Origin of the sequence: Paraburkholderia kururiensis JCM 10599 = LMG 19447, assembly GCF_003986935.1 — a bacterium.
In the GTDB taxonomy this organism is placed as follows: domain Bacteria; phylum Pseudomonadota; class Gammaproteobacteria; order Burkholderiales; family Burkholderiaceae; genus Paraburkholderia; species Paraburkholderia kururiensis.
The window spans coordinates 171,874-229,544 of record NZ_RJZE01000008.1 but is presented as its reverse complement, the minus strand read 5'-3'; the positions used below and the strand labels follow the sequence as shown (position 1 = coordinate 229,544).

Annotated in this window: 40 protein-coding genes (2 of these 40 only partly in view); 16 read left to right on the top strand and 24 right to left on the bottom strand. The window is 65.8% G+C overall.

Annotation, left to right across the window (positions count from 1 at the left end):
* Nucleotides 1-957 carry the 5' portion of a TIGR03032 family protein gene (locus PKKP23_RS12055; protein WP_126877052.1) on the bottom strand. Its footprint begins 192 nt before the window's first position, so the window shows 957 of its 1,149 coding nt (coding positions 1-957); the start codon lies at nt 955-957; the stop codon falls past the left edge of the window.
* 561 nt (nt 958-1,518) lie between these two features.
* Between PKKP23_RS12055 and PKKP23_RS12050 the strand changes: the two genes are divergently transcribed.
* Nucleotides 1,519-2,112 (top strand): hypothetical protein, encoded by a 594-nt coding sequence (locus tag PKKP23_RS12050; RefSeq protein WP_126877051.1) that lies wholly within the window; start codon nt 1,519-1,521, stop codon nt 2,110-2,112.
* A gap of 32 nt (nt 2,113-2,144) precedes the next feature.
* Nucleotides 2,145-3,146, top strand: a complete 1,002-nt coding sequence (gspK, locus tag PKKP23_RS12045) for a type II secretion system minor pseudopilin GspK (protein ID WP_126877050.1) — start codon at nt 2,145-2,147, stop codon at nt 3,144-3,146.
* Between the two features lie 23 nt (nt 3,147-3,169).
* Here the strand turns inward: gspK and PKKP23_RS12040 are convergent, their stop codons facing one another.
* The gene (locus PKKP23_RS12040) at nt 3,170-4,906 is read right to left on the bottom strand and encodes a type II toxin-antitoxin system Phd/YefM family antitoxin (protein ID WP_240658931.1); all 1,737 of its coding nucleotides are present in this window, start codon (nt 4,904-4,906) and stop codon (nt 3,170-3,172) included.
* 95 nt (nt 4,907-5,001) lie between these two features.
* Between PKKP23_RS12040 and PKKP23_RS12035 the strand changes: the two genes are divergently transcribed.
* Nucleotides 5,002-5,850, top strand: coding sequence for a hypothetical protein (locus tag PKKP23_RS12035; protein ID WP_240658929.1), 849 nt, complete (start codon nt 5,002-5,004; stop codon nt 5,848-5,850).
* Nucleotides 5,851-6,083: 233 nt separating this feature from the next.
* Here the strand turns inward: PKKP23_RS12035 and PKKP23_RS12030 are convergent, their stop codons facing one another.
* The 8 genes from PKKP23_RS12030 to gspG all read right to left on the bottom strand — a co-directional run bounded on the left by PKKP23_RS12030 (nt 6,084) and on the right by gspG (nt 12,506).
* Complete coding sequence (locus PKKP23_RS12030; protein WP_051062026.1) at nt 6,084-6,335, bottom strand: FecR/PupR family sigma factor regulator; 252 nt, start codon at nt 6,333-6,335, stop codon at nt 6,084-6,086.
* A 295-nt stretch (nt 6,336-6,630) separates the two neighbouring features.
* A complete protein-coding gene (locus PKKP23_RS12025) occupies nt 6,631-7,641 on the bottom strand; it encodes a FecR family protein (RefSeq protein ID WP_126877049.1) in 1,011 nt (336 codons plus the stop codon).
* Between the two features lie 11 nt (nt 7,642-7,652).
* Nucleotides 7,653-8,201, bottom strand: a complete 549-nt coding sequence (locus tag PKKP23_RS12020; RefSeq protein ID WP_017775097.1) for an RNA polymerase sigma factor — start codon at nt 8,199-8,201, stop codon at nt 7,653-7,655.
* 6 nt (nt 8,202-8,207) lie between these two features.
* A complete protein-coding gene (locus PKKP23_RS12015) occupies nt 8,208-8,954 on the bottom strand; it encodes a secretin and TonB N-terminal domain-containing protein (RefSeq protein ID WP_168724558.1) in 747 nt (248 codons plus the stop codon).
* A 296-nt stretch (nt 8,955-9,250) separates the two neighbouring features.
* Nucleotides 9,251-9,772 (bottom strand): type II secretion system protein GspM, encoded by a 522-nt coding sequence (gspM, locus tag PKKP23_RS12010; RefSeq protein ID WP_126877048.1) that lies wholly within the window; start codon nt 9,770-9,772, stop codon nt 9,251-9,253.
* On the bottom strand, nt 9,727-11,382 hold the full coding sequence (gspL, locus tag PKKP23_RS12005; protein WP_126877047.1) for a type II secretion system protein GspL: 1,656 nt from the start codon (nt 11,380-11,382) through the stop codon (nt 9,727-9,729). Before gspL ends, gspM begins: the two co-directional genes overlap by 46 nt.
* A gap of 43 nt (nt 11,383-11,425) precedes the next feature.
* Nucleotides 11,426-12,046: a GspH/FimT family pseudopilin gene (locus tag PKKP23_RS12000; RefSeq protein ID WP_240658927.1), complete on the bottom strand. Its 621-nt coding sequence runs from the start codon at nt 12,044-12,046 to the stop codon at nt 11,426-11,428.
* Complete coding sequence (gene gspG / locus PKKP23_RS11995) at nt 12,021-12,506, bottom strand: type II secretion system major pseudopilin GspG (RefSeq protein WP_126877046.1); 486 nt, start codon at nt 12,504-12,506, stop codon at nt 12,021-12,023. The genes PKKP23_RS12000 and gspG overlap by 26 nt, the downstream gene beginning before the upstream one ends.
* Nucleotides 12,507-12,634: 128 nt before the next feature.
* Between gspG and PKKP23_RS11990 the strand changes: the two genes are divergently transcribed.
* Nucleotides 12,635-13,069, top strand: coding sequence for a general secretion pathway protein GspC (locus PKKP23_RS11990; RefSeq protein WP_240658925.1), 435 nt, complete (start codon nt 12,635-12,637; stop codon nt 13,067-13,069).
* A 43-nt stretch (nt 13,070-13,112) separates the two neighbouring features.
* On the opposite strand, the gene gspF is transcribed toward PKKP23_RS11990, so the two are convergent.
* Both gspF and gspD read right to left on the bottom strand, forming a co-directional pair.
* Nucleotides 13,113-14,330 (bottom strand): type II secretion system inner membrane protein GspF, encoded by a 1,218-nt coding sequence (gene gspF, locus PKKP23_RS11985; protein ID WP_126877089.1) that lies wholly within the window; start codon nt 14,328-14,330, stop codon nt 13,113-13,115.
* Nucleotides 14,330-16,696: a type II secretion system secretin GspD gene (gspD, locus tag PKKP23_RS11980; RefSeq protein ID WP_126877044.1), complete on the bottom strand. Its 2,367-nt coding sequence runs from the start codon at nt 16,694-16,696 to the stop codon at nt 14,330-14,332. The genes gspF and gspD overlap by 1 nt, the downstream gene beginning before the upstream one ends.
* Before the next feature lie 758 nt (nt 16,697-17,454).
* On the opposite strand from gspD, the gene PKKP23_RS11975 reads away from it, so the two are divergent.
* Both PKKP23_RS11975 and PKKP23_RS11970 read left to right on the top strand, forming a co-directional pair.
* Nucleotides 17,455-18,774 (top strand): substrate-binding domain-containing protein, encoded by a 1,320-nt coding sequence (locus PKKP23_RS11975; RefSeq protein ID WP_126877043.1) that lies wholly within the window; start codon nt 17,455-17,457, stop codon nt 18,772-18,774.
* 144 nt (nt 18,775-18,918) lie between these two features.
* On the top strand, nt 18,919-20,238 hold the full coding sequence (locus PKKP23_RS11970; RefSeq protein ID WP_126877042.1) for a substrate-binding domain-containing protein: 1,320 nt from the start codon (nt 18,919-18,921) through the stop codon (nt 20,236-20,238).
* Between the two features lie 127 nt (nt 20,239-20,365).
* Here PKKP23_RS11970 and PKKP23_RS11965 read toward each other — a convergent pair whose 3' ends face one another.
* From PKKP23_RS11965 to PKKP23_RS11935, 7 genes are all read right to left on the bottom strand, one after another.
* A complete protein-coding gene (locus PKKP23_RS11965; RefSeq protein ID WP_338120148.1) occupies nt 20,366-32,779 on the bottom strand; it encodes a filamentous haemagglutinin family protein in 12,414 nt (4,137 codons plus the stop codon).
* Between the two features lie 192 nt (nt 32,780-32,971).
* Entirely contained in the window at nt 32,972-35,335 is a 2,364-nt protein-coding gene (locus PKKP23_RS11960) for a tetratricopeptide repeat protein (protein WP_126877040.1), read from the bottom strand.
* Nucleotides 35,336-35,346: 11 nt separating this feature from the next.
* Nucleotides 35,347-37,536, bottom strand: a complete 2,190-nt coding sequence (locus PKKP23_RS11955; protein ID WP_161978101.1) for a tetratricopeptide repeat protein — start codon at nt 37,534-37,536, stop codon at nt 35,347-35,349.
* 125 nt (nt 37,537-37,661) lie between these two features.
* A complete protein-coding gene (locus PKKP23_RS11950) occupies nt 37,662-39,881 on the bottom strand; it encodes a tetratricopeptide repeat protein (RefSeq protein WP_126877038.1) in 2,220 nt (739 codons plus the stop codon).
* A gap of 189 nt (nt 39,882-40,070) precedes the next feature.
* On the bottom strand, nt 40,071-40,760 hold the full coding sequence (locus tag PKKP23_RS11945; RefSeq protein WP_126877037.1) for a PulJ/GspJ family protein: 690 nt from the start codon (nt 40,758-40,760) through the stop codon (nt 40,071-40,073).
* Between the two features lie 10 nt (nt 40,761-40,770).
* Nucleotides 40,771-41,172 (bottom strand): type II secretion system minor pseudopilin GspI, encoded by a 402-nt coding sequence (gene gspI, locus PKKP23_RS11940; RefSeq protein ID WP_168724561.1) that lies wholly within the window; start codon nt 41,170-41,172, stop codon nt 40,771-40,773.
* A 262-nt stretch (nt 41,173-41,434) separates the two neighbouring features.
* Nucleotides 41,435-42,271: an IclR family transcriptional regulator gene (locus PKKP23_RS11935; protein WP_126877035.1), complete on the bottom strand. Its 837-nt coding sequence runs from the start codon at nt 42,269-42,271 to the stop codon at nt 41,435-41,437.
* A gap of 350 nt (nt 42,272-42,621) precedes the next feature.
* Here PKKP23_RS11935 and PKKP23_RS11930 point away from each other — a divergent pair, with 350 nt between their 5' ends.
* Genes PKKP23_RS11930 through PKKP23_RS11900 form a run of 7 tightly spaced genes read left to right on the top strand, consistent with a single transcriptional unit; the run spans nt 42,622 to nt 49,487 of the window.
* Nucleotides 42,622-43,713, top strand: coding sequence for an ABC transporter ATP-binding protein (locus PKKP23_RS11930; RefSeq protein WP_126877034.1), 1,092 nt, complete (start codon nt 42,622-42,624; stop codon nt 43,711-43,713).
* Complete coding sequence (locus PKKP23_RS11925) at nt 43,706-44,611, top strand: ABC transporter permease (protein ID WP_126877033.1); 906 nt, start codon at nt 43,706-43,708, stop codon at nt 44,609-44,611. The genes PKKP23_RS11930 and PKKP23_RS11925 overlap by 8 nt, the downstream gene beginning before the upstream one ends.
* A gap of 26 nt (nt 44,612-44,637) precedes the next feature.
* The gene (locus tag PKKP23_RS11920; protein ID WP_017775078.1) at nt 44,638-45,432 is read left to right on the top strand and encodes an ABC transporter permease; all 795 of its coding nucleotides are present in this window, start codon (nt 44,638-44,640) and stop codon (nt 45,430-45,432) included.
* Nucleotides 45,433-45,482: 50 nt separating this feature from the next.
* A complete protein-coding gene (locus PKKP23_RS11915; RefSeq protein WP_126877032.1) occupies nt 45,483-45,872 on the top strand; it encodes a (2Fe-2S)-binding protein in 390 nt (129 codons plus the stop codon).
* Entirely contained in the window at nt 45,869-47,299 is a 1,431-nt protein-coding gene (locus PKKP23_RS11910) for an FAD/NAD(P)-dependent oxidoreductase (protein WP_126877031.1), read from the top strand. Before PKKP23_RS11915 ends, PKKP23_RS11910 begins: the two co-directional genes overlap by 4 nt.
* Nucleotides 47,292-48,428: an NAD(P)/FAD-dependent oxidoreductase gene (locus PKKP23_RS11905; protein ID WP_126877030.1), complete on the top strand. Its 1,137-nt coding sequence runs from the start codon at nt 47,292-47,294 to the stop codon at nt 48,426-48,428. The genes PKKP23_RS11910 and PKKP23_RS11905 overlap by 8 nt, the downstream gene beginning before the upstream one ends.
* A 12-nt stretch (nt 48,429-48,440) precedes the next feature.
* Nucleotides 48,441-49,487 carry an ABC transporter substrate-binding protein gene (locus tag PKKP23_RS11900; protein ID WP_126877029.1) on the top strand — a complete coding sequence of 349 codons (1,047 nt, stop codon included), beginning with the start codon at nt 48,441-48,443 and terminating at the stop codon, nt 49,485-49,487.
* Between the two features lie 124 nt (nt 49,488-49,611).
* Here the strand turns inward: PKKP23_RS11900 and PKKP23_RS11895 are convergent, their stop codons facing one another.
* From PKKP23_RS11895 to PKKP23_RS11875, 5 genes are all read right to left on the bottom strand, one after another.
* Entirely contained in the window at nt 49,612-50,358 is a 747-nt protein-coding gene (locus PKKP23_RS11895) for an alpha/beta fold hydrolase (protein ID WP_420873219.1), read from the bottom strand.
* Between the two features lie 116 nt (nt 50,359-50,474).
* Nucleotides 50,475-50,999, bottom strand: coding sequence for a cytochrome P460 family protein (locus PKKP23_RS11890; protein WP_126877027.1), 525 nt, complete (start codon nt 50,997-50,999; stop codon nt 50,475-50,477).
* A gap of 14 nt (nt 51,000-51,013) precedes the next feature.
* Complete coding sequence (locus PKKP23_RS11885) at nt 51,014-52,057, bottom strand: alpha/beta fold hydrolase (RefSeq protein ID WP_126877026.1); 1,044 nt, start codon at nt 52,055-52,057, stop codon at nt 51,014-51,016.
* A gap of 291 nt (nt 52,058-52,348) precedes the next feature.
* Nucleotides 52,349-52,669, bottom strand: a complete 321-nt coding sequence (locus PKKP23_RS11880) for a DUF4148 domain-containing protein (RefSeq protein ID WP_126877025.1) — start codon at nt 52,667-52,669, stop codon at nt 52,349-52,351.
* 270 nt (nt 52,670-52,939) lie between these two features.
* A complete protein-coding gene (locus tag PKKP23_RS11875; RefSeq protein WP_126877024.1) occupies nt 52,940-53,932 on the bottom strand; it encodes a helix-turn-helix domain-containing protein in 993 nt (330 codons plus the stop codon).
* A 425-nt stretch (nt 53,933-54,357) separates the two neighbouring features.
* Here PKKP23_RS11875 and PKKP23_RS11870 point away from each other — a divergent pair, with 425 nt between their 5' ends.
* The 3 genes in view from PKKP23_RS11870 to PKKP23_RS11860 are tightly spaced (at most 38 nt apart) and all read left to right on the top strand, a layout consistent with a single transcriptional unit that may run on beyond the window.
* Nucleotides 54,358-55,701, top strand: coding sequence for an aspartate aminotransferase family protein (locus tag PKKP23_RS11870; protein ID WP_017775068.1), 1,344 nt, complete (start codon nt 54,358-54,360; stop codon nt 55,699-55,701).
* 38 nt (nt 55,702-55,739) lie between these two features.
* Entirely contained in the window at nt 55,740-57,194 is a 1,455-nt protein-coding gene (locus tag PKKP23_RS11865) for an aldehyde dehydrogenase family protein (protein ID WP_026121502.1), read from the top strand.
* Between the two features lie 32 nt (nt 57,195-57,226).
* Nucleotides 57,227-57,671, top strand: the 5' portion of a protein-coding gene (locus PKKP23_RS11860) for a cytochrome b (RefSeq protein ID WP_017775066.1). 230 nt of this gene lie beyond the right edge of the window; 445 of the gene's 675 nt are visible here — the first part of the coding sequence; its start codon is at nt 57,227-57,229; the stop codon falls past the right edge of the window.

Sequence of the window (57,671 nt, the reverse complement as noted above, 5' to 3'; positions counted from 1 at the left end):
GCGGGCATCGAGCGCCGCAACGCCCGCCACGAGCGCAGCAGATTCGCGCTCGATAGGCAGCCCTTGCGAGCCGCGCTTGTCGCGCAGCCGCGAAAGCCCGACGAACAGCACGCCGCCGTATTCGGCGAGGCCATGTGTGAAACCCGGCAGCGTGGCGATCACACGCTTCGCGCCGCTGGCCGGGTCGATTTCCAGCACGTGCCCACGCCCGCCTTCCAGCACGAAGAGCCGACCGCCGATCAGGCGCGGCGAATGCGGCATGGAAAGTCCGGACGCGACGATGCGGCCCGACGGCACCTCCATCACGATGCCGCCTGTTGCCATCTGCTTGCGCCAGCCGAACGGCGTGTTGGTTTCGCCGAGCGCCGTCGCGTAACGCACCTTGCCGTCGTGAAATGCCATGCCGTTGAGGTGGCAGCGGTCGTCGGGGCCGAAGTCGGTGACGAACGGCGGCTGCCAGATCGGCGTGAAATTGAAGTAGCCGTCTATCACGCAGATGCACGAGTAGCGCGTGTTCACGGCAAGCACGATGTGTTTGTCGAACACCATGTCGTGCAGATCGAGGTCGCCGGTGTAGTACGAAACGCGCGGCACGAACACGGCGTCGTAATGGCCGGGGCGACCCGGGTAGAGCGGCGCCAGGTTCGACACGTTTGCGAAGATCATCAACTCGTGGATGGTGGCCACCGCGAGGCGGTTGCCGCTCACGGTCATGCCCATGGAGCGCGGCAGCAGGCACGCAGAAAGCGTGGGCACGCCGTTTTCCACGCCGAGCAGCGCGACGCCGGACGGGCGGCGGCTCAGCGCAAGCGAGCATTTGAGCGACGCGAGCACGTCGAGAAACCGACCGGTGTCGCGCAGGTTGATGAACGGTTCGTCGACACTGCCCCCGGCAGACGCGCCATCGGTTCCCCGTGCCGGCCTATCGACGCCCTCGCCTTCTTCGATCTGTTCCACGCTTTTCGCGCCTCTTATGCCCCGCGGCGCGCCTCACGAACGAGGCCGCTACCCGCATGCGCGGCAGCGGATGGCCCGCACCGCCTGGTCTACGGTATCCACGCCCGGCCTGGTTGTGCGCGCAAACCTCTTTGGCGAATGGCGGGCAATCCGCTTTCGCCTTGAATAGCTGCGCACCGAATGGCAAGCGGTGGCTCTTATCTTCCTGGACGCATTGGGCGACTCAATACCGCATATTTTTTTGTGCGAATCGCTTTGGCGCCTGTCCTGAAGAAATCAATCGTCGTCTTTCCATCGTAAGTTTTTGTGACAGCTACCCGAATAATTCGGAGCGACGTGGAGGCCGCCAACGAGCCTTGAATTGCGGTGCCGGACGCACTCCGGCAGCGGACGTGGAAGAAATCACACTCTGGGAAACGGCGTTCAAAACCGACGCCGCAAATGACAGCCATATGACGTCTACGCGATTACGCATAAAGACGCGGCCTCAATAAGCTGCGGCATAGCCCGCTTTGCTACGTCTTATCCAATACAGGGAAAAGCAGAAGGGCAAGAACGTTCATGTTGATCACCACGGGGTTTTTGCGTTGGCTTTTGCGTTGGTTGCTGGCGAGGCTCACGGGCGCCTTCGCCACCTCGGTTCATGCGCGTGCCCCACTTGCCGGGTCGCTTTCGCACGACGACCCGCGGCTGCCGCTGCGCTGGCGCACGCCGTGGCTCGCGTGGCAGTCGCTTTCGTGGGTCGCGCTCACGTTGCTTGCGCCGCCGTTCTGGGCCATCGGCATTCTGCTTGTCATTAATCCGCACAGCGACCAGCCGCTCTTCTGGGCCGCGACCATGGCGATCGTGCCCATTGCGAGCGGCATCGCCATCATCGAGGTGAACCAGCAGCATCATCGCGCGCCGTTCACGAGCCGCCGCGCCGTCGCGCTGCGCTTCTTTCTGGTCAGCATGGCGACGTGCTGCGCGCTGTTTGTCGCGGCGCTGTGGACCACCGGGGCCATCGATGCATTACTTCGTCCGCTCGCCGAAATGGCACTCGGCAGCCGGCCCAACGCGCTCGTGCTTCCCGCAGCGTGTCTTGCGACGGCGTTCGGCATATCGTCATCCGCGCATGCGAGCATCGTTCACGCGTGGCTCGCGTTCGAAGCCTGACGCGCTCCCTTCACCACCGTGGGCACCTGCACATGGACTCCGACGCCGACCATCGCGCAGCACGATTGAAGCGTCCGCGCCGCGAACGCGGCATCGCGATCATTACGGTGCTGCTCGTGGTCGCGCTTGCGGCCACGCTCGCGGCAAGCGTGCTGTGGCGCGAACAGGTGGCCACCCGCGACGTCGAGAACCAGCGTCTCACTGCGCAAACCCTGTGGTCGGAGCGTGCCGCTGTGGAATGGGCGCGTACCGTGTTGCGCGCGCAGAGCGCGACGTCGAACGTGACGTACCTGGGGCAGTCGTGGTCCGCACCGGTAAGCGACGTACAACTGGGCGATTTCCTGCCGCCCGAAGCCGCCGCGCTCAATAGCGAGCTTGCGCGCGCCTCCATTTCGGGCAACGTGGAAGATGCGCAGGCGAAGTTCAACGTGATGAACCTCGTCGCACGCGCGGCGCCGGGGCAACCGTGGCAGCCCAATGCGGAGGGCGTACTCGCCTACCGTCGGTTGCTGGGCGAACTCGGACTCAATTCCGCGCTCGCGCAGCAGACGGCCGCGTACCTCGTGCGTTCGCTGAGCGAGTCGAACGGCTCGGCGGAGTGGCCGCTGCAAGTGGTTTCCGTCGACGATCTCACGCGCATTCCCGGCTACGACGACAAGACCATCCAGGCCCTCGCGCCCTTTCTCACCGTACTGCCCGACCTCACCAGCGTGAACGTGAACACCGCGAGCGAACCGGTGCTGGTGGCGGCCATTCCCACGCTCACGCGCAGCCAGGCGCATCGGCTCGTGGAGCGCCGCGGCACCGCGTACTTCGTGAGCACGGGCGACATCGCGGAAACGCTCGCGCCCACATCGGGCAGCACCGCGCTGCCCGACGGCGCGATGGTCGGCGTGAACAGCGGCTATTTCATCGTGCATTGCCGGATTCACTCGGCGCGTATCAATGCACGCATCGACACGCTGATTGCGCGCTACGGCGTGGGTAACTTCTCGTGGACTGCGGTGATCTGGGTGCATCGCGCTGCGGCGTAGCAGGCTTGCCTCACGCTCGCGGATCAGTTCAACGAAGGTTCGCCCACCGCAACCGCCGCGGGCGGCAGATTCGCCAAACCCGGCGCCAACGCCGACGCATAACCGAGCGAGAGCCGGTCAAGACTCGTCTCGCGCACTTCGCCAAGCAGGCGGTTCCAGTCTTCGATCGAGACGAGCAGCGCGATGGGCCGGTTGTATTTGGTCACCATCACGAGCGCTTCGCCGGCATCGCGCAGCGCCTTCGACGGGTTGCTGCTGAAGTCGCGTGTGGCCATGGCGATGGTGCGCAGCTTCAGCGGCCCGGCCACGTCGAAGTCGGCCTCGTCGCGCAGGAGGCTATCGAGCGTCGCGTTGCGCAGCCTCGCCTGGGCGCGCGCAGAGACCTTGTTTTCGCGGCGTTTTCTGCGCTCGCTGCGCGGGTCCACGTGAATGGCGAGGTGACGCACGATCTCGCCCAGCTCCGTCGCGGTGAGCTGATCGTAGCGGCCCCAGCCTTCGGGCGGCAACGCGATCATCATGCCCGCGTAGGTGGCCTCCACGCCCGCCGCGATATACGCAGGCAGACGGCTCACATCGCGTTCGTCGAGCTCGAGCTCGCCGCTCACGGCGGCCAGCATCGCGCTGAGGGCGTTCCAGGCGAGCGCGGCAATGCCGGACGCCAGCAGCGCCGCACGCGGCGGCACCACGGCGAGCGTACCGCCATCGAAGATGGCATCGAGCGGCAGCGGCAATGTCTCGCTCCACGGTCGGCACGACAATTCGATCACGCGTGCCGCGTCCAGTTGCGCCGCGGGCACGTTGGTCAGCACGACGACAGAGGTTTGCGTACCGTCGCGCGCCTCGTGACGCCGCCATTCGATGCGCCGAAATACGAGCGAGGCCCCGCAGCCATCGGAAAGACTCACGCGCTGCTCGTACACCGCGTCGCCGTCGATCAACGTCACTGCGCGAGCCGGCTCGAGTTCGCTACACGGCACCGGCATGCAGGCATGTTCGCGCACGACGAACGCACTGCCGCCGCGCGGCCAGCCGGCCAGCACGGCATTGGCGCCGAAGCGGCCGTCCATGATCCATAGCTCGCCCGCGCGAACCGATTCCAGGAGCTTCGCGGCCAGTCCCCGCTCGTGCACGAAGCCGCGTTCGTACGGCAGGAGATCCACCACCATCGCGAGGTCGGGATCGTAGACGGGCAACGCTCGCGGTGCCGCTGCGGTGTTGCTGGTGTCGACGGCATTCACGGTGGCGCGTCCGCACGCGCCCGCAGGCGCCATACAGGCGACGGCGGGCGAGACCAGCGTGCTATCGAGCACGCGCACGCGAAAACCCGCTACGGTTGCAGGGCGTTCGCGCCGCCGCGGCGAAGCGGCCGGCGCGAGCAGCTCGGCGCAGTCCTTCACAAGCGTGCGGCCCCAGTCGCTGCGAAGCCTGCTCACGCTGTCGTGCAAGGCCGTAAGTGCCGCGCCGAAACTCGCGGCCGCACCGGCCTGCCCATGCGGCGCAGGAATGGACGTCATCGCTTTCACCGCGAGCGAGAACAGCATCTCGCGCGTCTGCTCGTGCATGGGCTCGTGCATAGGCTCATGTGTCGGCTCATGCAGCGCCGCAGCGCCGCGTCGGGCCGCGTCGCTCATCCACTCCCCGTGCACCGCGGCCTGCAACACCAGCCTCGTCATGACGGCCATCGGGCTCTGCTCGACAAAGCGTTCCATGATCGTGCGTATCACGTCTTCCCCTCGCCCCTGTTTCGTCACTGCCTGCATGCACGGCTGCGCGCCAGGCCGCCTTGCGCCGCACCCGACTTAAAAAAGCACGCGTGCTATCCTGCCTGCTCCGCGGGCGCAGCACGCCGCCTGCCATGGATCCGCGAGAACCCGGCATGTTTGTCGATCCACGTGTCGCGCATGGCCGCGCGAAGTTCGATTTGAACCGCTCCCCACGCCTCTTCGCCGAAGAACGACGCGGGGAAATTGCCGACGTCATCACGCGCGCCATCGATCAATTCAGCGGCACGCGCAATCGCCGCAATCTGATGCGGCTGCTCGAACGCCAGATCGCGCCGAAGCTCATTCGGCTCGGACTCGAACCCTACGTGGGCACCGTGGGTGAACGCGAAGGCCTCTTCCTGAATTTCTCCACCATGAGCGCGGAGCACGGGCTGCGCGAATTCCAGCTCGACCTCGCCGTGCCCGATCTCGTGCTGCGCAGCTTCGCGTCGAACACGATCCGGCCTCACGCGGTGGCGCGCTGCATGCAGCGCAATGGCGTGATGTCGGTAGCGGATATCGGAAGCGAAACGGACACGGCTTTCGTGCTCGCGCGCGTGGTACGTACGCTCGCGATCGCGCAAAAGTGGCAGCAGGTGGGCGTGCCCACGCCGAATGGCCTCTTCGTCGGCGCGCTCAACGAAAGCACCGACGTGTGCCTGAACACCTACATCCGGCCCGCTATCAGCGACCGGCCTTCGCGCTGGAGCGGCTTTGCCGCCCTGTTTTCGACGATGCCGGCCTGGAGCGCGGCCCAGATCCGGCAGGGAAGCGATCTGCTGCAATGGATGATCAACCATATCGTCTCCTTGCAAGAATCCGCACCGTTCGCCGAACGTTTTCCCTTTCTGCTCGAACCGTATCGCTCCGCCGACGACCCGCTCGACGCGGCCTGGTCCGCCGCTCGCGCCAACGCCTCAGACGGCCCGGCGTCCACCTGAAGCGCACGCGGCATCGCTTACATAAACTAGGTCGAAGCGAGCCGCGCTAACCCGCAGACGAACGTTCGAATGCACGCGGGCACGCGCATGGGCGATGACCGCGGCAAGCGCAACAAGTGCAGCAAACGGCGAAGGGGCGAAGGGGCGAAGTGACGCCTCAGCCCGCGCGGGCGGCCCCTACATGCGGCTCGCGGCACAACGGCGCGGCAAATAACGGCTCAGTGAAGCGCGGTTCAGTGAATGGGCGACGCCCAGTCCGCGGCGTCGCGGCCCAGCATGCCGAGCATCGTCCAGAGCCAGATGATGTCGCGCGCCGCGCGCGCGTGGTCGTCGCTCTGCGTGCGCCAGCGCCGGAACGCTTCGCGGTCGGCCTCATTCGCGTCGCGCGAGCGCAACCAGAGCACCCAGCGCACGGCCCCGTCGCGAATCTGCACAGAAGCGGCGTGCGTGTGGCGAGAAGAGTCATGCAGTTGCGATGCTTTCATGTCCGCCACCGCTCACGCTGAGATGAACCCGCTCGCGCGTGGCGAGCGCCCCTTGTGTCCTTGCCTTCCTCCGTCATGCGAGACCGCGCCAGGCCCTGGCGCACCGTCCTGCGCCCGCGGCACACGCAAGACATGCGCAGGCCGCCCGGCTACCCGCCCGCAGCTGCGACGTGGCCGGGCCGCTTTCCAGAGGCCCTCATAGATCAGGTCGGATGGAGCGGGGTGTAACCCGCAAAGCGCGAAGCGCACGCGGCTACGCGGCACACGTTCGTACCGCAGCGCACGCCGGTTGCGTTCAGCTCAGCAGCACGATATTGCCCGGCAGCCGCATCACGCGCGCGCCGTACAGGCGCCCCATCATGTCGAGCACGTCGTCGAGCCGCGTAATGGGGAATTGCGCCTGAATGCGGTTCTGGCCCAGCGCCGCGTTGCGCAGCACGACCTTGCCGGGCCGGTAGCGGTTGATCTCGTCGATCACCTCGGCAAGCGGCACGCCGTTGAACACCAGCACGCCGCGGCGCCACGCGGTGACGGCCGCTGCATCAGTGCGCGTGACGGGCCGCACGTGGCGGTCGTCGTAAATGATCTGCTCGCCTGCGCGCAGCGTGAGGTCGCCGCGCGCCCGCTGCACGGGATGGTCGAGCACGAGCCAGCCCGATACGCAGGTCACGCACACCTCGGCGCCCGTGCGGCGCACGTTGAAACGCGCCACCTGGGCCTGCATGCGGCCCTTGCCCGCCACAACCGTCACCGGCTGGATGGGCGCGACGCGGCCTGCGGCAGGCGCAGCCGCGTCGAATTCGGCTTCGCCGTCCACCAGTTCCACGCCGCGCGCGGCCACGCGCATGGGCAGCACGTCGAGACGCGTCTGCGTATTCAGTTCGACGCTCACACGGTCCGAGAGCGCGATGCGGCGCTGCTCGCCCGTGCCCGTGTAGTAGTCCGCGGCCATGTCGCCCAGCGACGGCCACAACTGCATGGGCGGACGCAGCGCGAGCCACGACGCGCCCGCCGCCACCGCGAACCCGACGAAGGCGCGCCGGCCGGTCCGCACGGCACGCTCGCGCTGCGCCACGCCGGCCCACGACCGGCCCGACGCCCGCTCTTCCTGCGCGATCTCCGCTGCCGCCGTGCGCAACGAACTCCACGTTTCGCGCAACAGCTGAGCCGTCTGCGGATGGTCGGCGCACCACTCGCCGAACGCCGCGGCATCGGCCGGGCCTGCGTTCCCCGAACGCAGGCGCAGCAGCCACGCGCGCGCTTCTTCCTGCGCGAGGTCGACGGAATCGGCTTCAGCTTTGGTCATTGCAATGAGGCTCAAAATTTACGGGGCCCGCTGCGCGAACCGGGGTAGGCGTCGCCCGCCTCCTGGACACGCTGCAGGCAATACTTCAGCGCCGCGCTCAGTTCGCTTTCCACGAGCCGCAGCGAAATGCCGAACTGCTCCGCGATCTCGCGGTTCAGCAGGCCGTCCACGCGCGCCGCGATCAGAATGGCCCGACGCCGCGGCGTGAGGCCGCGCAGCACGTCTTTCAGGGCTTCCACCTTGCGCCGCGCTTCGACGATGCGCGCGGGGTCCGCGAGTTCGTCGGGCACGTCCATCAGGGTTTCGACGTCGTCGTCGTGCAGATGCCGGCGCTCGCGCCGATGCTGGTCGATGGCGACGTTGTTGGCCATGCCGAGAATGTAGGCGTCCGCGTTGGCCACCTGCGTCGTGACGTTCGCGTTTTCCAGACGCAGCCACGTTTCGTGCAGGGCGTCGGTGGCGCCGTCCTTCGATCCCGTCACGCGCTCGAGACGCCTCACCAGATACGCGTAGCGCGAGGCCAGAAGCTTCCTCAACTGGGAGCGGGTGCTGTCGGCCATGGCGGACTAGTTCCGTTCGTCCGGCTGCGGGCAGCGAAAGTGCACGCCGCTGCCGACCGGCCGCAATAGGATCGTGACGGGCTCGGGCACGCCCGCGGGCGGCGCCGAATCGAGCCTCATCCGCCGCAGTGCGCGCACGATGGCCGCGTCGCGCGAGGCGAGGCCGCTCGATGCCACCAGGTTGACCGCCACTACCGTCCCCTTGTCGTCGATACGCAGTTGCGCCACCAGCCGGTAACTGCCCGGCACGGTCGCGGGCTGCGCGCACAGCGCGTCAGTCATGCGCGCCTGCAGCGTGGCTGCGTAGGCGCGTTGTTCGTCGTTGCCGCTCATGCCGTCCGTCGGCGGCGCGGCGCTTGCCGGATCGCTGCCTGCCGCGGCTGGCGGCGTCGAGGCTGCCCCTTCCGGCTGTGCCACGATGATCGCCTCGTCCGGCCCCGTGAAATCCGCACGCAATCCGGTGCCGGCCAGCAGGCGCTCGAGCGCATCGCGCGGCGCGTAGTCTCCGCTCAAGGCGCTACTCGTGCGCCCTTCCAGCAACGGCGCGGGCGCCAGTACGACCAGATCCGTGACGTGCGCAAACGCTTGCAAGGCCTGGGACAGCGGCTGCGCGGGCAGATCGAAACGGACTGCATCCGCGGCTCGACTGTCTCGTCCCGCCTGCTGCGCCTCGGCGCAACGCGCCGTGAAAGCGGCAAACATCAGGCATGCGATCAGCGCCAGGACACCGGTGGGCGTCCATGAACGTCTCATGAGTCAATGGCCGGAAAAGAGGATGCGCCCGGCAGATGGCGCCTGCCCCGAACGAATGGCGCCCGCCGGAAAAATGCGAACGTCATACGATAGGTAAAGACTGTGACAGTCCGGTGACGTGGGGCGAAGGTGAGAGCGTGGGGCCTGGGGACGATGAAGCAGCGCGTGTGTTGGTGGGCGAGTTAGTGACGAGGCGAGTTAGTGGCGAGACGCGTTGGTGGCGAGACGTGTTGGTGACGAGGCGCGTTGGTGACGAGGCGCGCCTGTGGCGAGCCGTTTTTTTGCGGCATCGATCTTTACTGCTGCGCTGCCGGTTGCAGCGTGGCCGAAACGGTCGCCAGCCCGACACGCGATTCGGCGCTTGCATGCGCGTTGACGACGCGCACGTGCTGCTCGCGGCGCACCTGGTCGAGCCACGTCATCCACGCGGCGAAGGGCACCGCTTTCGCGTCGATCTGCACGTTATCGCCCGTCGCGACGACGCGCGCCTCGGCCATGCCCGCCTGCGTGAGCGAGGCCGCCAGCGCGTCGCGCAATGCGTTGCCTTGCGGCGCGTGCACGGCCGCTGCGGCACGCAGGCGCCGCGCTTCGTCTGTTTGCCCTTGCATCTGCGCGAGTTGGGCATCGAGCCTCGGCAAGCCGGCCGCGATGCGCGCGCGCCCCTCGTATGCGGGCTCCCACAGCACGGTGTAGACGAAGGCGACGAGCAGCACCGTGCCGCCCACCGCGAGCAGCAGGCGCTCGCGCGGCGCGCGGGCCTCGAACCAGCCGCTCAGCGCGGCGCGCGCGGCGTGGAGTTGAGCGAGCCGAGCATCCATTTGCCGTTGTCTTCCTTCGTGGCGACGCCTTGTGCGAGCAGACGCCGGCGCAGGCCCTCACCATCGATCGTCGTGTCCGGCTTGAACATGACGGCGAGCGCGCCGTCGCTATAGTCGAGCGTGGCGATGGCGCTCGATGGAATGGGGCCCAGGGCGCGCGAGAGCGCGGCGGCCAGCACCAGGTAGTCGTCGGCGCGCAGTTCGCCTGCGGCGCTGCGCAGCCGCTTGAGTTCGATCTGCATCTGCGTGGACGGATCGAGAATCAGCGTGATGCCGGGGAACGCGGTTTTCACGAGCTCGGTCATCCGCGCGTTCAATGCGTCTTGCCGGTGCCGCAGTTGCAGCCACTGAACGTTAATGGCCGCAATCGAAGCCACGAGCGATGCCGCGACAAGCGCGATAGCCGGCCACCATGGGCGCAGTGCGCCTCGATCACCTGCCTGCCCGCGACCCGCGTTCGCAAATTCGAACTGACACAGGTCGAACGGGCACGCGAGCGCATTGCGCGCGAGATGGTCCCAGGCAAAGCCTTGTACGGCGAGTGGGAAAGCGGTGTGCGCCGCGGTTCGCGACGGGTTCGCCGGATCGCCGTGATGACCGGCGTTCGTTTGCGCCGCGCTGTGCGCGTTGTCTGGCGTGCCTGTGTCATGCGCTTGCGGCACGTTCGCGGCGTCTGCCGTGCCCGAGGCGGTCAACGCCCAGACTTGCAGCGTGCCGCGCCGCGCGAGTTCTGCAATCGTCGTGTCGAGACAGTCGGCCCGCACATCCATGCCGAAGCCGGTGCGCCCCTGGCGAATCGCGAGTTCGACGTGGTCCACTTGCTCCGCGGAAGGGGCGCCCGCGTCGTGGAGCGGTTCGGTGTCGATATCCGCGTGCCTGTTGGCGTATGCCGCGTACGTGGCGTGTGCCTGTGTAGCGTGCTGAACGACGACGGCCTGTGCCGCTGCTTGAGCTTCGGCCTCGATCTGCGTGACCTGATCGCCTCGCTCGACCGATGCACGTCGCACGATCAACACGCCTGCATGGCGTCTGGCATCGCGTGCTTCCGTCTGGCTTGCGAGTGGCGATGCCTCCCGCGCGTCCTCGTCTTCGAGTGCGAGTCCAGGCTCGCGCCTCGCTTCAGCCTCCTCGGCCGCCTCGTCCTGCGGTCCGTCTGCCGGCGCAGGCAAACAGTGAACCAGCGGCACCGCCCGCACCCGTCCATAGCCCATCGCCGCGAACCATCGAACCACCGCCCCGAACCGCTCGCGATCCACCACCGCAAGCGCGCGGTTTGCCTCGCCCTTCTGCGCGGGCGCAACGGCAATGTGGCTGCGCCGCGCATCGTCGATCAAAAATTCTTCCACCACGTTGGGCAGCAGCTTGCGCAGCTTCGGCCCGGCGACAGGCGGCAGGCTTGCTTCGAGCAACAGTGTGTCGCGCGCCGAGAAAATCAGCACGGCGGTTTGCGCCTTCGGCAACGCATCGGACAAACACGCGTCCGCGTGAACGATCTGCTCGTGGCGATCGAATAACGCATAGCGCACCCGCACGCGGTGCCAGGCCTGCATATCGAGCGGCTTCGCGTCGATAGCGTGAATCGAGGGCAGCAGCACGACGAGGCTCGTCATCGCGCGCCTCGTGCAATGCCTGACTGCACGCGTGCGCGCCCGTTCACGGCGCCCGCACCACGAAGTTGCCGATGCCCGTGCCCACCACGAGCCATTGCACCGACCCGGACGAGAGCGCAATCGTGACAGGCACGTCGATGCTCTCCGCGCCCAGCACCACGCGCGAAATCGCCGCGCCGCCCGTATAGCGGATGGATACGCCCGTGACGCTCGCGCTCCAGCGATGCGCGCGGAACAGGTCGTCGGTCATGGGCTGCCAGGCGCCGTTTTCGGCGCGCTGATAGAAGCGATAGCCGCCATTTACGGGTTGCCACGCGATCGGGGTGGAACGCACCTGCGCTTCGTCGCCTGCGGATTCGAGCAGGCTCGCCACGCGCTGCGCTTCTTCGGCGAGATCGGTGCGCCGGTTTCTGGAGGGCGCGAGCGTTACCACGGCCACGAGCAGCCCGACGATCAGCATCACCACGAGCATTTCGAGCAGCGTGAAGCCTGCGGTGCGTTGCGTCGTGCTCATGCGGTGCGTGCCTGGCCGTGCGCGCGTGGACGCCATGCCGCCGTCGCGCGGCAAGCGAGCATCGTGCACGAACGGCAGCGCGTTTATCGCGCCACCGCCGCCGCACACGCCGGCGCCCGTGCGCTCACTGCCACGAACCAATGTCCGCATCGTTGTTCTCTCCGCCTGCCTTGCCGTCGGCGCCATAGCTGAACACGTCGATTGCGCCGTGCACGCCCGGATTCAGATATTGATACGCGTTGCCCCACGGGTCGTTGGGCAGGCGCTCCAGGTAGCCGCCGTCTTTCCAGTTGTTCGGCACGGGGTCTACCGTGGGCTTTTCCACGAGCGCGCGCAGCCCCTGGTCCTGCGACGGATACCGCCCGTTGTCGAGCCGGTACAGATTGAGCGCCTGCATCACCGTGCCGATGTCCTGCTTCGCCGCCACACGCCGCGCCTCGTCGGGGCGGCTCATGATCTTCGGCACGATGAGCGCGGCGAGAATGCCGAGAATCGCGATCACCACCATGATTTCGATGAGGGTGAAGCCGCGCTGGCTGCGCGGCTTGCCTTGGCCGCTTTGGTACCGCCGCGCTGAACGCGGTGTGCACGCATGCGTTGAATGAGTCATTGCGGGTCGCGTCATCATCTCTTCACCCTCGCGTCAAAAAATGTCGGCATGTGCTGCGTTTCATGCACGCGCCGCTTAATCGCTCGTTCGCTTCGTCGGTTTCCTTCTTGCCGCCCGGGACATCAACCATGATTCGCCTGCCCCTGACTCGCCTCGCCGTTGCGCCCATGCTCGCCACGGCTGTAGCGGCTGCGCTGTTTATCGCCGTGGTGCTCTGGTGGGTGCGCGTATTCAACGCGCCGGCAGCAGCCGCACCGGCCATCACGCCTCCACCCGCGCCGCTCGACGTATCCGCGGGCACGACGCTCTTCGGCGCCTCGCCCGACGCCGACGCGCACAACACCCTCCAGTTGCTCGGCATCCTCTCGTTCGACGCACACCATGCCGCCGCCATCGTGAGCCAGGGCGGCGAGGCGGCGCGTGTCGTGCGTCTGGGCGGCACAGTCGGCCACGCCGCGAAACTCGCCGAGGTGCGCGCGCGTTCCATCGTGGTGGAAAGCAACGGCTTGCAGCGCGAAATCAGGCTGCCCGACGCGCAGAGCCCGAGCGCGTTCGTGCGCTGAGCTTGAGCGCCGCCACAGATACAGGCGGCAGGCGCACCGTTCATCACTGCACCATGTTGTTGAGTTCGATGATCGGCATCATCACGGCGAGCACGATCACGAGCACCACGCCGCCCATCGCGAGAATCAGCAGCGGTTCGAGCAGGCTCGTGAGAAACATCGTGCGGCGCTCCAGCTCGCGCGACTCGCCTTCGGACGCGCGGTCGAGCATCGTCGTCACGTCGCCGGTCGCCTCGCCCGAGCGGATCAGATGCACGAGCACGGGCGGAAACGTCTTCGTATTGCCGAGCGCACGCGAGAGCGACGAACCCTCGCGCACGCGCACGATGGCGTCTTCCACCTTGCCGAACATCGCACGGTTGCTCAGCGTTTCGCCTGCGGCCTGCAACGCACGCAGAATCGGCACGCCGGCCGCCGAGAGAATGCCGAGCGTGCTCGCGAAGCGCACGGTGTTGTAGCCGCGCACAAGCCGGCCCGCGAGCGGCGCCGTCAACAGCCATTGGTCGAACGCGAGCCGCGGGCCCGGCAGCGCAAGCACCTTGCGCGTGAGCCACCCCGCCGCGAAGAGCCCACCGAGCGCCGCCCACCACCAGTGCCGCACGAAGCCCGAGAGCGCGAGCATCGCCACCGTCAGAAACGGCAATTGCTGTTTGGTGCTCGTGAACACGTTGGCCACCTGCGGCACCACGTAGCTCAACAGAAACGTGACGATGCCGAATGCGATCACCGTGACGACCGCGGGGTACGTGAAGGCGAGCAGAATTTTCTGCCGCAGCGCGTTGCTCTGCTCGATGTAGTCCGCGAGCCGCGAGAGCACCACGCCGAGCTTGCCCGTATGCTCGCCGGCCGCCACGAGCGCGCGATAGATGTCGGGAAAATCGCGCGGATGCTGCGAGAGCGCATTCGCAAACGAGTGGCCGCCCACCACTTCCGCGCGTATCGAGGCCATCAGTTCGCGCACGTAGTCGCGCTCGGCCTGGTCGCTCAACACCGAAAGCGTTTCGTCGAGCGGCAGGCCCGCAATCAATAGGCTCGCAAGCTGGCGCGTGACGATGGCCTGCTCGCGCTGCGAAAGCTTCTTGCCGAGCGCGAGCCGCTGGTTGCGCTCGCCGTGCAGTCGCGATGCTGCGAGTTCGACGACGAGCGGCGTCAAACCCTGCGCGCGCAACTGACTGCGCCCCGCCTTCGCGCTATCGGCTTCCAGCACGCCTCGCAAGGTCTTGCCCGTGGGGTTGATTGCTTCGTAGCGGAACGCAGACATCATGGGGCTCCTGTTGTAGCTGAAGCACTTGCGGTACCGGAAGCGCCTGTTGCACCCGAGGCACCTGCTGCTGCCGTTGCACCGGTCACGCTGTCCGCAGCGGGAGCGGAGCCACCATCGCCACTCGCAGACGGCCGCTTCATCCGCTGCAAATCGAAGAGGCCCTCGGCCGGCGCCACGCCCTGCTCGGGGCCCGGCGGGCGCGGCGGCAGCGCGGGGCTATCGCGGTCGCGTTCGATGCGGTTGTCCGAGCGGTAGTCGCTCATCTGTTGTTGCAACTGGTCGTAGCGGCTGCCCGAAATGCTCGCGGTGGTCTCGCCGTCGTGCAGAATCACGGGCCGCAGAAACACCATCACGTTGGTCTTCGTGCGGCTCTTGTTCTCCGCGCGAAAGAGCGAGCCGATCAGCGGCAGATCACCGAGGAACGGCACCTTGTTGTTGCCGTCCGAGTAATTGTCCTGAATGAGGCCGCCCAGCACGATGATCTCGCCGTCGTCGGTGAGCACCGTCGACTGCACCGACCGCTTGATGATGGTCACGCCGCCCGGGTTGTTCACGGAGGTCGGGTCCACCGACGAGTCTTCCGAATAGATCTGCAGCTTGATGACGCCGCCCTTCGTGATCTGCGGGCGCACGTGCAGCACGATGCCCACGTCCTGCCGGTCGAACGTGTTGAACGCGTTGACGCCCGTGCTCGAAACCGCCGTGGCCGTGGAATACGAACCCGTTTGCACCGGCACGTTGGAGCCCACCACGATGCGTGCTTCCTCGTTGTCGAGCGTGATGAGATTGGGCGACGAGAGAATCGACGCGTTGCTCACGGTCGCCAGTGCCTGCACGAGCGCGCCGAGCCCGAAGAACTTGCCGAACTTGTGCAGCAGGCCGATGTTGATGCCGTTGTTGAGCAGCGTGGTGGCCGTTGCCGTGGAGAGATTCTGGCCAAGCGTCTGCCCCTGCGCCGTGAGGTCCACGATGCTCTGGCTCGTCGACGTGCCGAAGTTCGTGCTGCCGTACAGCGCGTTGTTGCCGTTGCCCGACTGGATGGCGCCCTGCCACTGCACGCCGAGATTCGCGGCCGAGGTCGCGCTCATCTCCACGATCATCGCTTCCAGATAGACCTGCGCGCGGCGCACGTCGAGCTGGTCGATCACGTTGCGGATGTTCTGGTAGACCGGCTCGGGCGCCGTGATGACGAGCGAGTTCGTGGCGGCGTCGGCCTGGATCATGCCGTTCGCGGCGGACTCCGCGCCGCCGCCCATCGCGCTCGCAATCAGGCCGCCGCGCGCTGTGGCGGTGTCGCCGCTGGTCGAGCCCGATGCGCTGTCGGTCGTGCCCGGCAGCGGCGGCAGGCCTGCCGTGCCCGTGGATGCGTTCGTGCCCGTGCCTATCCCGCCGCTCTTGCCGGACATGCCACCGTTGCTCTCGCTGAAGCTTTTCGCTGAAGAGGTGCCCAGCGAACCGCTGCCCGTATCGACGGCGAGACCCAGCATGCCGCGCAGCACCTTCGCAAGGTCCACGGCGCTCGCGTTTTGCAGGCGCACCACGTGCATGTTGCCGGGCACGCGCGTGGGCGCGTCGAGCTGCGCGATGAGCGCCTTGGCGTCGGCGACGCGACCGGGGTCGGTGGCGCGCAACAGCAATGCGTTGAGGCGCGGGTCCGCGCTCACCGACACCTTGAGCGTGGCGTCGGTATTGCCCGTCGTGCCTGGGTCCAGCATCTTCTGCACGACGGGCGCCAGATCCATGGCACTTTCGTGATTGAGCGGCACCACGGCCACGCGCTGCGACGTGCTCGCGTCGATGCCCGAGATGATCTGCGCGATGCGGCGGACGTTGTCGGCGTAGTCCGTGACGACGAGCGTGTTGTCGTTCGCGTAGGCCGCAATCACGTTGTTGGGGCTCACGAGCGGTTTGAGCACGGGCAGCAGGTTCGTCGCGGATTCGTTGCGCAGGCGGAACACCTGCGTAATGACGTGGTCGCCGCTTGCGCGCGGCGTGTTGCCGACGTAGGTGGGCGTGCCTTGCAGCTTCGCATCGGCCTCGGGCACCACCTTCAGAATGCCGTGGTCGCGCACGAGCGCGAAGCCCTGCATGCGCAGCGCGGCCTCGAGCGTCTTGAGCGAGCGCTCCTTGCTGACGGGGTTGTCCGAGACGAGATTGAGCTGCCCTTTCACGCGCGGGTCCACGATGATCGTCGTATCCGTCGCCGCGCCGATGGCCTTGGCCACCTGCGCCACGTCCGCATTCGAAAAGTTGAGGCTGACCTGCGCGAAGGCAAACCGCGCGGCGACCAGACCGGTCAACAGAATCGCGAAGCCTGCGGGGGAACAACCGAAGCGACCGAAGCGTGAGCGTGTGCTTGTCATAGAGCTGGGTTCGATGCCGGAGCAACAGGCGGGCGGCGACGAACGCGTCTGCCGCGTGCATCGATACTCCACAGCGCACCCCGCATGGCCTCGTCTGTTCGTCGGGTCCCCGGCGCGCCTCATGCCGGACGGATTCGCCCGGCAAAGACTAAGCAGCGAAGTGGATCAGAATTATGACGAATGGTGGGCAACATTTTTTGCGGGGGTTGAGTGGATTTCATTAAATCGTTTTCGGCGGATTCGATTTTCGCTTCTGTCATATAGACGTTTCGACGTTTTATATTCAGGCCGCATTGCGTGGTTTAATTTTTTGCGCCGAAATTCGCTTTTTTATAAATGGCGAATCGTGGAACGGCGAGGCTTTTCAAGACGTGACAGAAATGGTCCGTAGCATCTGCCATCAAATTGACGTGGAAGGGCGGTAGGGGCTTTGCCGTTGCGGGCACGGGTACGCCTCGCTTGCTGCTCGGGCGATTGCGGGTTTTCTTTCTCGGGTTTTTGTTGCCTGTCTTCGGCTTGTTTTCCGCTTGCTGCGGCGGCGCTCAATCGCTCTTGCCAGATCCCATATGGGTGACAGCCCATTTTCAAAAATGGTCCGTACCATTCGCTATAAAAGTTTCACAAATTCTTTCCAGATTTCACCTAGAGTAATTCGGCGGTTCACACCGGATACCGGTCGCCGCAATGTGGCAATCAAGCGGTACTCGTCTCGTCATCAGGCAACAGGCATTCCCTTTATCTTCGTTCAAGGAAATCTCATGAAATCCAGCAAGCGCAAGATCTGCCAGGCTATCACCCTCGTCATTTCCGCCCTTGGCGCCTCGGTCGCCATGGCCCAAACGGCTCCGTCGCTGATCGGCGGCGGCTCGTCGCTCGTCGCGCCGACCATCGGCACCGAAATCTCGGCGTTCCCTGCTGCGGACGGCACAATTTCGTACTACTCCGTTGGCTCGGGCAAAGGTCAAACGGCCTTCCTGAACAACGACCCCTCGCAATTCAACTCCGGTACCGTCACGGTGACGGGCACGGTTGACTTCGCGAACAGCGACGCGCCGCTGTCGTCGGCCCAAGTCTCGGCTTACACCTCGACGGGCGGCCTCGGCGTCACGAACGGCCCGCTGATCCAGATTCCCTACATCGTCACGCCGATCGCGATTCCCCTCGTGAACGCGCCGACCGGCACGGGCCCGGCTCTGCCGAACAGCGCGACGCCCACCGTTGCCCTCAACGACGACGACCTGTGCGGCATCTTCTCCGGCAAGCTGACCGACTGGAACCAGGTCATCAATCCGGACAACAGCTCGGCCTACTCGAGCAGCAGCAAGCCGATCACGGTGATCTATCGCGCTGACAACAGCGGCACGACCGATCTGACGACGGCCCACCTCGCCAAGGTCTGCCATACGACGTCGTTCGTGCGTAATGGCGTGACGGTTGCAGCCAACTCGAACATCACGTTCACCGAGTCGCAGAACTTCGCGGGTGAATTCACCGGCGGCGTGCCGTCGAACTTCCGCTCGGCAACGGGCAGCGGCGGCGTTGCAGCCGCGCTGCTCGCGCTCTCCGGCGCCGGCGTCGGCTACCTGAGCCCCGACTACACCAACACGTTCCTGGCACCGTCCAGCTCGCCAGCCAAGACGAACAATCTGTCGGTCGCCAGCCTGCGCAACGACTTCACGGGCACGGACATCGTTCCGACGTACCAGAACGCGACGACGGCGATCGGCACGGTCGCTCCGCCGGCCAAGCAAGCGGGCGCCAAGGATCCGACGCAATGGGTTCCGGCTGCCAGCAACCCGACGGCGGGCTATCCCATCGCCGGCACGAGCCAGATCATCGTCAGCCAGTGCTATGCCAATCCGAAGTCGAACAGCCCGGCGCCTGCTGCCGCGGTCGTCGACTTCCTGACGCAGCACTATTCGAGCAGCAACGCGGCGACGCTTCACGGCAACGGCTTCGACTCGGTGCCCTCGAACTACCTGACGGCAATCAACAACGACTTCCTGTCCAACGCGAGCACGTGGAACCTGAACATCGGCAACACGACGACCTGCTCGGGGTCGGTGACGGGTCGCTAATCGCGCCATCCGTTTGATCACAGCTTTGCATTTCACGGCCCTGCGTAGCAGGGCCGTTCTGTTTTTATCCGCCCGGATTCGCAGCACGCGCGGCGAATTCCGCACGCCATACGCGGGTGTGGTCAAGCCCGTATAGGAATTCCCATGAAACTCAACGAACGCAAGGTCTGTCAGGCCATCACGCTTGCCATGTCAATCCTTGGTACTCCGGTTGCGATGGCGCAGGCTGCTCCATCGCTGCTCGGCGGTGGCTCGTCAATGGTCGCTCCGCTGATCGGCACCGAAGTCTCTGCTTCGCCTGCGGTAAACGGCACGATTTCTTACTACGCGGTCGGTTCAGCCAGAGGCGAAGCGGCGTTCCTGAACAACGACCCGTCGCAATTCGACTCCGGTACCACCACGGTGATGGGCACGGTCGATTTCGCGATCAGCGACGCGCCGCTCTCGCCGGCACAGATTTCGGCCTACACGTCGACGGGTGGGCTAGGCATCACGAACGGTCCGCTGATCCAGATCCCATACCTCGTCACACCCGTCACGATTGCCCTCGTGAACGCTCCGGCCGGCACAGGGCCCGCGCTGCCGAACAGCGCGACGCCCACCGTTGCGCTCAACGACGACGACCTGTGCGGCATCTTCTCGGGCAGGCTCACCAACTGGAACCAGGTCATCAACCCAGACAACGGCTCGGTCTATTCGGCTGGCAGCAAGCCGATCACGGTGATCTATACCGCTGGAGACGGCGATGCAACCGACCTTTTGACCGCTCACCTCGCGCAGGTCTGCCACACGACGCCGTTCGTGCGCAACGGCGTGACGGTCGCGCCCAACTCGAACATCACGTTTACCGAGTCGCAAAACTTCGCGGGCGAATTCATTGCCGGCGTGCCGTCGAACTTCGCGCCGGCATCAGGCAGCAGTGGCGTTGCCGTTTCTCTGCTTGCGCTCTCCGGCGCTGGCGTCGGCTATCTGAGCCCGGACTACACCAACACGTTCCTCGCGCCGTCCAGCGCGCCAGCCAAGGCAAACAATCTCCCGGTTGCCAGCCTGCGCAACGACTTCACGGGCACGGACTTCGTCCCGACGTACCAGAACGCGACCACGGCGATGGGCTCCGCCTCCGCGCCCGGCACCAGACTGATCGCCCGGAACCCGTCCAACTGGGTGCCGGCCGCCCGCAACCCGTCAACCGGCTATCCCATCGCCGGCACGATCCAGATCATCGTCAGCCAGTGCTATGCCAATCGGAATTCCAACAGCCCGTCTCCCGCTACCGCGATTGTCGACTTCCTGACGGAGCACTATTCGACCAGCAACGCGCCGACGCTTCGCGGCAACGGCTTCGATTCGGTGCCCTCGACCTACCTGACGGCGATCAACAGCGACTTCCTCTCCAACGCCAGCGCATTCAACCTCAACATCGGCAACACGACGGTCTGCTCGGGCTCGGTGACAGGACGCTGATCGCACCATCCGCCAGATCGATGCCCCAATGGCGAACGGCCCTGCATAGCAGGGCCGTTCCTCTTCTGCCACGGCCCGTCATCGGGTCCGCCGCATGCTCCATGCGGACCACGACAACCCTGGCGACTCAAATCTTCCCTAACCGTTCCTGCTCTTCCTTGCTCAAAGCCGCCTTCTGCGCCTGACCCACCCCGCCGAATCCGATGACGGAAACGGCGTTGGCGGGGTCATAGCCCACCTGTGCGGACTTGCGCTTCCTTGGGTCGCCGTCGCCGGCATCGCCGAACCCTTCCACCTGCACGGAGATGCTCCAGCGCCGCTGACCGACACCAGTGGCATTGTTCTTCACGATGTCCTGGGCCATCTGGCTAGCGGCGGACCCAGCGGAACTCGCCGCCGTCAGTGCGCCGGTGTTCACCGTCTGAGCCACGGGAATTCCGGCGGACTGCCCCTGAACCTGAATGTTGTCGGCATTCGCCACGTGCAGCGCCGCGACGTTGAGATTGCCCGACACGCGAATACCGGCGTCGCCTGCGTCCACTGTGCCGCGCGGCGCGATCAGGGTCGCGTCGCTGGCCGGCGCGCCCGCAATGGTCTGCAGCGTCGCGATGCCTGCACCGCTCACCTCGCCGCGTGCGTCCACCGTGCAGTAGTGGTTCACGTCGCACACGTAGTTCGGCGCAGGCGTATCGGCCACCGACTTCGAGCCCTTGCCGGCGTTGATGTCGCCGTTCGAACTCCAGATGGTCATCGCCCCGCCCTGCTCGGTGAAGATCCGGCTTTGCGCCAGCAGCACGCTCTGGTCCGTGAAGATGTCGATATCGCCTTGCTCGAGCGTCAGGATGCCCTGCGTGCCAGGCCCTGCCACCACCTGGCCGTTGCCGTTGACGATGGCGGGCGGGGCCGACGTACTGCCCACCAGCGCCTGGCCGCCCGGCCCGAGAATCGAGATCGTGCCGCCCTGCTGCGTCTGGATGGTCGTGCTGCGGATATCAAGATTACCGGTACTGACAAGCTTGTTCGCGCCGTTGCTGCCGCCGCCGAGATTGTTCGCCGTATAGCCCAAAGACGACGGGAACAGCGTATTGATGGCCTGGTAGCCGCGCGCGTACTGCCGGTAGTAGGGGCTCGCCTGATTGTTGTAGTCCTGCCCCACGTCGGTCAGCACGCTGAACAATACCTGCTCGGCAAAGAGCTGCTGCACGTAGGGCGGCAGCTCCTGGAACTGCTGCCACGCCTGCGCGGCGGTGAGCGTGCCCACGGCCTTCTTCGCGGCGTCCTTGTCCTGGGCGCGCCCCGTGTCCACGGCGAGCCCCGCATCGTATTGCTCCATGAAGGCGATCAGCGCCGGCGTGGTCGAGGGAACGCCGGGCACTGTCTTCGAAGGATCGATATAGGCGGAGATGAACCCGGCGCTGTCGACGCCCGGCCCTACGCCAAACAACACCTGAATGTTGGCGCTTTCGTGCGGCAAATTCGGATTCAACGCATTGCCCACCGCCTCGATGCCGGTTGGCGGCGCGATAAATCCGTCGTTCCGTCCGCTGGCAACGAAGGCCTGCTGCTGATTCGTCAGCGGCCCGATGTTGCGTCCGGCTTCGACGTCGAACGTACCGGGACCGCCCAGCAGCAAGGCAGGAACCAGAGCCGTCGAACTGGCAAGCAGCGGCGTGTCGTAGATGTCGCGCCCGGCAACAATGCGGGTCACGTCCGCCGCGCGCAGGTTTTGCCCTTGAAACGCGAGGTCTACGATGTCCTGCCCAGCCTGGATCAGGGCCGGCTTGTCGATCGTCACCGTCACCTGGTTGCCGTAAAACCCCGTCGAGCCGAGGATGCCGTTCACGATGCTGCCGTTCAGGCTGTAGATGCGTGCGGGCGTCGAATCGCCGGCATGCAGTGCGCTCGACGCGTGAAGGTCGGGCGTAGCCGTGGGATTGACGGGCGACGGCATGGACGATGGATCGGCATCCGACAGGCCGAAAGTCGTGCCGCCACCCGCTACGTTGGAGAAGCTGATCGTCTGATTGGCGACGAGGTTCAATTGACCCGTTGCCGAGGGGTAAAGCGTGCCGGCGGAATCGAGCGCGATACCGCCCGTGAACGCGGTGAGGTTCAGGCTGGCGGGCAAGGTGCTGATCGCCGGGATAAGCGTGAGGCTCTTGTCGCTCGGTGCAGGCGCCAACGTTCCGAAATCGACGTCGCCTGTCACGGACTGGACGTTGACGGCGGACGTGGACGAGTAGGCCTGCTGATCGCCGCTACTCGTGCCATATGACGGATTCAGCACGCCGCCGATATTCGCGCCTTGGCGCGCACTGACATTCAGGATGCCGTCCTGCACCGCCAGCAGTGTGCCGACCGGTCCGAACGAAACGATGGGGTCTAATCCGACGGCCGCTTTGTTCACGCTATACGTCGTGTAGTTCACACCGTCGGCACCCATACCGCCGCCCGCGGTGATCGCACCGGTTCCCTTCGCAACGAAGTAGTCCCCGCTGAGAATGTTCCCGCCAGCATGAACGAACAGATTGCCGCCGCCCACCGTATTGACGGCGGGGTTGCCCGCGCCGTCATGGGTGAGAAACCACGTGGTGGGCAGCGAGACCGCGAGGTCCGTGATGTTTCCGCCCGCGCTGACCGAGACGTTGCCGCCCACACTCATCACGCCCTGATCGAACGCACCGAAGTTGATCGATGTTTGACCGGCGGGATTGCCGGTTTCCATCCAGGGCGACCAGAACTGGCTGATGTTCTGCCCCACGCGGCCCGATATCGTGCCATCCTGGTCGATGACGTTTTCGATACCCGTGATGTCGCCCTGGGCGTGAATGGTGATATCGCCCGCGGAGTCGGGATTGACGCTCGGGCTCACCAGCGTATCGGGAATGCCGTTGGACGTATTCCCTTTCACAATGCTTGCCGTGCTGCCCGCCGTCGGCGCGCCCGCGGCAGTGGTCGGTGCGCCTGCTGTGTAGACGACGCCGGGCGCGGTGGCATCCTGCAGCACAAAGCTGTTTCCCGCCGCGATATCGATGGCCCCCGTGCCCGTCCGGACCATGGTGGGCGCCAGCAAGGCGACACCGTTGGTATCCACGTAAGCGGTGTGTCCGTCGAGCGTCACGTTGCCGCTGCCGCTCGCGTTGCGGAACACCGATGCGGCCTGTACGGCGAGCGGGTCAGCGCTTCCCTGGTCGGCCCCCGACACCACGCGAAACGACGTACTGGCTCCGCCGACGAGCGAGGCGGCCGCGAGCGGCAACGGGTTGCTGGCTGTCGCCGTGGGCGACGGCGTGTTGTCGGTCACCGCCGGCGGACTGACGGTGGACGTCTGGATCACCGCATCCGGTTGAACGGCGGGCGGAACAAGCGGCGTGACAGTAGGCGTTGATAAATGGTCGTGCCAAAACTGGACAACCTGAGTGAGATAGGTCTGGTATTGATTCAGATAAATGAGGTAAAGCCCGGCATTGCTAGCCTGATCGCTAGCGGACGGCGCGGAAGGCGCAATGGGCTGGCCTGGCAGAAAGGGCTGGGGAACCAAAACGCTAATCACGCCGATATGGCTCGAATTTGGTTTGATAGCGGTTACCAATGAGTCAAGGTTCGTATCGACTTGATCGAGATAATTCGCATACGCGGTATAGAGCGCGTAATACTCTTCAATTTGTTCAGTCGTACCTCCTGTGGGTTGCCCAGGAGCAGAAACCAGATTGCGATTGGGCCCACTTCCATTGGCACCGTAATACGAGAGCGTATAACCATAGGCGCCCTGCGGAGTGTTGTAGACACTGAGCGCCTCAGTCAACGTCGACAACGGCGGCACAGGAATCGACCCGCCGCCGCCCAGCGGATTCGCAATCTGGAAAAACCCGTCGGTCAAACTCGCTTTGACCTTCACGTTGTTTTCGGCACGAAGCGTAATGACGGGCGCCTGGCCCTGAAAGCGGTACGCCAGATTCGTTTGCGACGTGCCCGCGCCGAGGTTCCAGTTCGTCAGTACCGAGATGTTGCCGCCATTGATCGCGGCGCTCGGGTTGTCTAGCTCGATGCCGGGCACCACGTGGAAGTTCGCCACGTCTGTGCCGGCGAACTGATTCGCCACGCTGGTCAGCCCGTTGTTGACGAAGTTCATCAACGTGCCGGCGCCGTTGCCCGAACTGCCGTTGTTATAGCCGTAGAACGTTTCGTGGTTCGTATTTACGGCGCCGCTGCCAGGCGTGAAAAAGTCGTTGGTCAGATACGGCGTCAGTTGATCCGCCGTCATGCTGCCCGCCGTGTACGCCAGCACGGTATTGCCGCTCTTGTCCGTGAACGTGCCTGACACCAGGTTGCCCTGGCTGTCGTACCAGCCCGCCGGGTCGATGATGCCGTCGAAGTGTTGGGCGCCCGTCGAGGGGTCGGTCGTGCTCCATACCGCGTAACCCTCGAGAGTGACCGCACGTGCGCCGACAATCGTGGAACCGTTTTGCCCCGGCGCGATGGTCACGTTCACGCTGCCATCGTCGAGCACGGGCGCACGGAAGCTCACGGTGCCGCCCGACAGCCCGCCGGCCGTTCCGCCCGAAACGTCGATCAGCGCATTCGAGCCGACCGTGATCTTGCCCGACGCCGTTTTCGACATCAGCTCGTAGCCATAGCTCGGATCGGCCTGCACCACGCCATTGGCCGTATCCGGCACGCCGGCCACGCCGACCTTCACCGTGCCGCCGCGTTGCGTCGCACTGGAACCTCGCGCAAGCAGCGAGCCCTCGATGTCCACGTTGCCCTTGCCGTACAGGTCGATTTCACCGCCTGCGGTACCCGAGGCGTTGATCGTGCCGAGAATCGCGACGTTGCCGTTGTTGGCGTCCAGGCCACCCGAGCCGCCATCGGCCGTCAGCGATACGGTCTGGGCTGTCAGCGCGTTGCCCTGCGAAAGCGTGAGGTTGCCCGACTTCGTGCGGATCGCGATCGACTGGTTCACGCCGCTCGATGCGAGCGTGGTGGCGAGGCTGTCGAGGTTTGCCGCACCGCCCGTATCGAGCGAAAAGGAGCCGCCCGCAAAACCGGCCGCGGCACTGCCTTTCAAGGTGCCGTTCAGGTTCACCACCTGCTGCGGCGCGGACAACGAGAGGCTGCCGGCCGCCCCGCCGCCGGCCGGCGCCGAGAAGTCGAGCGTGGCGCCCGGTTGCACGTAGATCGTGCCGGTATCCGACGTGAGCGTGATGGCACCCGCCGGCGCGTACTCCGTCACGTCGAAGAACGGCATGGCGACGCCAGCCGAGCGGATGGTCGCGCCGCTGCCGATGGTCAGATCGCCCGACGTGGCCTCCATGCCGACATTGCCGGCCGGCGCCGCAATCGTGGCGCCGTTGTCGTTGACCGTGCCGCCAATGAAGCTCCACGCCCCGCCCAGCGACGTGCGGTTCAACGCGGTGCCGGCCGCGCTGTTCAGCGTCAGCCCGCCGCTCGTCTTGAGGGTGGACGCCGAACCGGTATCGGCCAGGAAGACCGGTGCGTTGAGCGTGACCGGCAGCGCGCCGAAATCGAACGTGCCCGAGTTCTGGCCCACGATGCCGCCCGTCGCGGTCATCGATACCGACCCGAAGCCGCTCGCCGTCTTGTTGCCCGCGCCGAAGTCGATTTCCTTCGCGTTCACGGTGAGCGTGCCGCTACCCGTGGCCGCCGTGCCTTGGGGTGCACCGGTCTCGTTCGTGAATGCGATCTGCTGCGCGTTGAGCGTGACGTTGCCGCCGCTATTGAGGAAATTCCCGGCGCTCAGGTCGACGCTGTTGCCGAACGTGGCGTTCACGTCGCCCACGAAATTGATGGCACCCGCGCTGCGCAGAATCACCTGCTGCGCATTCGCCAGTTGCGCCACGCCGGCCGGATTCAGCACGAAACCCGGCAGGCTCGCCGCGGCAGCACTGCTGTCGTTCGTGAACGTGATGGCCGAACCGTCGACCGTGATGGCACGTGCCGACAGCACCGCGGCCGGGTCCACCTTCAGGTCGCCCGACGAATCCAAGGTCAGTGCCTGCCCGCCGGTCAGCGTCGCGCCCGCGCCCACCGTCAGCAAGCCCGTACCCGTGGCGCCCGTGCGGTTCACGGTGGTCATGGCCCCGTTCGATACGCGCAGCAGCGCACCGTCGCCCGCAATCGTGATGGGCTGGTCCTTTGCCGCGGGGTAGTTGCCGGTGGCCGAGATGGCAGCGCCCGCATCGATCTGCAATCCGTTGACCGCGTCGGGATCGGTGGTGGCCGATCCGGTCTTCGTCACGAGCAGGATCTCCGGCCCGCTCAATGCGTTGCCGGTGTTGTTGGAGAGCACCACGCTATTGGCGATCGGATTGATCGTCACGCCACTCGTCGTCGCGGTGCGCGTGCCGCCTATCAGCAGACTGCCGGCGTTGAGGGAATCGAGCGCGTCGGCGCCGATCTGCAAATAGCCCGGCAGCGCCGCGCCGCCGTTCCCGGTGATCTGGATGTCCTGCGAGGCGATGTCGATTTCGGCCGGTGCGCCGCCGTCGCCCGCCGCGGTATTGAGCGTCGCGCCGAGCGTGAGCGCCTTCGTTGCGGCCAGCACCAGTTGACCGCCGTCCACGGGAAGCGGCGGCGTCACGTTCCCCTTGGTGGCTGCGAGCGCCGGGAAGAAGCTGTTGGCCCCCGTCAGCGTGTACTGCGAATACTGCTGCCAGACGGAGCCCGACTGCACGTCGAATACGGTCGGCGTCGCGCTGCGGCTGCCGGTCAACGCGTCGGCGAAATAGCCCGCGGTCACGACCGTGCCGTCCGGCAAGACCTTGCTCGATCCCGGCGCGATGTTGCCTGCGTTTGCCGACACCGTGATCCGATACGCGCCGGGCAGCGTCGCGTACTTGCCGGGCAGCAGCGTGTAGTAGCCGGCCGCCAGGCCCGGCACGCCCGACAAATACACCGCCTGCCCCACAGAGCCGTTCATGCCGGCCTGCCCGATGCCGAGCGTGCTGGTCGTGCTGCCCACCGTCCCCTTCGCACTCGTGAACGGCTGCACGGTCTGCGCGAACACCGGGTCGTACGCGGCCACGGGCGACTGCGTACCGGGCACGATGGCGTACACGTTCGTGGCGCCCACGTTGACCGGCACGGCCGTGCCCGTGGCGCCGTTCGCATAGCTGACGTTGTACTGCGAGAGCACGTCGCGCGTGCCGCCGGTGCCCGGCACCCATTCTTCGGCCTGCAGATTGCCGCCGCCCGAGAGGTCGATCGTCGCGCCCGGGTTGAGCGCCACGCTGCTACCGTTCGCGCCGATGAACTTCTGCGGCGGCGCAGTCAGATCCGCCAACGTGGTGCCTGCCGTCGGATTGAATTGCCACTCCACACCGTCCACGGTCGTGCCGTAGGGAATGACCGCACCGCCGTTCGACACCGATGTCACGCTGCCGCCTGCGAACGTCACTGAATCGGTCGCAACGATCGGCAGGTTGTTGAACTGGCTCTTCGTTGCCGCCGCCGTGGCGTCGCCTACGCCGAACACGATCGTGCCCGAAGGCGCCCGCACGGTGCCGCCCTGCACGATGTTCGTCGCGTCCACGAGCAGCGTGCCGCCTGCCGACAAGGGCGTGTCCGAGGCGCCGTTGGACTGGAACGCGATGGTCGTGGGCGTGGGACGCCCGCCCACGGTCGGTCCCGTCGCGTCGAGAATGAAGGGTGTGCCCGTGGCGGGATACACGTCCGCGGCCCGGAACGTCAGATTGCCCGGCGTGAACAGCTCGCCCGCCAGCAAGCCTTGCCCCTGGGTGATCCCGCCGTTGGTCGAACCCAGCCGGATATCGCCGTGGCTCGTGAACGTCGCCTGCGCGAAATTGTTGAGCTGCACCTGGTTTTCCAGGTCGATGAACGACGCGTTGACGTTCAGCGTACCGTCCGCCAGCGGTTTGACGGTCGGAGCGAGAACCGCGTTACTCCAGCTGGCCCCGATGAACGGCCCCACGAGCGCCACGTAAGGCGCCTCGATCGTCACCGCCGTCCCGGTCGAGGTGGTCGATATACCGTCGGGCAGCAAGCTTGAAAGAACGGTGTTGGTGGGGTGAAGGTTGCCTCTGGACGGCGCAGGCGCGGCGGTGCCCAGCAGCGTCTGTACCTGTTGGCTGCCGAGCGCCACCAGTTGTCCCGCGTTGACGATGACCGCTTTGCCGAGGTTCAGGTCGACCGGGCCGGTGAACACGATCGGCACCGCCAACTGCGCAGTGCTGCTTCCGAGCACGAGTGTGGAGATACCGGAGCCCGTGAGGCGATCGGCGGAAAACTCCAGCACGCCGTTCAACGGCTGCGTGAAAGCCTGCCCCGGCGCGAGGCCGGCCGGCACCAGCGTGCCGCTCTGCTGGACGACCAGGGCCGTCGCGCCCGGCAGCGCAACACTGGCACCGCCCACCTCCACCGAACCCAGAGCAGCATTCACTTCCGGCACGATCGACAGTGTGCCGCCCTCGGCCTGACTGGCGCCGGGCTGCGCCTTGAAGGTGCCGTCGAAATAGAGACCGCTCGATGCGGCCAGCGTGATGGAGCCTGCGTCGCTCCAGACCGGTTGCGAGGCATACCCGCCGCCCGGCTGCGCCTGATCGAAGTTCGTCGCGGCACCCGACACGTTGACGAGCGAGCCCGCCTGCGCCACGACATAGCCGGAATCGTCTGCGATGGTCACCGAGCCGCCGGGCAACACCTTGCCCGTGTGCGGCGTGATCGTCGTGAGCCCGCTCTTGACCGGCGCAGCAAGCGGGTTGGTCAACGCCACGCCCGATACGTCCAGCACCGCGTCCGGCCCGAGCCACACGGACTTGCCGGGGCTCGTGAAGCCGCCGCTGCCGGTGTACTGGCCCGGCAACGTATACGACGACGTCAGGGCGGTATCCGCGCTCAACGTGATGGCGCCGCCTGGCGCGACGATCGAACCGAGCACCGTCACCTGCGCGGGCGAACCCAGCCCGATGCTGGCGCCGGCATCGCCGACTATCGACGCCCCCTGCCCGACGCTGACGCCGCCGGTCACGCCGGGATAGTTCGGCACGGCCTGCGTGGTGCCCAAGCTACTGTTGCCTTGCCAGGCCAGATAGCCGCCGCCTGTCATGACGAAGTTCGTCGGCTGACGGTGATAGGCATCGAGCGTTCCGACTGTCGTGAGACCGCCCGACGAGAGATCGGCGCCGCTGGCCGTTCGCTGTAGTGCCGGAACGTCGGGAATCAGGTTCTGCTGCGTGACGTTGACCGTCGCGCCTTGCGCCACGCCGGCGTCGAACATCGCGTTCAGCACGTAACTGCCGAAACCTTGCTGCGCGAAGAAGTCGGTCGGCAAGACGACAGACCATGCCGGCGCCGATGCCGGATCGCCGCCGATCTGGAAGCCCGGCGCCTGCAGCGTCAACGTCCCGCCGCCGGCAAAGCCGAAGCTGCGGATGCTGCCGTCCATCGTGAGGCGGTCGTCCGTGGGCAACTGCGCCGGAAAACCGGGCTGCGCGACATACGTCAACAGCGAAACGCTGCCGCCCTTGCCGACCGGCACGCCGTTGCTCATCAGCAATTGGCCGTTGGCCTGCAGTTCGCCGCCGCTCGAGACGTCGATCACGCTGCCGGGCTGCAAGTCGATGCTGCCCATGGCCGAGAGGGAGACAGTGCCCCCGTTGATGAACTGGCTATCGCCCGGCGTGGTGCCCGCCGCCGTCTGCACGTCGTTGTTGACCCACTGCCCGGCCGTGCTGAGAACCGCATTCGGCCCTACCGTGATGTTGCCGCCGTTCGAAATCGAAATCGTGCCGGCGGGCACCGTGATGCTGCCCGCCACCACGGTACTGCCGTTGCTCGTACCGCTGAATTTCACGCTGCCGCCGGGCTGCAGGTTCAGTTGCGTGCCCGCCGTCACCACGAATCCCGAGCCCGCCGTCTTGTCTTCCGTGACGTTGAGCGTCGCGAACCCGCCGGCGTTCAGCGTGCTCACCGGCACGACTCTCGTGGCCAGCACGTTGTCGGGGTCGGTGGCGGAAAGCCCGCCGAGTGCCGTGGCGTCGAGCGGCGTGTCGATGGAGAACGCGGACGACAACGTATCGAGTTGCGGCGCGGTGTCCTGCAGGATCACGAGGCCCGATTCACCGGTAGTGGACGTGCTGGCCCCCAGCGTCAGCCCTGCGAGATTGCCCGCCGCGGAGAACGTGGAACTCGCCGCCGGGTCGCTGCCCAGATTGAACGTGCCGCCGGTCGGCTGACTGTTGCCCTGCACCTGTTTGGAGCCCGCAAATGCCTGGGCGCTGATGGCACCGTCGAGCACGAGCGACTGGGTCGCGTAGAGGTCCAGCGTCCCGGCATTGCCGCCCACGATGAAGTCCGGTTCGATCAGCCCGCCCGTCTGCAGCGGGTTATACCAGGTCTTCGTCACCTGCCAGCGCGGATGGCTTTCGGTGAATGCGCCCGCCACGCCCACGAACGTATCGTAAGGGCTCGCCTGGCCGATCGGCACAATGGCGCCGCTCGCGTCCTCGAGCAACGTGGTGTTCACGCGCCCGCCGAGGTAGTGGACGTAGCCGCCGTTCAGGTTCATCGACGAACCGGCCGCCGTCATTACCTCGTTGCCCGAGAGCATGATGGTGCCGCCGTTCGTGAGCAGCTGGTCGACCGTGCGCGGAATCAGGCTGACGTATCCCGACAGGTTCAGGATCGGACTGCCGACCCATTGCACGCCGTCGCTGCGCGTGCCGGACAGCGTGCTGTCCACGACAACGTTCTGCATGCCGAACAGGATGCTGTTGCGCAAGAGCGGCGAATCGGCCAGTTCGTTCAGGCCGACGCGCGGGACCGTGACGAGCGTGGCGCTGATCGGCAACTCGACGTTTGCGAGACCGGAGACGTCGATGGTCGCGCCGTTATCGAGATAAATGCGCCCCGGCACCGCCGTATCGCCCGGCGGCGTGGCGTTCAGTGCGGCCTTCGGCGTGAGCGCGGCCACCGATACCGTCGAGCCCGGCGCTTCGATGAGCGAGCCGCCCTGGAACCAGACAGAGCCCGCCGTCATCGTGATGTTGCCGGCAGTGAACGTCGTGCCCGGCGACGACGTGACGGTCTGGCCGTCCTTGTCGGTCAGCACGGTCGTCACGGAATCCGGCCCGAAGGTCAGCAGGCCCGCACGATGCGTGTCGCCGGCGCCGCCATTCGCGCTGAACGTGACGGGTTTCCCGTTGGTGGTGAACGACTGACCTAGGGGGCTGTTCGAGCTGTATTCGTCGACGGTGGAAATCGTGATGGTGCCCGGCGAGTTCACGCTCGTCGTCACGCCCACTACGCCGTTTTGGGCCACGCTGCTGCCGAGCAGATCGACGTTGCCGCGCGCCGCCTGGATCAGGCCGGAATTCGTGAGCGTGCCGGCCGGCGTGACGTCCGCACCGCCGGCCGTCACCAGCTTGCCGCTCAATTCCGGCTGCAACACCTGCGGATTCACCGCGTTCGGGCGCAGGCTCACGCCCACGCCGGCCGCCAGCACGACCTGACCCGCCGTCGCCGTGATGCTTCCGCCGTTGTTCACGTTCGGCGCCGCGATCAACACGAAGCCGCCGTCGCTCGCCGTGCCGTTCGTGTGCGTCGTGATCGACGCACCGGGCTCGATGGTCACGCTACCCGGCAAGGAATAAGGGTTGGAGGCGCTGACCGTGGCCTGGTTGCCGAGCCCGAGTATCTCGTTCGGCACGTCAGGGTTCGGCGGGGTCGTCGAGTTGTTCGTCTCGGGATTGGCCAGACCGCCCGCTGTTCCCGCGATCATGCCGAGGAACAACCGGTTGCTCGCGGCCACGTCGGCCGGCGTTTGCAGCAGGTGGTTGTCCGTGTTGAGCAAGTCCAGCGACGAGGCCACGAGCGAATGCACGTTGACCTGCGACCCCGCGCCGAACAGCACGCCGTTGCGGTTGATGACATACACCGAGCCCTGCGCGGTGATGTTGCCGAGAATCTGGCTCGGGCGACCGGTCGGGTCGTCGATCCGGTTCAGTACGGCCCAATTGTTGGCACCGTTCGTCTGCGTGCCCGTCGACTGGTCGAAATTGAGCGTCGTCTGCCTGCCCACGTTCATCGTCTGCCAGGTCAGCACGGCATTCTGGCCGGTCTGCTTGATATCGACCGTCACGTGCCCGCTGCCGTCCACGCTCTGCGTCGGAAGGTTGGCGTTGTACCAGAGCTGCGCGTTGGTGGTATCGGTCTGGCTTACGCCGGGCGCCACCTGCAAGCCGCCGGCGACGAGGCCGTTGGGCACATTTGACGCAGTGGCCGCCGCCGCAGCCGCCGCGCTCTGCTGGGCCGCAATCTGCGAAGCGATGGCCTGCGCGGCATGCCCGAGATTGAGAATCGAGGGCTGGCTCGCCTGAAGCGCCTGTTGCGGCGACACGCCGAGGTTGGCGATGCCCGCACCTCCTCCGCCGCCCGCTCCCCCTGCCGCCGTACGCGTTGCCTGCCCGAGGTTCACGATGCCGGCCGCACCGGCGTGCGCGGTCACGCCCGCGGCAAGCGTCAGCGCAATAGCGTGACAGAGCGGCCTGAGCTTCGATCGCAATGCGACGGGTGGGTGGAGAAGTTGTTGTCGTGTGTGCGCACGTGCTGCCATTTCGTCTGCCCCGAACACAAAAATGAGCGATCAGATCCGGTACGGGCCAGCGCGTTGCATCGAAGATGCAATCCGGATAACCCTCTGAACCGGTAAACGTCGAGACGTTAAGGGTCTGGTGTGGCGGCGGTATTTCCGGTGTTACGCACCATTCGCGCCGTCCAGAAAGGTACGGACCTTTTCCGGCGGTTCCCCGCTTCCGGACGGCCACGCGCTGCCGTTTTCGAGACGGCCGGCCGTCGCGGCGTCCCGCTCCTTCACGTGACGCTCCAGTGCCTGCGCGACCTGCCCGACCACTGTCGGCCAGTCGCCCGGCTTGTCCTGGCGAAAAAGCCGCGCCGTGGGATACCACGGACTGTCTTCGCGGTTCAGCAGCCATCGCCAGTCAGGAACACGCGGCAGCAACACCCACACCGGCCTGCCGAGCGCGCCGGCAAGATGCACAACGGAGGTGTCCACGGAAATGACGAGGTCGAGACATGCGACGAGCGCCGCCGTGTCCGCGAAGTCCTCGAGGTCGGGGCCGAAATCGAGCATGCCGCTTTCGGCAAACGCAACGGCATCGCGCTCGCGGACCTGCGGCTGCAGGCTCACGAACGTCGCCGTGTGCGAAAGCAGCGGCGCGAGCTTCTCCAGCGCAATCGAGCGGTTCATGTCGTTGCTGTGCGTGGCATTGCCCGACCAGGCGAGCCCCACTTTCAGGCGCCCGCGCGGCGCACGCGCGTCGAGCCGTTTTCTCCACGCGTGCGTTCGCGCAACGTCCGCGTGCAAATAGGGCACGTCTGCCGGAATGGTTTCGAGGCGGGTGTCGAAAGCGAGCGGCAACGTCAGCAGCGGACATTGCACGTCGAACGCCGGCAGCGGCTCGCCGATGGCGATCAGATGACGAATGCCCTGAAGAGACGACAGCAGCGTCTTCAACGCCGGCGGCACCTCCATCACGACCGCGGCGCCGCGCGCCTGCACGAGACTCGCGTACCGGCAAAACTGGATCGTGTCGCCGTAGCCCTGCTCCGAATGCAGCAGCACCGTCTTGCCCGCAATGGGCTCTCGCCCGGACCAGAACGGCCGGCTCGCATGACGGCGCGATCGGGCCGCGTCCGGGTCCACCCATCGGTACTCGTATTTTTTCCAGCCTTCAGCGAAATCGCCGGTCAACAGGCGGCAATAGGCCTCTTCGTGATGCGCGTGGCCTTTGTCGGGCTCCAGTGCGTGCATCCGCGCGTAGCAGTCGATGGCCTCGTCAAACCGCAGCAACTGTTGCAACGCGCTGCCCCGCAACGCCCAGCCGGCGGCGTCGGTTGGCGGCACCTGCGCCGCTGCCGCAAAGCTGGCGAGCGCGTCGTCGTAGCGGCCCAGCAACTGAAGCGTGTACCCGCGGCTAATCAGCAGTTGCGCATTCGGCCCTATCCGTTCGAGCGCCCCGTCGTAGTTTTCCAGCGCCTGCGCGTAACGTTCGAGCATACGCAGCGCAACGCCCTGATTGCTGAGCGCGGTCAACACGTCGGCGTTGCCTGCGAGCGCCCGCGAGTAAGCCTCTGCCGCCTCCGTATGGCGATGCAGCCCCGCCAGCGCGTTGGCGCGGCCGAGCCGCGCGCCCGCATGGTCCGGCGCAAGCGACAGGATGCGATCGCACCGCTTGAGCAGTTCCTCGTAGCGGTGCCGCAGATCGAGCGCGATGCAGCTTCTGTAGAGCGTGTCGACGTCGTCCGGCTTCGCTGCGAGCGCCTCGTCGAAAGAGACCAGGGCTTCTTCATCGCGGCCGAGCGCCAGAAGCATCGTGCCGCACTGCGATAGCAACTCGGGGACGCGCGGGCGGATGACGAGGGCAAGCCGGTAACTGCGCAAGGCTTCCTCGTGGCGCCCAAGGTCGCGCAGCGCATGGCCTCGATTGGTGTGCGTCGCGAAGTTGTGCGGAACAATCGCCAGTGCCCGGTCGAAACTGATGAGCGCGTCGGCGGCGCGGCCGAGCGCACGCAGCGCGTTACCGCGGTTGCTCCATGCCTCCGCGAGCCCCGGCGAAAGCGCCAGTGCCTGCTCATAGGCCTTTTGTGCCTGCGCATGGCGTTCCAGCCCGAGCAGCGCATTGCCGTAGCCGACGTGCGCCGGTGCGTACCGACTGTCCAGCCGCAACGCTTCCTCCAACGGCGCGAGCGCCGCCTCATGGCGACCCAGCTTGACGAGCACCAGACCGTAATGGGCAAACGCCCACGCATAGCGGCGTTCGCGGCGCAGCGCGCGAGCCATTGCACGTTCGGCCTGAATCAGGTCGCCGCACTGATCGCAGGCCGCACCGAACAGCAGCAAGGCCTCCGCATGGTCCGGGTCGATCGCGAGCACGCCGCGATACAGTTCCTGCGCCTGCGCAATCTGTCCTTTGTCGTGCAGCGCGCGGGCGTTTTGCAGCGCGCTCTGCACCGCCGCGCTCATGAGCGCAGCACGGCCGCCCGTCGGATCGTCGTGAGATTGCGCCGTGCGGCCGCCGCGTTCCCTCTTGCGCTCCATGGTTCGCTCGCTCACATGGGCTGCGCGACGAAGTCCGCGCTGGCGACTGCGCGCAATGCCAGCCTCACGCGCTCGAACACGTCGCCCCACTCCCCTGCACGCGACTGCCGGAAGAGCCGCGCGGTGGGATACCACGGGTTGTCCTCGCGTCCGAGCAGCCAGCGCCAGTCGGGCAGGTACGGCAACATGAGCCACAACGGCTTGCCGAGCGCACCCGCCAGGTGACCAACCGACGTATCGACGGTCACGACGCAGTCGAGGCACTGTACGAGCCCCGCCGTGTCGGCAAACGAACCGAGTTCGTCGCCGAAATGGACGATGGGCGACGCTTCCAGAACCGGTAGATCCTCGTCGCGTACCACCTTCTGGATACTGACCCACTGCACCTCGTCGGTCAGCAAGGGCAGCAGTTCCTCCAGCGCAATGGAACGGTTGTGATCGTCCAGATGGCTCGGATTACCGGACCACGCGATGCCGATGCGCGGGCGCCTAATGTCGCCCAGGCGAGCCCGCCATTTCTCGACGTGCGCGGGCCGCGCGCGCAGGTACGGCACGTCGGCCGGGATCGAAGCCAGGTCGGTGCGGAACACGAGCGGCAAACTCAGTAACGGACAGTGAACGTCGAATGGAGGCAGAGGCTCGCCGTATCCGACGACCGCATCGACACCCTCGATGCCCTCCATCAGCGGCTTGAGCGGCACCTGCACTTCGACCACCACGCGCGCGCCCAGCGCCTTGACGCGCTTCGCGTAGCGGCAAAACTGGATGGTGTCTCCGAGGCCCTGTTCCGCATGCAGCAGAATCGTCTTGCCCTCGATGGATTCGCCGCCGAGCCACAGCGGTTGCGCGAATGCCCGCTTGTGCGCCCCGACCTGATCTTCGCGCCAGCGCCATTCGTAGGCGGGCCACCCTTGATCGAAGTCGCCCGTTTGCAGATAGACGAACGCCTTGGTGAAGTTCGTGGCGATGTTGTCCGGATCGATGGCAAGCACACGGTCATAGGCGGCCAGCGCCTCGTCGTGGCGCATGAGCGAACGCAGCGCATTGCCGCGCTGAAAATGCGCCAGCGTATCAGCGGGATTGATGGCGAGCACACGGTCATAACTTGCGATGGCCTCGTCGTAGCGGTGCAGCCGCTGCAAAACGCGCCCGCGCGTGAACCATGCGAGCGCATAGCCATCGTTGATCTCGATGGCCCGGTCGCAGCTCGCAAGCGCCTCGCTTTCGCGCCGCAGGCGGGTCAGCACTCTGGCGCGATTGCACAGTACCTCGACGAACCGCGGCGCGATGTCGAGCGAGGCGTCATAGCTCGCCAGCGCTTCGGCGTAGCGCCCAAGGCCATAGAGCGCGTTGCCCCGGTTGGCGAGCGCCCCAGCGTGCCCCGCGTCCAGCGCGATTGCACGATTGCTCCGCGCGAGTGCGTCCTCGTATCGGCCAAGCCGTTCGAGCACCACGGCGCTGTTGTACAGCGCGTCGACGAAGTCCGGCCGTCCCGCAATGGCTTCGTTCAAACTCGCGAGCGCCGCGTCGAGCCGGCCGCAATCCGCGAGGGTGAGACCTTGCATGAGCAGCATCTCGGCGGCGTCCGGCTTGACGGCGAGCGCGTGAGCGTAGTGCTCGAGCGCTGCTTCGAGCCGCCCCATTTCGCGCAGCAGTTGCGCGCGCTGCCGATGCGCCTCGAACGACCGGTGGTCGACGGCCAACGCCCGATCGCACGAGGCCAGCGCCTCCGTGTGGCGCTTGAGCGCACCGAGTGCAGCCGCACGCCGCCACAGGGCCTCGACCAGCGTTGGCGCGAGTTCGAGCAGACGGTCATACGCCGTGACCGCTTCGGCGTGCCGGCCGAGATCGGCCAGCACACCAGCACGCCAAAGCAGCGCGCGCAGATGCGACGGATTGAGCGCGAGCGCGGCATCGAGGCGAGCCAGCGCTTCTTCGTTACGGCCAAGGCTCATCAACACGGACGCGTGATTGGCGAGCGCGAGCGCCGACGGGCTGCGCTCGATGGAACGCCGCATGGCCGCGTCCGCCTGCTCCATCCTGCCGTGCTGAAAATGCAGCACGCCCAGCAGGTGCAGGGCTTCCGCATGGTCGGGATCGCTTTCGAGAATCTTGCGATAACCCTTTTCCGCGTCCAGCAGCGCACCGCGTTCGTGAAACGCGCGTGCGCGGCGCAAGGCGCTGTCGGCCGCTGTCAACATAGCTTGTGTGTCCGATGTTTTATTCGCCCGCCTCGAAGTGGGCAGCGGACGCGCCTCGCACTGCGGCCCACTTTCCGCGTGAGACCCCATTGTTCTTTCCCGGATGCGATCACGCCGCGTGCTCCCTAGACCCAGCGCGCAAGGGCGGCCTGCACCTGCCCGATCACGTCGGCCCAGCGGCCCGGTGCCGGCTGCCGGAACACTCTTGCGCTCGGGTACCACGGGCTATCGTCGCGTTCGCTCATCCAGCGCCATTCGGACAGGTGAGTGACGAGAATCCACACCGGACGGTTCAGCGCGCCGGCCAGATGCGCGACGGCGGTATCGACCGAAATGACGAGATCCAGCAACTGCATGATCGCGGCCGTATCCGAAAAGTCGCGAATATCGGTGTCGAACGTGCGCACGGGTGCGCTTTCCAGCAAGGCAGCATCGCGATCGCGCACGACCTTTTGCAGACTGATCCAGTCGATATCGGGCCTCAGCAACGGCATGAGCGTGGCGAAGTCGATGGACCGATTGCGGTCGTTGCGGTGTTCCGGATTACCGGACCACGCGAGCCCCACCCGCGGACGATGCTTGAGACCGAGCATGCCCGCCCACTTTTCGACCACGGCGTGATCCGCCTCGAGGTACGGCGTGTTGCGCGGAATGCTCGACAGATCGGACTGAAACGCATACGGCAGACTGAGCAACGGGCAGTGATAGTCGAAAGCCGGCAGAGGCTCGCCCCGTGCGATGACTTGCGCCGGTCCTTGCAGCGACGTCATCAACGAACGCAGCGCAGGTTGGACTTCGAGCACGACGCGTGCGCCTGCGTCGCGCAGATGCTGCGCGTAGCGGCAAAACTGCACCGTATCGCCGAAGCCCTGCTCCGCGTGAAGCAATAGGGTCCGGCCATCCAGCGGCTCTACGCCGGTCCAGCGCGGTTGAGAAAAAATGCGCTCGTTGTGTTCGGACTTCGGGTCGCGCAGCCGCCATTCATATTTGGGCCATCCGCGCGCAAAGTCGCCCTGGCGCAAATAGATGAAGCCTTGCGCAAAGTGGGCATCGAAATAGTTCGGATCGCAGGCGATTGCACGGTCGAACGCCTCCAGCGCCTCGTCGAATCGCAGCATCTCAAGAAGCACGCTGCCCCGGTTGAACCATGCGATGGCGTATTGCGGATTGATCGAAATGGCCCGGTCAAAGGATTGCAGCGCGTCTTCATAGCGGTGCATGTCCTGCAGCACGTTGCCGCGATTGCACCAGGCCTCGGCGAATTCCTGATTCGCGGCGAGCACCGCATCGTAGCTCTGCAAGGCCGCTTCGTAACGCTCGAGGCGATGCAAGGCGGTGCCCTGATTGCACAGAACGTCTATTGCACCGGGTTCCATTTCCAGCGCGCGAGCGTAGTCCGACAGCGATTCTTCGTATCGCTGCAGGCTCAATAGCGCATTGCCCCTCGTCGCATAGGCTTTCGAATGGCGCGAATCGAGCGCGAGCACACGGTCGCAGCGCTGCATCGACTCCTGCGCACGCCCCAACCGCTCCAGTGCCACCGCGCTGTTGTACAGCGCTTCCACGAAGTCCGGCCTCGTCGCAATAGCTTCGTTGAAACTGGCGAGCGCTTCTTTGACCCGCCCAAGATCGACGAGCGTGAGGCCCCGTACCGACAACATCTCGGGATGGTTCGGCGCGATCTCCAGGGCCCGGTCATAGTGATGCAGCGCCTGCGCGTATCGCTGCAAGTCGCGCAGCACGTTACCGAGGTTGTAGAACGATTCGAACGAACGCGGCTCGACGGTCAGCGCACGCTCATAACTTTCGAGCGCTTCCTGATGGCGCTGCAATGCACGTAGCGCACTGCCCCGGTTGCACAGCGCATCCAGCGTGAGCGGCGATATTTCCAAAGCATGGTCGAACGCCTCGAGCGCAGCTTCGTAGCGGCGCGCCACAAGTAACGTGTTGCCCTTGCGCACCAGCGCCTGCACGTCTTGCGCATCGATACGCAACGCCGCGTCGAACTGCTCGAGCGCTTCGTCCGTGCGAGCGCCACTTGCCAGAATTGCACCGAGATCCGACAAAGCGCGCGCGGAGGCGCCGAGCGAGATCGATCTGCGTATCAGCGACTCCGCTTTCGCCACCGCACCGCGCTGATACGCGAGGACGCCGTAAAGATGCAACGCATGGGCGTTGTCCGGCTCGCGAACCAGCACGGCTTCGTACTCGCGCGCCGCATCGTCCAGCCGCCCGCTGCCGTGCCAGTCGCGAGCCCGGTCAAGGTTCGCCGCGCTGCGCCGGGCAGCGGCCGCATTGTCCACGGACGTGCCACCCCCTGCTTGATGCGGGTGTTCGAGCTCCATGTTCGCCCCCTCGTCGTGTTAAGCGACCTTGCCGCCGAAGCGGCCGTTTGGCGTGTCGCGCCGGCCGTTTTCAGAGGCAGACTAATGGACGAGCGATAACAGGCGTATGACGAATGTTACGGACCATTTTGTCGAGCTTGAGGATGACCCGATGCAACTCGAATTCGATGCAAATCGCATGATCGACGCTCACTGGCTGATCGGAATCATCCGTAAATACTCGCGCGGCGGCGAACCGAGCGTGACGGACACCTGCACGCCGCGCGGCAGCGGCATCCCGCGCGACGTAGCGTTGCTGATGCCGTGTTCCGCAAGAAACTTCGCGTAGCTTTGTTCCACTACCGCCTGACTCGTCGTCCATCCCGCAGGCGCGACCCACACCGCGAGCTTCATCGACCGTGCGTCGTCGCTCACCACGACACGCGCGAAGTCGTCCATGTGGTGAAGCGCGTCGGCCAGTGCGGCCAGCGACGCGAGCGGCGCCGAGGCGCTGCGTATCAGTTGCCGGCCCTTCAGCTGATAGCGCACCACCTGCACGAACGTCGGGCCGCCGCCCACGCCCAGGTGGCGCACGAGCACGAGTTCGCCGGGGCGCATGCGCAGCGGCGGGCCGAACACTTCGTCGGGCGTGACGAGGTTCATGAGGTCGTATTGCAACTGCGAGAAGTAGCGGCCGAGCAGCCGCGTGCTGCCGAGATTGGCCGCGATGTCGTCGCGGCCGCGAATGGTCGCATCGAGTCCGCGCCACGAGAGCAGCGCGATCACGGCGAGCAGCGCGATGGCGACCAGCATCTCGATCAGTGTGAAGCCGCGCTCGCGGCGCCGGGGTTTTGAGGCACGCGGCGCAGTCGTCGCGATCGTGGCACGCGCGGTTCTCATCGGCGTTGCGCTAGCGCGCCTCGTTCTGCACGACGGTGACGACTTCGGCCAGCACGTTCGCGCTCGCGGCCGATGCATAGACGCTCACCGTCACCTGTCGCACGAGCGGGCTGCCGAGCGTCGTCACGGTCTGCCGGCACACGAACGCATAGCGCCCCTGCGGGCACGCGAAGGTGGTACGCCCAGGCGGTGGCCAGGCGGCCGCGATGCGGATCGCGCTCAACGCGTTGTCGGCACTCCAGAGCGCGAGCAGGTGGCCGCGGGCGCTGTCGGTGTCCGCCGCAAGCGCGCCGATGGCACGCGTCACGGCGCCCAGCGCCACAGCCACGATGGCGAGCGCGATCAGCACCTCGATCAGGGTGAAGCCGGTGGCCGCGGTGCGCGGCGGATGGCACGCCAGAGGGCCCTGCAAAACGCGTGACGCATGGCACGCCGCGCGCGCGGCGTGCGCAACGCGAGGCGCTTTCTTCTTCCCGTCTGTACTGACGCCGCCCGTTTTCGCGTCAGCCTGTTCCGGTGCATGCACGTTCATGAGGTCTCCCCGCGCGGCCCGACGGCGAGACCTTAAACAGAACGTGTGGCACAACCGTGTCCGATGCTACGGACCATTTCGTGCAGGGTTTCTGGACCCGAGCCTGGGCTTAGGCCTGAGCTTAGACCCGGACCTGGAGCGCCTACGCCAGCGGCTGCGTCGTCAGGGCGCGCGTGAGGCCATGCATGGGGCGGCGCATCGCCACGTCGAACGGATTGGTTTGCGGGCCGATCTGCTCGGCCTGACGCTTAAGCAGTTCGACCACGGTCGGCAACCGGTCATCGGTCAAACGCGCGGCCAGCGTACCGACGCTTAACGCCGCGACCGCGCAGCCGTTGCGGTCGAAGATGGGCACCGCTACGCCCGCCATGCCTTCGAGCACGCCGGTATTGCGGCCCGCGTAACCCAGCTTGCGCACGCGTTCGATCTCCGTGCGCAGATACACCTCGTCGAGCACGCCATAGGCACGCAGGCGCGGCACGTTGAAGCGGATGATCTCCTCGCGCTCCGCCTCGGGCTGGAACGCGAGAATCGCGAGGCTGCCCTGGCCCACGCCCAGCGCCACACGTCCGCCAATGTCTCCGGTAAACGAGCGGATGGGAAACGGCCCTTCGCACATGTCGAGACAGACGGCGTCGAAGCTGCTCCGCACGAGCAGGAAGATGGTGTCGCCGAGGCTCGCGCACAGCCGCAGCAACGCGGGCCGGCACAGCGTACGCATGTTGCTCGGGTTGCTCGCCTGCGCCGCGAGGGCGAAGAAGTCCACGCTCAGCCGATACCGCTTCGTGCTTTCGTCCTGCTCGACCACGCCCTCGGCAATCAGCCCTTGCAGCAGGCGATGGACCGTCGCCTGGGTCAGCCCCACGGCTTTCGCGAGCGTGGTCACGCGGCTGCCTTCCGCCTGGCTCTCGCCCAGCGCCCGGATCACCGCGAATGCGCGCTGCAATACGCCGGCGCTTTTTGCTTCGTCTGCCTGCATTCCATTTTTCCTTTCTGTTGCCGCCACATCGCGCTTGATATTCCACTCTGCGGAATACCTGCTGGCGCGGGTAGAGAACGGTGCATCTCGCCAAGAATCGATTCACAGACGTGCATCCGCGCAGTCATACGAGTGCCCAGGGGTTTCCCGGAGATCACTGGCCGGAATCTCAACTCGCGAGTCAGCATTGTCTGTTCCGTTGAATGGAATATATGCCAAATTCCTCTCGCCGAATGGAATTCAAAATTGACGGCGGGAAATTTGGCTGGCTACAGTCGCCCCAACGCAATGCAAACTGGTTCAGCGGGTGCGAGCGCACCCATGCATTCACTGCACTGGAAGGCGAGACCATGTCGTTCCTCACCCTGACCGATGTTTCGAAATCGTTCGGCGACCTGCACGCGGTCACCGGCATCAACCTCGCGGTGGAACAAGGCGAGTTCGTCTCGCTGCTCGGCCCCTCGGGCTGCGGCAAGACCACCACGCTGCAGATGATTGCCGGCTTCGTGGAAGCCACGCGCGGGCGCATCACGCTGGACGGCCGCGACATCACGCACACGCCGCCGAACAGGCGCGGCCTCGGCATCGTGTTCCAGAGCTACGCGCTCTTTCCGCACATGAGCGTGGCCGAGAACGTGAGCTTCGGCCTCGAGATGCGCGGCGTGGCCAAGGCCGAGCGCAAGGAACGCATTCGCGAGGCGCTCTCGCTCGTGCGGCTCGACGCGTACGCGCACCGCTTTCCGCGCGAGCTTTCGGGCGGCCAGCGCCAGCGCGTGGCGATTGCGCGCGCCATCGTGATCGCGCCGCCCGTGCTGCTGCTGGACGAACCGATGTCGAACCTCGACGCCAAGCTGCGCGAAGACATGCAGTTCGAGCTGCGCGCCATCCAGCGCAAGATCGGCACAACCACGCTGATGGTCACGCACGACCAGTCCGAAGCGCTTTCGATCAGCGACCGCGTGGTGGTGATGGAGAACGGCCGCATCACCCAGGTGGATACGCCCTATCGCGCCTATGAACGCCCCGAGAACGACTTCGTCTCGCAGTTCATCGGCAAGGCCAACATGCTGGCGGGGCGCGTGGTGGCGCGCGAAGGCGACACGATACGCGTGGACCTCGGCAACGATCTGGCGGAAACGGGATCGACGGCGCAGTTGCCCGAGCGCGGCCGTGCCGTGGGCGTAGGCGACGCCATCACGCTCTGCATCCGCCCCGAAAAGCTGCGGCTGTGCGCAACGGGCTCGGGCCGTCTTGCGGGCCGCGTGACGAGCCGCTTCTTCCTCGGCAGCCAATGGCTCTACCGGCTCGACAGCCGCGCGGGCGAAATGCTCGTGTGCTGCCAGAACGAAGGCAAGGAGCCGCTCGCCGAAGGCGACCAGGTGGGCATCGACTGGCACAGCGACGCTATCCGCTTCATCCAGCAGGAGAGCGCCCGTGTCTAGCACGCTCCCGGCTTCACAAGGCGCACCGCGCGCCACCGTGCGCGCCGGCTGGCACGCGTTCCTGCCGCTCTGGCTCATGAGCGCGCCCGCGCTGCTGCTGTTCGCCGCGCTCGTGCTCGTGCCGCTCGCCATGACGTTCGCGCTCACGTTCTACCGCTTCGATCCGTCCGTCGGCCCGATTGCCGCGTTCTATCTGCACAACTACGGGGAAGTGCTCGGCTCGTCGTACTTCCACACGATCTTTCTGCGCACCTTCGGCATCGCGGCGCTCACCACGCTGCTGTGCGTCGTGATCGGCACGCCCGAGGCCTACATCCTCTCGCGCATGCGCGACCCGTGGCGCTCGGTCTTCCTGCTCGTGATCCTCGCGCCGCTGCTCGTTTCCGTGGTGGTGCGCGCGTTCGGCTGGAGCATGCTGCTCAACACGAACGGCATCGTGAACCAGTTCTTCGGGCTCTTCGGCGCGGGGCCGTTCAAGCTCGAATACACGACCTTCGCCATCGTCATCGCGCTCGTGCACGTCATGCTGCCGTTCATGGTGATTCCGGTTTGGACCGCGCTGCAGCGGCTCGACCCGCAAACGGAAAACGCCGCGCTCTCGCTGATGGCCTCCCCCGCCACGACGCTGCGCCGCATCGTGTTGCCGCAACTGATGCCGGGCATTCTCTCGGGCAGCCTCATGGTGTTCGGGCTCTCCGCCAGCGCGTTCGCGATTCCGGGCCTGCTGGGCGGCCGTCGACTCAAGGTGGCGGCCACCGCCGTCTACGACCAGTTTCTGAGTTCGATGAACTGGCCGCTCGGCGCGACGATCGCGGTGCTGCTGCTGGTCGCCAATCTCGTGGTCATGCTCACCTACTACCGCGTGCTCGAACGCCGCTACGCCCGCAGCATGGGCTGAGGCCGCGCGTTGCCAGGACACACATCATGCGCAAAAACGGACCGCTCGCCCTTACGTTCCACAGCCTCGTCATTCTGTTCGTGCTGGCGCCGCTCGTCATCGTGGTGCTGGTGGCCTTCACGCCCGACGAAACGCTGACGCTGCCCACGCATGGGCTCTCGCTGCGCTGGTTCCGCGCCATTCTCGACTACCCCGACTTCATTACCGCGTTCTTCAACAGCATCAAGCTCGCCTTCGCGTCGGCCACGCTTTCGCTCGTCATCGCGCTGCCTGCGGGGCTCGCCATCGGCCGTGCGCGTTTTCCGGGGCGCAGCTTCCTGAACGCGCTGCTGCTTTCGCCGCTCGTGATTCCTGGGCTCGTGCTCGGTATCGCCCTGCTGCGCTTCTTCGCGTTGATTGGCGCAACGGGTTCGTTCGCGTGGCTGATTCTCGCGCACATGATCGTCATCACACCGTTCGTGATGCGGCTCGTGCTGGCGTCGGTGAGCGGCCTCGACCGCAGCATCGAACATGCGGCCTCCTCGCTCGGCGCGAACGCCTGGACCACGTTTCGCCGCATCACGTTGCCCATGATCGTGCCCGGCATCACCGGCGGCTGGCTGCTCGCGTTCATCAACAGCTTCGACGAACTAACGATGTCGATCTTCGTGACGTCGCCGCAAACCGTCACGCTGCCCGTGCGCATGTACATGTACGCGACGGAATCCATCGACCCGATGATGGCCTCCGTTTCCGCGCTCGTGATCGGCATCACGGCGGGCGCGATGCTGCTGCTCGACCGCGTCTACGGGCTCAACCGCATCCTGATCGGGCAGCACTGAACGCCGCCCGGTTTCTCCTTCGCCTACGCGCTGCTACACGCCGACTTCTCATGAGCATCGTCACGCCGCTTCACTTACCGCAGTTCGTTCGCGTCGCCGAAACGGCGCGCGCGAGCGTCACTTTTTTTCTCGACGGCGTGCCAGTGCAGGCGCTTGCGGGCGACACGCTGCTCACCGCGATCCTCACGCAGCAGCGGCACGTGCGCCGCAGCGAATTCAGCGACGCGCCGCGTGCGGGTTTCTGCCTGATCGGCGCCTGCCAGGACTGCTGGGTGCGCAGCGAAGACGGCACGCGGCTGCGCGCGTGCTCGACACCGCTGCGTGAAGGCATGCGTGTGCTGACGCGCAACGACGTGCACAACGACGCGCACAGCGACGTGGACAACGAAGCGGCAAACGACGCAACTACCGACGCATCAAACAAAGCGGAGGCGCAATGAGCACGGCCTCGGCGCGCATCGTGATTGTCGGCGCGGGGCCCGCGGGCGTGCGCGCCGCGCAAACGCTCGCGGCCGCGGGGCTGCGTCCCGTCGTGATCGACGAAAACGCCCGCTGGGGCGGGCAGATCTATCGCCAGCCCGCGGCGAACGCAGGCTTCTCGCGCCCGAAATCCGCGCTCTACGGCTTCGAAGCAAAGAAGGCCGACGCGCTCCATCGCGCCATGGCCGACCTGCTGCAGAAGATCGACTATCGGCCCGACACGCTCGCCTGGTCATGCGAGCCTGGGCGGCTCGACACCTTGCGCGAGGGCCGGGAAGCGAGCGTGCCGTGGTCGCATCTGATCATCGCGAGCGGCGCGACCGATCGCATCGTGCCCGTGCCGGGCTGGACCCTGCCCGGTGTCTACACGCTCGGCGGCGCGCAGGTGGCGCTGAAATCGCAGGGCTGCGCGATCGGGCGGCGCACCGTGTTCGCTGGCACCGGGCCGCTGCTCTATCTCGTCGCTTACCAGTACGCGAAAGCGGGTGCGCAGGTGGCTGCGGTGCTCGATACGAGCCCGTTCGCACGTGAGGTTGCCGCCGCGCCGAAGCTGCTCTGCCAACCCGGCACGTTTGCGAAAGGCCTGTATTACCTGGGCTGGCTCAAGGCACACGGAATACGCGTCGAACACGGCGTATCGCTCGATGCGATCGACGGCGAGCACGCCGCGCAATCCCTCCGTTGGCGCACCGCGGACGGCACAGCGCATGCAATCGCGTGCGACGCCGTGGGCCTCGGCTACGGCTTGCGTCCCGAAACGCAGCTTGCCGATCTCGCGGGCTGCCGCTTCGTGTTCGACTCGCTCAACCGCTGCTGGCTGCCCGAGCGCGACGTCGCCGGACGCAGTTCCGTCAAAGGCGTCTACCTGGCCGGCGACGGTGCGGGCATTGCAGGCGCCGATGCCGCCGAACTCGGCGGCCGCCGCGCCGCGCTCGCCGTGCTCGAAGACCTCGGCATGGCCGCGCCGCAGGGCGCGCCATGGTCCACTGCTGCGGCGCTGGAAAAGCGCCTCGCGCGTATCTCGCGCTTTCGCGCCGGCATCGAACACGCGTTCGCGCCGCCCAGCCACTGCGCCGCGAACTGGCCCGACGACCTGACCATCTGCCGCTGCGAGGAAGTGACGGCCGGCACGTTGCGTAGCTGCATTCGCAGCGGCGCGACCACCGAAGTGAATCGCCTGAAGGCGCTCACGCGCATCGGCATGGGGCGCTGCCAGGGGCGCATGTGCGGCGAATCGGCCATGGCGCTCCTCGCCGCGGAAACGGGCAAACCATTGCATGAAGTGGGCCGCCTGCGCAGCCAGGCGCCCATCAAACCCATTCCGATTTCGCCGATGCTGTTCGAAGACGGCGTCCAGGTCGTGGCAGAGGAAGCACACGATGAGTGACACGCGCCACTTCCAGGTCGTGATTGCGGGCGGCGGGCTCGTGGGCACATCGGCTGCGCTCGCGCTGGCACGCAAGGGCGTGAGCGTCGGGCTCTTCGAGCGCCGCTTTTGCGGCGCGCAGGCAAGCGGCGTGAACTACGGCGGCGTGCGCACCCAGGGCCGCACCGCCGAGCAGTTGCCGCTCGCGGTGCGCGCGCGGCGCGTGTGGAACCGCTTGCCGGAGCTGATCGGCATAGACGGGGAATTCGTCGTGTCGGGGCACCTGCGTCTCGCGCGGCGCGACAGCGACCTCGACGCGCTTCACGCGTGGGCCGCGATGGCGCGCGAATACGGCGTGGAGTCGCAGGTCATGCATGGCGACGCGTTTCGCCGCCGTTACCCATGGCTCGGCCGCGCCGCCATTGGCGGCTCGCTCTGCGCAAGCGACGGCCACGCGAATCCGCGGCTCGTTTCACCGGGCTTCGCGGCGGCGGCGCGCCGCGCGGGAGCGCACGTGCAGGAGCACACGGCGCTAACCGACCTCGGCTTCGACGGACGCCGCTTCCAGATGCGAGCGGGCGACGCACGCGTCAGCGCCGACTGGCTCATCAACTGCGCGGGCGCCTGGGCCAATACGGTGGCGGGCAGTTTCGGCGAGACCGTGCCCATGAAGCCCATCTATCCGAACATGTGGGTGACCGAGCCGCTGCCGCGTTTCATCCGGCACAACCTCGGCGTCTACGGCGGCGGCGTCTACGCGCGCCAGGTGGAGCGCGGCAACTGCGTGATCGGCGGCGGGCGCGGACACGGCGACGGCGAATACGCCCAGCCCTCCACCGACACCACGCGCGCCGTCATGCGCGACGCGTGCGCGCTGCTGCCGGGGCTGCGCAATGCGCTCCTCATCCGCACGTGGAGCGGCGTGGAAGGCGAAACGCCGGACAGCAACCCCATCATCGGACCCAGCCACACCACGCCGCGCCTGTTGCACGCCTTCGGCTTTTCGGGCGGCGGCTTCCTGCTCGCGCCGGGCGTGGGCGAGGTGCTGGCCGAACTCGTCACCGAAGGCGCGACGAGCACGCCCATCGAAGCATTCGCCATCGGCCGCTTCACGCAGTCTTCTGTTCATGCCGCTCTCCCCGTCAAATAAGGAGTTCACACGATGAAATTCACACGCACGCTCGCCTCGCTGGCCGCCCTCGTTGCGCTCGGCTGTTCCACCGTCGCCTCGGCGCAGACGAAAACGATCTACATCGGCATGAACGGCGGTCCGATGGAGAAGGCCTATACGAGCCAGGTGCTGCCCGACTTCGAGAAGGCCAACAACGTCAAGGTGGTGGTCGTGCCGGGCACGTCGTCGGATGTGCTCGCCAAGCTGCTCGCCAACCGCAACAGCCCGCAGATTCACGTGGCCTTCCTCGACGACGGCGTGATGGCGCGCGCGGTCAGCATGGGCGTGTGCGAGAAGCTGGACGATTCGCCCGTGCTCAAGGAGCTTTATCCCTTCGCGCGCATGAAGGGCGACATGGGCGCGGGCGTGCAGCTCGGCATGACCGGCATTGGCTACAACACCAAAGTGTTCGCCGACAAGGGCTGGGCGCCGCCCACTTCGTGGCTCGACTTCGCGAACCCGAAATACAAGGGCAAAGTGGTGTTCCAGTCGGCTTCGAGCAGCACGTTCGGGCTGCATGGCTTTCTCGCCATCAATCGCCTGATGGGCGGCAGCGAAAGCAACGTGGAGCCGGCCTTCACGAAGTGGTCGAGCACGGTAGGGCCGAACGTTGTCGAATACATTCCGAACTCGGCGAAGCTCTCGGAGATGATTCAGACCGGCGAAGCAGGACTCTTTCCGCTCACGCCTACCGCCGTGGGCGACCTGAAGGACAAGGGCTTGCCCGTGGCCTACGTGAACCCGAAGGAAGGCGCGGTGCTGCTGCTCGTGGATCTGTGCGTCGTGAAGAACAACCCTGACCCGCAGCTTGCCCAGAAGCTCGCGCAGTTCCTGCTTTCCGCGCCCGCGCAAAGCAAAGCCGCGCTGGCCGGCAAGCAGATCCCCACCAACCGCAACGCCACCATGCCGCCCGACATGCAAAGGAGCCTCGGCGACCTGGACCAGCTCGTGAAGAAGGTGACGGTGGTGGACTGGGACGTGATCAACGCGCACCGCGCGCAGTGGGATTCGCGCTGGAACCGGCAAATCGAGCAGTAAACAGCGACGGCGGGCCGGTCAGCCCCACTGCCGTCAAAGCGCGCGTGGCGAGTTGCGCGTGGGGCTCGCAACTCGCCACGCGCATCAAGGCCGTAAGCTCCTGTCGCGCGTGTGACTTCACCTGCTATTGCGCACGTTCGGCTGCTTCGATAATCGCGTTTGCAACGGCTTGCGGATGGCTCACGAGCGAAACATGGCTGCCATGCACACGCGTGACGGTAGCGCCAATGGCCTTCGCCATGCGCTCCTGCAGTGCGGGAGCAATCATCTGGTCTTCGGTGCTCACCACGAAGTAGGACGGCCGGTCGCGCCAGGCCGGATGCGTGACCTTCTCGTCGAGGCAGCCCGCGTACCAGGGCCCCTGCGTGGCGGCCACGATGCGCTGCCCGGCAAGCGGCAGGTCCGGCGCGAAGAACTGGCGGATCGCCTTGTCCGAGAGCGTCAGATAGCCTGCGGAATCCTTGTGCAGCTCTTTCGACCAGGGCGGCGCGGGCAAGTCCTTCGTGATATCGGCAATCGATTGATTGGCGTCCGGCGCAAAGGCCGAAACGTAGACGAGCGCCTTGACCTTGTCGTCGTTGCCGGCCTCGCTGATGACCACGCCGGCCCACGAATGCCCCACGAGAACGACCCGGCCCGGCTGCTCATCCACGACACGTTTCGTTGCCGCGACGTCGTCGTTCAAAGAACTCAATGGATTCTGCACGGCCACCACGTGCAGCCCCTTTGCCTCGAGGACAGGAATCACGCGGCTCCAGCTCGAACCGTCGGCAAACGCGCCGTGCGTCAGCACCACCGTGGTGTTGCTCAAGTCCTTCGTGCCTTCGGCGTGCGCCATCGTTCCCGTGGCAACGGCGCCAATGATCAGCATGGACTTTAGAAAGCCGCCAAAAAGTTTGGACATCATTTTCATCTCTCGTTTCAGGTTGGAAAAACGGGTGGGCGCGCTACAACGGTTATCTCGCCAGGTCGTGCCCTGTCCGGCCATCACGGCGCAAAACGCGTGAACACGTAATCGCGGTTCTTCACGCGTGCGGCATGACACGCGAAGCACGTCTCATGCTGGGCTTGATCGACCGGCACGCCGTTGATGAAACGCCCGAACCCCCATCCGCCGGTGGACGCGTAGCGCTTCGCGTCTTTCACCATGACCTGCACCGTCGTGGGCTGGCCCGGCACCGTGGCGGGCGCGAACGCATCGGACTGCTTTTTCCGGTAAGCGAGCTTGACCAGAATCGTCCCGTCCGGAAACGGCAAGGTGGCATTCCTGATGGCCTTGATCGCTGTGTCGTTGCCGAGCACCACGCGCAACTCATCGAGCGGTGCCGCTTCCGCGGCGGGCGCGATCATCTGCCATTCGCGATAGCCCTTTGGAATCGTCACGCCGTAAATGGGCGACGCGGCCGCTGTCGTTTGCGCGTCGTCAGCAGTCGCGCCATCACTCGTCAATGCCGTGAGCCCGAGCAGGCCGCCCGCCAGCAACGCGCCGATGCTGCGCCATTTCGATTTCATCCTGCGCTCCCGCATTACAGATGCTGGACCTGGAGAATCGCGTCGGCGAATGCCTGGGGCGCTTCCTGCGGCAAGTTGTGCCCAATGCCGCCGCTGATGTTTCGATGCTGGTACTTGCCCGTGAACTTCTTCGCGTACGCCGAAGGCTGCGGATGCGGTGCGCCATTGGCGTCACCTTCCATCGTGATGGTGGGCACCGATATATCGGGCGACGTAGCGAGCTTTTTCTCGAGTTCGTCGTATTGCGATTCGCCCTGCGCGAGACCCAGACGCCAGCGATAGTTGTGGATGACGATGGCGACGTGGTCGGGGTTGTTGAACGACTCGGCCGAGCGCGCGTACGTTGCGTCGTCGAAATGCCATTGCGGCGAGGCAAGGCGCCAGATCAGCTTGTTGAATTCGAAGCGGTTGGCTGCATAGCCTGCTTCGCCGCGGTCGGTCGCGAAATAGAACTGATACCACCAGGCCAGTTCGGCCTGCGGCGGCAGCGGCTTCCTGTTTGCCTCCTGGCTGCCGATCAGATAGCCGCTCACGGAAACCAGCGCCTTGCACCGCTCGGGCCAAAGCGCCGCAACGATGTCGGCGGTACGGCCGCCCCAGTCGAACCCGCCAATCACCGCTTGCCTGATTTTCAAGGCGTCCATGAACGCGATGACGTCGACCGCGACGACGGCTTGCTGACCGTTGCGCGGCGTATCTGCCGACAGGAATCGCGTCGGCCCGTAGCCGCGAAGGTACGGCACGAGCACGCGATAACCCGCCGACACGAGTATGGGTGTCACTTCGGCAAAGCTGAAAACATCGTAGGGCCATCCATGCAGCAGGATGACGACCGGACCGTTCGCCGGCCCTGCCTCCACGTATCCGATGCTGAGCCGGTTGGCATCCACCTGGCGCAGCGTGCCGAATAGCGCGCCCCCTCCGGCGGGCGTCAAACCCGCCGCGGCCGGGGCCGATTGGGCGCGCGCCATTTCGCTCAGTCCCGAACCCAGCACGGCAAGGCCGGCGATGGTGGTACCCAATACGCGGCGACGCCGCGCGTCGATCTGATCAGACATAGTCGTATCCCCAAAAAAAGATGAGTTAGTTCGTCGTGCCGCAAGCCGCGGCAGGTCTGCCGATCTGCGTTCTTCTCAAACGCGATCGCCGTTGATGGTCGAAGCTTAAGGAGAAGGTCTAATGCGCGATATTCATCGAGGGGAGAAGCGGCGCACGCCTTGTCATGAGGCACCTATACCTTGGTATTAGAGCGCTCGCCTCGAACACCGGACCGTACTTAGGCATGTTGTCCGGCGATCGGGCATCCCTCACGCCATGGACCGCATCGCTCTGAACCCGACACGCACGATTCAGGAGTGCGCGTAGATCGGCTCGAGTCCCGGAATCGTGTCTTGCGCAGAGGTCGCACGCGAGCCCGACGACGGGGAACCGGTGATAACGGGACCATAAGCCGAGGCCGCGTCGCGGTTCTGGGCACTCACGCGCGCTTCGGCGGCCTGGATGTTCGCGGGGTACTGGGTGTAGTCACCCGCCGGGTTGTAGCCGGCCTTCTCGAGTTGAACGAGTTCCGCCCGAACCTGCGCACGCGTGAGCGGCTGGCTGGATTGAGCAAACGAAACGGCGGGAACGGCGACAACAGCGGCAACGATCAGCGACTGGACGAGCTTCATGGTTTTCACCTGTGAGTATCGAGTTGATTCACGCCACACCCGCGTGGCGCCCGGTATCCGGTTGGCGTGAGGTCCGCTTCGCGGCATCGCCAACTGGCATGGGTGTATTTGAATCGCTCGACGTATCCGGCTTGTTTCCGCGAAGCGGCGTTTATGTATGCGTTCTTGTCTTTTTTTGCCGCGGATACACAACGATACAAAGCGGCGCCGTGCATCGGGATGTGAGGAAAGGGTTGCGCGGCCTGGCGCGCGGCAGACAAACGGCTAGGACTAGCGGCCGATCCGCCTCGTCTGCGAAGGCAGTTCGCCGAACAGTTCCTGATAGTCGGCGGCGAAATGGCTCATGTGGAAGAAACCCCAGTTGGCGGCGGCGTCGCCAATGGCGAGGTCACTGGCGCGCGTTGCCATCAACTCGCGGCGCACGCCGTTGAGCCGCACAGAGCGCAGATACTTCACCGGCGTCGTTTCCGCCACGGTGCGAAAACTGTTCTGCACGGTGCGCCTGCTGATCTGCAACCGCTGACACAGTTCGATCACGCTCGGTGCGTTCGCGGCGTCCGATACGGTCAACCGATGGCACTTGTCCACGATGAAGCTTTGCGTCGAACTCCCCGGGCGCTGGTTGCGGTCACATGTCGGGTCCGTCAACAGTTGGAGCAGACCGTCGAGCATCTCCTGCTCGAGACTTCGTTCGAGGTCCGGCCCGTCGTTCGATGAACCCGCTGCGCCAGATGCGCCTGATGCGCCCGATGACTCCAATGGGTCCATCGCGAGCGCGCTCAAAAAGAGCGCCAGCAGTTGGTCACGGCATTGTGCGAGCCGTTTTGACGGCACCTTGATGACAGGCTGCCGTAACAGCGTGCGGATGTCGCCCGGCGAAGGCGTAGCTTCCAGCGCGCTTTCGAACAGCTCGCCGTCGAACGTGATGGAGAGCATGTCCATACCCATCGGCATATGGAACATGAATTCTTCACCGCCACGCAGCACGAAGATGCTGTTCTCGTCAGCCTCGCGGCCCTGCATGCGGATTGCGCCCGACACGGCTGTAGGAATCGCGAAACACATCTTGCCCTTCGGCGCTTCACCGTGCTGCACGACACGCTGGCTGATCCGCTCGCGAAACACATGAGTGCGCGTGCTTTTCAGTTGCATCAACGAGCTTTCCAGCGGCCCCGCCGATATCTGGCTATAAGTCTGATTCCAGTCCCGCACGGCACAGGCATGCATATGCACGTCCTGGAATCGGTTGATGCTTTGATTCATGACGTTGAATTACCTGTTGTATGAACGGGTTCCCAAAGAATCACTCCGACGCATTCCTAAACGTCGATGCACAGACCGTGCCAGCCAACATCGGGGATGCCGTGATTGTGCCCACCTGCATTCGCGACGTTCTACCAGGGATAACCCGTCGCGCTGCACGCCTTGCGCGCGTGCACGCAGGGCCACCTTGGCGCAAAAGAGTGCACAGGCACCAGCGCGGTGACAACGGCACTTCACTTCGCAGCCGTTGAAGCACCTCGACACACGAAGCGACTTTCGAACTTGCTCATTTGGGATACCGCCGTGCCGGTGTTCGCAATGAAACTTCGTTCACACGGCGAGCGTCGGGCATAGCACCCGCCTCACGCCCGCTCGAGCACACCCGTTGCGCCTCGTGGCGCTTCAATGCACTGCACGGAGACACGATGACTTACGAAAACGCCCGCTTCTGGCACCCCATGATGCACCCCGCTGCGATGAAGGAACGCAAGCCTCTGCGCATTGTTCGCGGCGACGGCTGCTACGTCTTCGACGAATCCGGCAACCGCTTCGTCGACGGCGTGGGCGGACTGTGGAACGTCAACGTGGGGCACAACCGCCCCGAGGTCAAGGCGGCCATCGTGAAGCAGCTCGATCAGCTCGAGTATTTCCAGCTGTTCGACGGCGTGTCGAACCCGCCCGCCGAAGCGCTTTCCGCACGTCTGATGGAAGTGCTCGCGCCCGAAGAAATGAAGCGCGTGGTGTTCAGCTCCAACGGTTCGGACTCCACCGAAACCGCGCTGAAGCTGGCGCGCCAGTACTGGAAAATCCTGGGTCAGAAAGACCGCACGAAATTCATCTCGCTCAAAGAGGGCTACCACGGCAGTCACTTCCTGAGCGCATCGGTCAATGGCAACGCCGTTTTCCGCCGCAACTACGAGCCGCTCATCCCCGGCTGCTTCCAGGTGCAGAACCCCTGGGTGTATCGCAATCCGTTCACGAGCGACCCGGAAGAACTGTCGACGTTGTGTGCAGATCTGCTGGACCGCGAGATCCAGTTCCAGGGCCCGGACACCGTCGCCGCCTTCATCGCCGAGCCGGTTCAGGGCGCGGGCGGCGTGATCGTGCCGCCCGCAAGCTTCTGGCCCAAAGTGCGCGCCGTATGCGACAAGTACGGCGTCCTGCTGATCGCCGATGAAGTGGTCACGGGATTCGGACGTTCCGGCAGTCTCTTTGGCGTGCGCGGCTGGGGCGTCAAGCCGGACTTCATGTGCTTCGCCAAGGGTCTGTCTTCCGGATACGTGCCGCTGGGCGCCACGGTATTCAACGACCGCGTGGCGCAGGCCTTCGAAACCAACCAGGACTTCTCCGGGCAACTCATGCACGGCTACACGTACGCGGGCCATCCCGTGGGTTGCGCCGCCGCACTCGCAAGCCTCGACATCGTGGTGGGCGAAGATCTGCCCGGCAACGCCGGCAAGCAGGGCGCCTATCTGCTCGAAGCATTGCAGCCGTTCGCCGATCGCTTCGAAGCCATTGGCGAAGTGCGCGGCAAAGGTCTCATGCTCGCCATCGACCTCGTCAACGACAAGGCCACGCACGAGCCCATCAGCCCGATGTCGGGCTACGCCTACAACGTCGCGGAAGTGGCGCGCCGCAACGGCGCGATCGTGCGTCCGGTGGGCACGAAGATCATCCTGTCGCCGCCGCTCGTGATCCAGCGGCCCGAGATCGACCGCATCGTGTCCGCGCTCGATGCCGCCTTCAAGGAAGTGCCGTTCGTCCGCTAAAGCGGCCAACGTTCTCTACGCCCAATGAATTCATGAGCATGAGCCAGAACCTGAAGCACTTCATTAACGGCACACCGGCCGATGCCTCCGACGGCGGTCGCATGCGCCTCCTGAATCCGGTTGACGAACTCGAATACGCGAGCGCCGCAGAAGGCACCGCCGAAGACGTGCAACGCGCCGTCGCCGCAGCCAGCGCGCAATTGTCCGGTGGTGCATGGCGCACGCTGGACGGCGCACAGCGCGCGCGTCTGCTGATCCGGCTCGCCGATCTGGTCGAACGCGACACGACGCTGCTCGCCGACATGGACGCCCACGCGATTGGCCGCTCGCCCATCGAGCCGCGCATGATGGACGTGCCGAACGCTGTCGCCAACCTGCGTGCCGCGGCGGGTTGGGCAAACCAGCTGGAAGGCCGGACCATTCCCACCGCGGGCTACATGGGAAACAGGACGCTTTCGTACACCGTGCGCGAGCCCGTCGGCGTGGTGGGCGCCATCGTGCCGTGGAACGCGCCGCTCATGATTACCACCTGGAAGCTTGCGGCCTTGCTCGCCGCGGGCTGCACGGTGGTCATCAAGCCGGCAGAAGAAACGCCGCAGTCCGCGCTGCATCTCGCCGCGCTGTGCAAGGAAGCCGGCTTTCCCGATGGCGTCGTGAACGTGGTCACGGGGCGCGGCGACGTAGTGGGCCGGGCGCTATGCGAGCACCCGGACGTCGCGAAGATCAGCTTCACGGGCAGCCCCGAAGCCGGCCGCACCATTCAGCGCATTGCCGGCGCGCAGTTCAAACGCGTGACGCTGGAGCTGGGCGGCAAGAGTCCGCAGATCGTATTCGAAGACGCGCCGTTCGACGAAGCCGTGCGCGGCTGCGCCCTCGGCATCTTCGTGAACCAGGGGCAAGTCTGCGCCGCGGGCTCGCGCATTCTCGTGCAGCGCAGCCTCGTCCAGCGCTTCGCCGCAGCGATGGCCGAAGCCGCGGCCACCATCAAGGTGGGCGACCCGCGCGAGCCCGGCGTGCAGATGGGACCGCTCGCGAAGCAGCAGCAATTCGAACGCGTGAACCGCTACATTCAGGCCGGCCTCGACGAAGGGGCTGAGCTGCTCGTGGGCGGCGTCTCCCAGCCCGAGAAGGGATGGTTCGTGAAACCGACTGTCTTCGCCGGCGCGAACAACGGCATGACCATCGCGCGAGAGGAAATCTTCGGCCCGGTCGGCACGATCATCGCGTTCGATACCGAAGAAGAAGCCGTGGCCATCGCCAACGATTCGGACTACGGACTCGCGGCCACGCTCTGGACCAACGATCTCACGCGCGCGCACCGCGTCGCGCATCAGGTGAAGGTGGGCGCGGTCGGCGTGAACTGCTGGAGCCCGCTGGATGCGAATCTTCCGTGGGGCGGCCTCAAAAGCAGCGGCATAGGCCGCGAAGGCGGCATCACCGGCGCGCTCGCCTACACCGAAGAGAAAGTGATCACGGTTCTGCTGCCCTCCTGAGCTTTTCGCCACCCTCGACAAAGGAGACCGCCATGCGCTGGAGAAACACGCTGGAGTCCTACGGCAATGTCTCGATGCTGTTCCACTGGCTGACCGCCGCGGCGTTCATTACCGCGTATGTGGTCGTCTACTACGTCATCTGGTTCGTCGACCCGGAGACGAGCATCAAGCCCGCCCTCTTCGGCACCACGCCGAACGCAGCGCGCGTGGTGCCCATTCTCAACATCCACTGGATTCTGGGCATCACGATCGCGTTTCTCACGCTGCCCCGCCTGCTATGGCGGATCTTCGGCATCGTGCCGCGCCACCTTTCGCATTCGCGCATCGAGAACCGCGCAGCAGACGTGGCGCACTGGGCGCTCTACGCCCTGCTGATTCTGATGCCCGTTTCAGGCTACATGACCACCTACGACCCCACGAACTTCGGCTTCTTCGTCATTCCCGCATGCCGGAACACGGCGTTCGCGGCGTGGATCC

Coding starts and splice junctions, on each gene's coding strand:
- PKKP23_RS11950 (WP_126877038.1), bottom strand. CDS start 39,881: ATGGAGCTCGAACACCCGCATCAAGCAGGGGGTGGCACGTCCGTGGAC.
- gspK (WP_126877050.1), top strand. CDS start 2,145: ATGGACTCCGACGCCGACCATCGCGCAGCACGATTGAAGCGTCCGCGC.
- PKKP23_RS11955 (WP_161978101.1), bottom strand. CDS start 37,536: ATGTTGACAGCGGCCGACAGCGCCTTGCGCCGCGCACGCGCGTTTCAC.
- PKKP23_RS12030 (WP_051062026.1), bottom strand. CDS start 6,335: ATGAAAGCATCGCAACTGCATGACTCTTCTCGCCACACGCACGCCGCT.
- PKKP23_RS11945 (WP_126877037.1), bottom strand. CDS start 40,760: ATGAGAACCGCGCGTGCCACGATCGCGACGACTGCGCCGCGTGCCTCA.
- PKKP23_RS11870 (WP_017775068.1), top strand. CDS start 54,358: ATGACTTACGAAAACGCCCGCTTCTGGCACCCCATGATGCACCCCGCT.
- PKKP23_RS11970 (WP_126877042.1), top strand. CDS start 18,919: ATGAAACTCAACGAACGCAAGGTCTGTCAGGCCATCACGCTTGCCATG.
- PKKP23_RS12050 (WP_126877051.1), top strand. CDS start 1,519: ATGTTGATCACCACGGGGTTTTTGCGTTGGCTTTTGCGTTGGTTGCTG.
- gspG (WP_126877046.1), bottom strand. CDS start 12,506: ATGACTCATTCAACGCATGCGTGCACACCGCGTTCAGCGCGGCGGTAC.
- PKKP23_RS11960 (WP_126877040.1), bottom strand. CDS start 35,335: ATGGAGCGCAAGAGGGAACGCGGCGGCCGCACGGCGCAATCTCACGAC.
- PKKP23_RS11865 (WP_026121502.1), top strand. CDS start 55,740: ATGAGCCAGAACCTGAAGCACTTCATTAACGGCACACCGGCCGATGCC.
- PKKP23_RS11915 (WP_126877032.1), top strand. CDS start 45,483: ATGAGCATCGTCACGCCGCTTCACTTACCGCAGTTCGTTCGCGTCGCC.
- PKKP23_RS11905 (WP_126877030.1), top strand. CDS start 47,292: ATGAGTGACACGCGCCACTTCCAGGTCGTGATTGCGGGCGGCGGGCTC.
- PKKP23_RS11910 (WP_126877031.1), top strand. CDS start 45,869: ATGAGCACGGCCTCGGCGCGCATCGTGATTGTCGGCGCGGGGCCCGCG.
- PKKP23_RS11885 (WP_126877026.1), bottom strand. CDS start 52,057: ATGTCTGATCAGATCGACGCGCGGCGTCGCCGCGTATTGGGTACCACC.
- PKKP23_RS12015 (WP_168724558.1), bottom strand. CDS start 8,954: ATGAGACGTTCATGGACGCCCACCGGTGTCCTGGCGCTGATCGCATGC.
- gspD (WP_126877044.1), bottom strand. CDS start 16,696: ATGACAAGCACACGCTCACGCTTCGGTCGCTTCGGTTGTTCCCCCGCA.
- PKKP23_RS11990 (WP_240658925.1), top strand. CDS start 12,635: ATGATTCGCCTGCCCCTGACTCGCCTCGCCGTTGCGCCCATGCTCGCC.
- PKKP23_RS11930 (WP_126877034.1), top strand. CDS start 42,622: ATGTCGTTCCTCACCCTGACCGATGTTTCGAAATCGTTCGGCGACCTG.
- gspF (WP_126877089.1), bottom strand. CDS start 14,330: ATGTCTGCGTTCCGCTACGAAGCAATCAACCCCACGGGCAAGACCTTG.
- gspL (WP_126877047.1), bottom strand. CDS start 11,382: ATGACGAGCCTCGTCGTGCTGCTGCCCTCGATTCACGCTATCGACGCG.
- PKKP23_RS11920 (WP_017775078.1), top strand. CDS start 44,638: ATGCGCAAAAACGGACCGCTCGCCCTTACGTTCCACAGCCTCGTCATT.
- PKKP23_RS11895 (WP_420873219.1), bottom strand. CDS start 50,358: ATGCTGATCATTGGCGCCGTTGCCACGGGAACGATGGCGCACGCCGAA.
- PKKP23_RS11900 (WP_126877029.1), top strand. CDS start 48,441: ATGAAATTCACACGCACGCTCGCCTCGCTGGCCGCCCTCGTTGCGCTC.
- PKKP23_RS12020 (WP_017775097.1), bottom strand. CDS start 8,201: ATGGCCGACAGCACCCGCTCCCAGTTGAGGAAGCTTCTGGCCTCGCGC.
- PKKP23_RS12025 (WP_126877049.1), bottom strand. CDS start 7,641: ATGACCAAAGCTGAAGCCGATTCCGTCGACCTCGCGCAGGAAGAAGCG.
- PKKP23_RS11975 (WP_126877043.1), top strand. CDS start 17,455: ATGAAATCCAGCAAGCGCAAGATCTGCCAGGCTATCACCCTCGTCATT.
- PKKP23_RS11875 (WP_126877024.1), bottom strand. CDS start 53,932: ATGAATCAAAGCATCAACCGATTCCAGGACGTGCATATGCATGCCTGT.
- PKKP23_RS11935 (WP_126877035.1), bottom strand. CDS start 42,271: ATGCAGGCAGACGAAGCAAAAAGCGCCGGCGTATTGCAGCGCGCATTC.
- PKKP23_RS12035 (WP_240658929.1), top strand. CDS start 5,002: ATGGATCCGCGAGAACCCGGCATGTTTGTCGATCCACGTGTCGCGCAT.
- gspM (WP_126877048.1), bottom strand. CDS start 9,772: ATGGATGCTCGGCTCGCTCAACTCCACGCCGCGCGCGCCGCGCTGAGC.
- PKKP23_RS12000 (WP_240658927.1), bottom strand. CDS start 12,046: ATGCGGACATTGGTTCGTGGCAGTGAGCGCACGGGCGCCGGCGTGTGC.
- PKKP23_RS11890 (WP_126877027.1), bottom strand. CDS start 50,999: ATGAAATCGAAATGGCGCAGCATCGGCGCGTTGCTGGCGGGCGGCCTG.
- PKKP23_RS12040 (WP_240658931.1), bottom strand. CDS start 4,906: ATGCAGGCAGTGACGAAACAGGGGCGAGGGGAAGACGTGATACGCACG.
- PKKP23_RS11880 (WP_126877025.1), bottom strand. CDS start 52,669: ATGAAGCTCGTCCAGTCGCTGATCGTTGCCGCTGTTGTCGCCGTTCCC.